Annotated in this window: 53 protein-coding genes and 1 tRNA gene; 29 read left to right on the top strand and 25 right to left on the bottom strand. The window is 67.8% G+C overall.

All coding sequences use genetic code 11. From position 1 onward, the window contains the following. Positions 1-203: 203 nt before the first annotated feature. The 3 genes from tilS to AC13GI_RS16860 are packed head-to-tail and all read left to right on the top strand — an operon-like array spanning position 204 to position 2655. Entirely contained in the window at positions 204-1490 is a 1287-nt protein-coding gene (gene tilS / locus AC13GI_RS16850; protein WP_482996885.1) for a tRNA lysidine(34) synthetase TilS, read from the top strand. Positions 1491-1526: 36 nt separating this feature from the next. Continuing rightward, positions 1527-1787 carry an exodeoxyribonuclease VII small subunit gene (locus AC13GI_RS16855; RefSeq protein WP_006381978.1) on the top strand — a complete coding sequence of 87 codons (261 nt, stop codon included), beginning with the start codon at positions 1527-1529 and terminating at the stop codon, positions 1785-1787. Further along, positions 1777-2655, top strand: a complete 879-nt coding sequence (locus AC13GI_RS16860; protein WP_482996886.1) for a polyprenyl synthetase family protein — start codon at positions 1777-1779, stop codon at positions 2653-2655. Before AC13GI_RS16855 ends, AC13GI_RS16860 begins: the two co-directional genes overlap by 11 nt. 122 nt (positions 2656-2777) lie before the next feature. On the opposite strand, the gene AC13GI_RS16865 is transcribed toward AC13GI_RS16860, so the two are convergent. Next, on the bottom strand, positions 2778-3140 hold the full coding sequence (locus AC13GI_RS16865; protein ID WP_482996887.1) for a DUF4870 domain-containing protein: 363 nt from the start codon (positions 3138-3140) through the stop codon (positions 2778-2780). 87 nt (positions 3141-3227) lie between these two features. Next, complete coding sequence (gene pmbA / locus AC13GI_RS16870) at positions 3228-4595, bottom strand: metalloprotease PmbA (RefSeq protein ID WP_482996888.1); 1368 nt, start codon at positions 4593-4595, stop codon at positions 3228-3230. A 68-nt stretch (positions 4596-4663) separates the two neighbouring features. Here pmbA and yjgA point away from each other — a divergent pair, with 68 nt between their 5' ends. Further along, positions 4664-5254, top strand: coding sequence for a ribosome biogenesis factor YjgA (yjgA, locus tag AC13GI_RS16875; RefSeq protein ID WP_099818993.1), 591 nt, complete (start codon positions 4664-4666; stop codon positions 5252-5254). Between the two features lie 41 nt (positions 5255-5295). Here yjgA and tldD read toward each other — a convergent pair whose 3' ends face one another. From tldD to AC13GI_RS16895, 4 genes are all read right to left on the bottom strand, one after another. Then, a complete protein-coding gene (gene tldD, locus AC13GI_RS16880; RefSeq protein ID WP_482996889.1) occupies positions 5296-6741 on the bottom strand; it encodes a metalloprotease TldD in 1446 nt (481 codons plus the stop codon). Between the two features lie 63 nt (positions 6742-6804). Then, on the bottom strand, positions 6805-10674 hold the full coding sequence (locus AC13GI_RS16885; protein ID WP_482996890.1) for a YhdP family protein: 3870 nt from the start codon (positions 10672-10674) through the stop codon (positions 6805-6807). A gap of 30 nt (positions 10675-10704) precedes the next feature. Next, positions 10705-12192 carry a ribonuclease G gene (gene rng, locus AC13GI_RS16890; RefSeq protein ID WP_025879287.1) on the bottom strand — a complete coding sequence of 496 codons (1488 nt, stop codon included), beginning with the start codon at positions 12190-12192 and terminating at the stop codon, positions 10705-10707. Further along, entirely contained in the window at positions 12185-12793 is a 609-nt protein-coding gene (locus AC13GI_RS16895) for a Maf family nucleotide pyrophosphatase (RefSeq protein WP_099818990.1), read from the bottom strand. The genes rng and AC13GI_RS16895 overlap by 8 nt, the downstream gene beginning before the upstream one ends. A 130-nt stretch (positions 12794-12923) precedes the next feature. Here AC13GI_RS16895 and AC13GI_RS16900 point away from each other — a divergent pair, with 130 nt between their 5' ends. From AC13GI_RS16900 to arcD, 4 genes are all read left to right on the top strand, one after another. Then, positions 12924-13661, top strand: a complete 738-nt coding sequence (locus tag AC13GI_RS16900; protein ID WP_099818989.1) for an SIMPL domain-containing protein — start codon at positions 12924-12926, stop codon at positions 13659-13661. Between the two features lie 221 nt (positions 13662-13882). Beyond that, a complete protein-coding gene (locus AC13GI_RS16905; RefSeq protein ID WP_482996891.1) occupies positions 13883-14536 on the top strand; it encodes an energy transducer TonB in 654 nt (217 codons plus the stop codon). A gap of 215 nt (positions 14537-14751) precedes the next feature. Further along, the gene (locus AC13GI_RS16910; protein WP_482996892.1) at positions 14752-17547 is read left to right on the top strand and encodes a TonB-dependent receptor; all 2796 of its coding nucleotides are present in this window, start codon (positions 14752-14754) and stop codon (positions 17545-17547) included. Between the two features lie 108 nt (positions 17548-17655). Next, the gene (gene arcD / locus AC13GI_RS16915) at positions 17656-19077 is read left to right on the top strand and encodes an arginine-ornithine antiporter (protein ID WP_482996919.1); all 1422 of its coding nucleotides are present in this window, start codon (positions 17656-17658) and stop codon (positions 19075-19077) included. A 67-nt stretch (positions 19078-19144) separates the two neighbouring features. Here arcD and AC13GI_RS16920 read toward each other — a convergent pair whose 3' ends face one another. From AC13GI_RS16920 to AC13GI_RS16960, 9 genes are all read right to left on the bottom strand, one after another. Next, positions 19145-20104 carry an alpha/beta hydrolase gene (locus AC13GI_RS16920; protein ID WP_482996893.1) on the bottom strand — a complete coding sequence of 320 codons (960 nt, stop codon included), beginning with the start codon at positions 20102-20104 and terminating at the stop codon, positions 19145-19147. Positions 20105-20263: 159 nt separating this feature from the next. Next, positions 20264-20340 (bottom strand) — tRNA-Asn (locus AC13GI_RS16925). Between the two features lie 22 nt (positions 20341-20362). Further along, on the bottom strand, positions 20363-20833 hold the full coding sequence (rlmH, locus tag AC13GI_RS16930) for a 23S rRNA (pseudouridine(1915)-N(3))-methyltransferase RlmH (RefSeq protein ID WP_025879294.1): 471 nt from the start codon (positions 20831-20833) through the stop codon (positions 20363-20365). Positions 20834-20896: 63 nt separating this feature from the next. After that, positions 20897-21310, bottom strand: coding sequence for a ribosome silencing factor (gene rsfS / locus AC13GI_RS16935; RefSeq protein ID WP_099818985.1), 414 nt, complete (start codon positions 21308-21310; stop codon positions 20897-20899). Positions 21311-21368: 58 nt separating this feature from the next. Next, a complete protein-coding gene (nadD, locus tag AC13GI_RS16940; RefSeq protein ID WP_099818984.1) occupies positions 21369-22034 on the bottom strand; it encodes a nicotinate-nucleotide adenylyltransferase in 666 nt (221 codons plus the stop codon). A gap of 3 nt (positions 22035-22037) precedes the next feature. Then, a complete protein-coding gene (holA, locus tag AC13GI_RS16945; RefSeq protein ID WP_099818983.1) occupies positions 22038-23075 on the bottom strand; it encodes a DNA polymerase III subunit delta in 1038 nt (345 codons plus the stop codon). Between the two features lie 12 nt (positions 23076-23087). Then, positions 23088-23663 carry an LPS-assembly lipoprotein LptE gene (locus tag AC13GI_RS16950; RefSeq protein ID WP_099818982.1) on the bottom strand — a complete coding sequence of 192 codons (576 nt, stop codon included), beginning with the start codon at positions 23661-23663 and terminating at the stop codon, positions 23088-23090. A gap of 139 nt (positions 23664-23802) precedes the next feature. Next, positions 23803-26442 carry a leucine--tRNA ligase gene (gene leuS, locus AC13GI_RS16955; RefSeq protein ID WP_482996894.1) on the bottom strand — a complete coding sequence of 880 codons (2640 nt, stop codon included), beginning with the start codon at positions 26440-26442 and terminating at the stop codon, positions 23803-23805. Between the two features lie 105 nt (positions 26443-26547). After that, positions 26548-27156 (bottom strand): DUF998 domain-containing protein, encoded by a 609-nt coding sequence (locus tag AC13GI_RS16960; RefSeq protein ID WP_482996895.1) that lies wholly within the window; start codon positions 27154-27156, stop codon positions 26548-26550. Between the two features lie 152 nt (positions 27157-27308). On the opposite strand from AC13GI_RS16960, the gene trxA reads away from it, so the two are divergent. The 5 genes from trxA to AC13GI_RS16985 all read left to right on the top strand — a co-directional run bounded on the left by trxA (position 27309) and on the right by AC13GI_RS16985 (position 32920). Then, on the top strand, positions 27309-28166 hold the full coding sequence (gene trxA / locus AC13GI_RS16965; RefSeq protein ID WP_482996896.1) for a thioredoxin: 858 nt from the start codon (positions 27309-27311) through the stop codon (positions 28164-28166). Positions 28167-28273: 107 nt separating this feature from the next. Continuing rightward, positions 28274-29974, top strand: a complete 1701-nt coding sequence (locus AC13GI_RS16970) for a FecR family protein (protein WP_482996897.1) — start codon at positions 28274-28276, stop codon at positions 29972-29974. Next, complete coding sequence (locus tag AC13GI_RS16975) at positions 29971-31605, top strand: CHASE2 domain-containing protein (RefSeq protein WP_482996898.1); 1635 nt, start codon at positions 29971-29973, stop codon at positions 31603-31605. The genes AC13GI_RS16970 and AC13GI_RS16975 overlap by 4 nt, the downstream gene beginning before the upstream one ends. A gap of 89 nt (positions 31606-31694) precedes the next feature. Next, positions 31695-32147 (top strand): DUF4442 domain-containing protein, encoded by a 453-nt coding sequence (locus AC13GI_RS16980; protein ID WP_032975063.1) that lies wholly within the window; start codon positions 31695-31697, stop codon positions 32145-32147. Positions 32148-32200: 53 nt separating this feature from the next. Then, complete coding sequence (locus tag AC13GI_RS16985) at positions 32201-32920, top strand: hypothetical protein (protein ID WP_482996899.1); 720 nt, start codon at positions 32201-32203, stop codon at positions 32918-32920. Between the two features lie 7 nt (positions 32921-32927). Here AC13GI_RS16985 and AC13GI_RS16990 read toward each other — a convergent pair whose 3' ends face one another. Further along, the gene (locus AC13GI_RS16990; RefSeq protein WP_482996920.1) at positions 32928-34199 is read right to left on the bottom strand and encodes a hypothetical protein; all 1272 of its coding nucleotides are present in this window, start codon (positions 34197-34199) and stop codon (positions 32928-32930) included. Between the two features lie 84 nt (positions 34200-34283). Here AC13GI_RS16990 and AC13GI_RS16995 point away from each other — a divergent pair, with 84 nt between their 5' ends. The 9 genes from AC13GI_RS16995 to rnfB all read left to right on the top strand — a co-directional run bounded on the left by AC13GI_RS16995 (position 34284) and on the right by rnfB (position 43556). After that, complete coding sequence (locus AC13GI_RS16995; protein WP_236512165.1) at positions 34284-34967, top strand: DUF502 domain-containing protein; 684 nt, start codon at positions 34284-34286, stop codon at positions 34965-34967. After that, positions 34964-35749 (top strand): queuosine precursor transporter, encoded by a 786-nt coding sequence (locus AC13GI_RS17000; RefSeq protein WP_089236384.1) that lies wholly within the window; start codon positions 34964-34966, stop codon positions 35747-35749. Before AC13GI_RS16995 ends, AC13GI_RS17000 begins: the two co-directional genes overlap by 4 nt. Positions 35750-35845: 96 nt before the next feature. Beyond that, positions 35846-37789 (top strand): DUF885 domain-containing protein, encoded by a 1944-nt coding sequence (locus tag AC13GI_RS17005; RefSeq protein ID WP_482996900.1) that lies wholly within the window; start codon positions 35846-35848, stop codon positions 37787-37789. 16 nt (positions 37790-37805) lie between these two features. Beyond that, on the top strand, positions 37806-38876 hold the full coding sequence (locus tag AC13GI_RS17010) for a serine hydrolase domain-containing protein (RefSeq protein ID WP_482996901.1): 1071 nt from the start codon (positions 37806-37808) through the stop codon (positions 38874-38876). After that, positions 38873-39277, top strand: coding sequence for an SMU1112c/YaeR family gloxylase I-like metalloprotein (gene gloA2, locus AC13GI_RS17015; protein WP_380654705.1), 405 nt, complete (start codon positions 38873-38875; stop codon positions 39275-39277). Before AC13GI_RS17010 ends, gloA2 begins: the two co-directional genes overlap by 4 nt. Before the next feature lie 549 nt (positions 39278-39826). After that, on the top strand, positions 39827-40270 hold the full coding sequence (locus tag AC13GI_RS17020; RefSeq protein WP_099818971.1) for a DUF2147 domain-containing protein: 444 nt from the start codon (positions 39827-39829) through the stop codon (positions 40268-40270). Positions 40271-40372: 102 nt separating this feature from the next. After that, complete coding sequence (metG, locus tag AC13GI_RS17025; protein ID WP_482996902.1) at positions 40373-42451, top strand: methionine--tRNA ligase; 2079 nt, start codon at positions 40373-40375, stop codon at positions 42449-42451. A gap of 76 nt (positions 42452-42527) precedes the next feature. Beyond that, entirely contained in the window at positions 42528-43118 is a 591-nt protein-coding gene (locus AC13GI_RS17030) for an HAD family hydrolase (RefSeq protein ID WP_165787242.1), read from the top strand. Between the two features lie 24 nt (positions 43119-43142). Continuing rightward, positions 43143-43556, top strand: a complete 414-nt coding sequence (rnfB, locus tag AC13GI_RS17035; protein ID WP_099818968.1) for an Rnf electron transport complex subunit RnfB — start codon at positions 43143-43145, stop codon at positions 43554-43556. 52 nt (positions 43557-43608) lie between these two features. On the opposite strand, the gene AC13GI_RS17040 is transcribed toward rnfB, so the two are convergent. After that, entirely contained in the window at positions 43609-43956 is a 348-nt protein-coding gene (locus tag AC13GI_RS17040; RefSeq protein ID WP_025879081.1) for a RidA family protein, read from the bottom strand. Between the two features lie 193 nt (positions 43957-44149). On the opposite strand from AC13GI_RS17040, the gene mprF reads away from it, so the two are divergent. Continuing rightward, complete coding sequence (mprF, locus tag AC13GI_RS17045) at positions 44150-46714, top strand: bifunctional lysylphosphatidylglycerol flippase/synthetase MprF (protein ID WP_180166259.1); 2565 nt, start codon at positions 44150-44152, stop codon at positions 46712-46714. A gap of 126 nt (positions 46715-46840) precedes the next feature. Here the strand turns inward: mprF and AC13GI_RS17050 are convergent, their stop codons facing one another. From AC13GI_RS17050 to AC13GI_RS17065, 4 genes are all read right to left on the bottom strand, one after another. Further along, positions 46841-48169 carry a virulence factor family protein gene (locus tag AC13GI_RS17050; protein WP_482996903.1) on the bottom strand — a complete coding sequence of 443 codons (1329 nt, stop codon included), beginning with the start codon at positions 48167-48169 and terminating at the stop codon, positions 46841-46843. A gap of 96 nt (positions 48170-48265) precedes the next feature. Continuing rightward, positions 48266-48883, bottom strand: coding sequence for a DUF998 domain-containing protein (locus AC13GI_RS17055; RefSeq protein WP_482996904.1), 618 nt, complete (start codon positions 48881-48883; stop codon positions 48266-48268). Then, a complete protein-coding gene (locus tag AC13GI_RS17060; protein ID WP_191078834.1) occupies positions 48880-49059 on the bottom strand; it encodes an oxidoreductase-like domain-containing protein in 180 nt (59 codons plus the stop codon). Before AC13GI_RS17060 ends, AC13GI_RS17055 begins: the two co-directional genes overlap by 4 nt. A gap of 49 nt (positions 49060-49108) precedes the next feature. Continuing rightward, entirely contained in the window at positions 49109-49711 is a 603-nt protein-coding gene (locus tag AC13GI_RS17065; protein WP_099818963.1) for an HD domain-containing protein, read from the bottom strand. A 228-nt stretch (positions 49712-49939) separates the two neighbouring features. Here AC13GI_RS17065 and AC13GI_RS17070 point away from each other — a divergent pair, with 228 nt between their 5' ends. Further along, positions 49940-51097 (top strand): tetratricopeptide repeat protein, encoded by a 1158-nt coding sequence (locus AC13GI_RS17070; RefSeq protein ID WP_482996905.1) that lies wholly within the window; start codon positions 49940-49942, stop codon positions 51095-51097. Positions 51098-51104: 7 nt separating this feature from the next. On the opposite strand, the gene AC13GI_RS17075 is transcribed toward AC13GI_RS17070, so the two are convergent. After that, positions 51105-51440, bottom strand: coding sequence for a zinc ribbon domain-containing protein YjdM (locus tag AC13GI_RS17075; RefSeq protein WP_099818962.1), 336 nt, complete (start codon positions 51438-51440; stop codon positions 51105-51107). Positions 51441-51619: 179 nt separating this feature from the next. On the opposite strand from AC13GI_RS17075, the gene AC13GI_RS17080 reads away from it, so the two are divergent. The 3 genes from AC13GI_RS17080 (at position 51620) to AC13GI_RS17090 (ending at position 53699) form a co-directional block, all read left to right on the top strand. After that, positions 51620-52981 carry an Hsp70 family protein gene (locus AC13GI_RS17080; RefSeq protein ID WP_482996906.1) on the top strand — a complete coding sequence of 454 codons (1362 nt, stop codon included), beginning with the start codon at positions 51620-51622 and terminating at the stop codon, positions 52979-52981. A 230-nt stretch (positions 52982-53211) separates the two neighbouring features. After that, positions 53212-53505 (top strand): YkgJ family cysteine cluster protein, encoded by a 294-nt coding sequence (locus tag AC13GI_RS17085; protein ID WP_051501656.1) that lies wholly within the window; start codon positions 53212-53214, stop codon positions 53503-53505. A gap of 11 nt (positions 53506-53516) precedes the next feature. Further along, on the top strand, positions 53517-53699 hold the full coding sequence (locus AC13GI_RS17090; protein WP_025879072.1) for a hypothetical protein: 183 nt from the start codon (positions 53517-53519) through the stop codon (positions 53697-53699). 49 nt (positions 53700-53748) lie between these two features. Here AC13GI_RS17090 and AC13GI_RS17095 read toward each other — a convergent pair whose 3' ends face one another. The 3 genes from AC13GI_RS17095 to AC13GI_RS17105 are packed head-to-tail and all read right to left on the bottom strand — an operon-like array spanning position 53749 to position 55748. Further along, the gene (locus AC13GI_RS17095) at positions 53749-54627 is read right to left on the bottom strand and encodes a DUF4097 family beta strand repeat-containing protein (RefSeq protein ID WP_180166255.1); all 879 of its coding nucleotides are present in this window, start codon (positions 54625-54627) and stop codon (positions 53749-53751) included. Positions 54628-54639: 12 nt separating this feature from the next. Further along, positions 54640-55173 carry a hypothetical protein gene (locus AC13GI_RS17100; RefSeq protein ID WP_482996907.1) on the bottom strand — a complete coding sequence of 178 codons (534 nt, stop codon included), beginning with the start codon at positions 55171-55173 and terminating at the stop codon, positions 54640-54642. Beyond that, complete coding sequence (locus AC13GI_RS17105; RefSeq protein WP_380653710.1) at positions 55170-55748, bottom strand: RNA polymerase sigma factor; 579 nt, start codon at positions 55746-55748, stop codon at positions 55170-55172. The genes AC13GI_RS17100 and AC13GI_RS17105 overlap by 4 nt, the downstream gene beginning before the upstream one ends. A gap of 126 nt (positions 55749-55874) precedes the next feature. On the opposite strand from AC13GI_RS17105, the gene AC13GI_RS17110 reads away from it, so the two are divergent. Then, a complete protein-coding gene (locus AC13GI_RS17110; protein ID WP_099818957.1) occupies positions 55875-56054 on the top strand; it encodes a hypothetical protein in 180 nt (59 codons plus the stop codon). A 35-nt stretch (positions 56055-56089) separates the two neighbouring features. After that, a complete protein-coding gene (locus tag AC13GI_RS17115; RefSeq protein ID WP_099818956.1) occupies positions 56090-56683 on the top strand; it encodes a mechanosensitive ion channel family protein in 594 nt (197 codons plus the stop codon). Positions 56684-57095 lie beyond the last annotated feature (412 nt).

A 57095-nucleotide genomic window follows, 5' to 3' on the forward strand; every position in this document is an offset into this window, starting at 1 on the left:
GGTCCGGTTGCTGGGGCGTAAGCGCCATGGATGGCGCGACCGAGCTTACATGGACGTACTTGCAGCGTCCCCCGCAACCGGACCCACCCCGCCATCCCACGGAATGCTCGCTGTTGCTGTTGCTTCGGCTGTTGCTTCGGCTGTTGCTCCAGCCTCTGCGGGTGCAGGGCGCAGCCCTGCCGACCCACCCTATACTTGCCGCCGTGACTGCCTTCCCCGCCCTCGTTCCGCTGGATGCACCGCTGCTGGCCGGCTACAGCGGTGGCCTGGATTCGACCGTGCTGCTGCACTGGCTGAGGCAATCGGCACAGGCCGCCGGCACGCCGCTGCGTGCCATCCATGTCCACCACGGCCTGCAACCGGCTGCCGATGATTGGGTGCGCCACTGCCAGCAGCAATGTGCTGCGCTGGGCATCGAACTGGCCGTGCACAACGTGCAGGTCGCGCGTGAGGGCGGCCATGGCCTCGAAGGTGCTGCCCGGCTGGCACGCCGCGCGGCATTCACCGCCGAATTGCAGGCTGGAGAAACCCTGGCGCTGGCCCAGCACCAGGACGACCAGGCCGAGACCTTCCTGCTGCGCGCGTTGCGCGGCTCGGGCATTGATGGGCTGGCGGCGATGACCGCTGACAGCCACCTCGACGGCCATCGGCTGTGGCGGCCATTGCTCGATGTGCCTCGCAGCAGCCTGCAGACCTACGCCACGACTCACGGCCTGCAGTGGATCGAAGACCCCAGCAACAGCGAAGACCACGCCGACCGCAATTTCCTGCGCCTGCGGGTACTGCCACTGCTGCGCCAGCGCTGGCCACACGCCACGGCCGCATTGGCCGGCAGCGCCGCGCATTGCGCGCAGACCCGTGCATTGCTGGATGAAGAAGACGCCGAGCTGCTCGCTCACCTGGAAGTAGCACCACGGGTGCTGTCGCTGGAGCTGCTGCGCCAGGTCGCACCGGAGCGTGCGGCGCGCGTGCTGCGTGCGTGGGTACGCCGCCATGACGCAGCCCCGTTGCCGGCGCATGTGCTGCGGCAGGTGCAGAACGAAGTGATGGCGGCAGGCGCCGATCGGCAATCGCAGGTGCGTTGGCAGCAGCACGCCATCCGCCAGTGGCGCCAGCATGCCTACCTGCTGCCGGCAGAACTGCCGGCGCTGCCGAACGACTGGCAGGCGACATGGGACGGCCGCGCGGCGCTGCAGCTGCCCGACGGCGGCCAGCTGCGCCTGCTTGGCACGGACGGCTTCGAGCACCCGCTGCAACTGCGCGCCCGCCAGGGCGGCGAACGCATCGTGCTGCCCGGCCGTACGCATTCATCCGCGTTGAAGGACTGCCTGCAGCGCGAACACCTGGCGCCCTGGCGACGCGCACAGCTGCCCCTGCTGTTCGACGGCGGGCAGCTGCTGGCGGCCGCCGACGTAGTCATTGCCGCGCCGCTGCAGGCCTGGCTGCAGGCACACAATGCACAGTTGCAGTGGCATCCGGGCGGCTGGTGAATTGACCCTCGCGCGCGCGCCGTCCACACTTGTCGCATGGCCAAGAAGTCCCCCGAAAACGCCTCCCCCGTCGCCCAGTTCGAGCAGTCGCTCGAATCGCTGGAACAACTGGTGGAGCAGATGGAAACCGGCGAGCTGAGCCTGGAAGCCTCGCTCAGTGCTTACGAACGTGGCGTGGGTCTGTACCGCCAGTGCCAGCAGGCGCTGGAGCAGGCCGAACTGCGCGTGCGCCTGCTCAGCGATCCGGCCCAGCCCGAAACCGCCGAACCGTTCGATCCGCCCAGCCATGACGGCTGAGGCGTTGTTCGCGCGCTGGCGCGACCGTATCGAAAGCCAGCTCGACGCCGCCCTGCCCTCACCGGCCGAAGCCCCGCAGCGCCTGCACCAGGCGATGCGCTATTCCGTGCTCGGTGGCGGCAAGCGCATGCGCCCCCTGCTGGTCTATGCCGCCGGCCAGGTGTTCGGCGCCCCGCTGGACAGGCTTGATGCCGCAGCGATGGCGGTGGAGCTGATCCACGCGTACTCGCTGGTGCACGACGATCTGCCCGCGATGGATGACGACGACCTGCGCCGTGGCAAGCCCACCACTCACATCGCCTTCGACGAAGCCACCGCGATCCTCGCCGGTGACGCCCTGCAGACCCGTGCCTTCGGCCTGCTGGCCGATGCGCCGCTGCCGGCGGCACTGCGCGTGGCGTGCCTGCAGACCCTGGCCCATGCCTCCGGTGCGGCCGGCATGTGCGGTGGCCAGGCGCTGGACATCGATGCCACCGGCCGGCAGCAGTCGCTGGCAGCCCTGACCCGCATGCATGCGCTGAAGACCGGTGCGCTGATCCGCGCCGCGGTGCGCATGGGCGCGCTGTGCGGTGATGCGCCCGCACCCGTGCTGGCCCAGCTGGACGGCTTCGCCGATGCGCTCGGCCTGGCCTTCCAGGTCCGCGACGACATCCTCGATGTCGAAGCCAGTTCCGAGCAGCTGGGCAAGACCGCCGGCAAGGACCAGGCCCAGGACAAGAGCACCTTCCCCGCCCTGCTCGGCATGGACGGTGCCAAGGCGCAGCTGCGCGAACTGTCCGCTCGCATGCAGCAGGCGCTGGCGGGTTATCACGACGAAGCCGATGCGCTGCGTGCGCTGGCCACACTGGCGGTGGAACGCGACCACTGATCGCAGGCGTGCAGCTGCCATGCTGCGCGCTTGCCGGCATGGCCCGGCGCTACCATCCGCGCCAAATACGGAAACGCCCGGCATTGCCGGGCGTTTCTTCTTGCGTCGTTGATCGCTGCCGCTTACTTGATCAGGCGCAGCGCGAACGGGTAACGGTAAGCTTCGCCGTTGTTGGCCTTCACCGCAGCGATGATGCTGAAGACCAGGCTGAGCAGGCCGACGATCGGCGCCAGGATCATGCCGATGATCACGAAGCTCAGGATGACGCAGACGAACATCGCGATGGCGACGGTGATCTGGAAGTTCAGCGCTTCCTTCGACTGGTCGGTGACGAAGGCCTTGCTGGCGTCATCCTTGTTGATCAGCCAGATGATCAGCGCGCCGATGAAACCGGTGAAGATGCCCAGCAGGTGCGCTGCCAGGGCCATGGTGCGCTGGTCGGCAGGTACGCTGCTCGCCGCCGGGACGTTCTCGAATTCGCTCACGACAAAACTCCTTTTTATTGGGTGGTCTTGACCGACCGGCGGCAGGCCGGTCGCGTCAGGCGGGCCTAGCTTACGCCATCAATGGCATCAATCATTGCCGGCGATCGTCATCCGTCCCACCAGGATCGAGCCGGTGCGGATATGCGAGCGCGGATCGACGTCGCTGCCGACCGCCTCGATGGCCATGAACATGTCGCGCAGGTTGCCGGCGATGGTGATGCCGTCCACCGGATACTGGATCTGGCCGTTCTCCACGCGGAAGCCGCCGGCGCCGCGCGAGTAGTCGCCGGTCACCCCGTTCACCCCCTGCCCCATCAGCTCGGTCACCAGCAGGCCGTTGCCCATCTGCGCGGCGATGTCCTGCAGCGAACCGGCATTGGCCGCCAGCTGCAGGTTGTGCACGCCACCGGCATTGGCGGTGGTCTGCAGGCCCAGCTTGCGTGCCGAATAGCTGCCCAGCACGTAACGCTGCAGCACGCCATCACGGACCAGGGCCGACGCACGCGTGGCCACGCCGTCGCCATCGAAGGCGGCCGAGCGCAGGCCGCGGCGCAGGTGCGGCAGCTCCTCGATCTGCATCCAGTCGGGGAACAGCTGCTGGTCGACGCTGTCCAGCAGGAAGCTGGCCTGACGGTACAGTGCGCCGCCGGACACCGCCGACAGCAGATGGCCCACCAGGCTGCGCGCCACTTCCGGCGCGTACAGCACGGGCATGCTGCGGGTCGGCAGCGAGCGCGGCTGCAGGCGGGCGACCGTGCGCTCGGCGGCGCGGCGACCGACGCTGGCCGGATCTTCCAGATCCTCTCGGGCCAGTGCGCCGGTGTACCAGCCGTCGCGCTGCATGCCATCGCCGGTGCCGGCGATCAGCGCGCAGCCGATCGAATGGTGGGTACCGCGCTCGCGGCCGATGAACCCATGCGAATTGGCGTAGACCGACACGCTCTGCATGCTCGACACCGAGGCGCCATCGGAATTGCGGATCTGCGCATAGGCCTCGCGACCCGCTGCCTCGCAGGCCAGTGCCAGGTCCACCGCCTCGTCGGCCTGCAGCTCCCAGGGGTGCCAGCCGTCCAGTTCGGGGAAGTCGCGGGCCATCAAGCCGGCCTCGGCCAGCCCCGCAGCCGGGTCGTCCTCGGTATGGCGGGCGATCGCGCAGGCCTGCTCGACGGTGGCCAGCAGGCTGGCCTCATGCAGGTCGGCGGTGCTGGCACTGCCCTTGCGCTGGCCGAAGTAGACGGTCACGGCAATGCCGCGGTCACGGGTGGATTGCACGGTCTCGACCTCGCCGAGACGGACATTGACCTCCAGCCCGCGGTCCTCGCTGCAGCTGACCTCGGCCTGGCTGGCGCCCAGCGCGCGGGCACGCTGCAACAGCTGCTGGGAGATGTCGGCCAGCCGTTCCAGCCGGGCCGGGCTGTCGTCGCCGACGGCGACTTCAGGGGCGATCACGTTCAATGCTTTATCCTGTGCGGGTTGGGCCCGGCATCACGCCGGGCGACTTTTTTTGAAATCAGGTATGGACGATGCGCGGACGCGACGAAGAAACCGGTGAATTCCACGACAAGAGCCGCAGCCAGAACCGGCGCGACGCGCTCGACGTCCTGGCCCTGGGCGAGAAGCTGGTGTCGCTGACCCCGGCCCAGCTGGCGCGCCTGCCGATCCCGGAGGACCTGCTGCCGCACATCGCCGAGTGCAAGCGGATCACCGCGCATATCGCGCACAAGCGGCAGCTGGCGTTCCTGGCCAAGCACATGCGCCGCGAGGACGATGCCGCGCTGGACGCGATCCGCGATGCGCTGGACGCCAACAGCGACACCGGTCGCCGCGAAGTGGCGATGATGCACCGCGCTGAAGACTGGCGTGAGCGCCTGCTGGCCGAGGGCGACACCGCGCTGGCCGCACTGCTGAACGACTATCCGCAGGCCGACCGCCAGCAGCTGCGCACGCTGGTGCGCAACGCCCAGGCCGAAAAGGCCAAGAACAAGCCGCCGCGCGCCTACCGCGAGATTTTCCAGGTGCTGCGCGCGCTGATGCTGCCGGCCGCCCTGGGCCTGAAGGCATCCGGTGAGGATGTCGAGGCAGACGCGCCGGTCGACGACGCCGACGAGGACTGAGTCCCCGTCGGGCATGGCGGTGGCTGTGGCCATCGCCGTGCTCAGGCCTGGGTACCGCCGACGGTGATGCCTTCGATCAGCAGCGACGGCTGGCCGACACCGACCGGCACACTCTGCCCGTCCTTGCCGCAGATGCCCACGCCCTCGTCCAGGGCCAGGTCGTTGCCGACCATGCGCACCTTCTGCATGGTTTCCGGGCCGTTGCCGATCAGGGTCGCGCCCTTCACCGGCGCGGTGATCCGGCCATCCTCGATCAGGTAGGCCTCGGTGGCCGAGAACACGTACTTGCCGCTGGTGATGTCGACCTGGCCGCCGCCGAAATTGACTGCGTACAGGCCCTTCTTCACCGAACGGATCATTTCCTGCGGATCGTGCTGGCCAGCGCGCATGTAGGTGTTGGTCATGCGCGGCATGGTCATGTGCGCGAACGATTCACGACGGCCGTTGCCGGTCGGGGGCACGCCCATCAGCCGCGCGTTGAGGCTGTCCTGCATGTAGCCGACCAGGATGCCGTCCTCGATCAGCGTGGTGCACTGGGTGGGATGGCCTTCGTCATCGATGTTGAGTGAACCACGCCGCCCATCCAGGGTGCCGTCGTCGACGATGGTCACGCCCGGGGCGGCCACGCGCTCGCCGATCCTGCCGGCGTAGACACTGGTGCCCTTGCGGTTGAAGTCACCTTCCAGGCCATGGCCGACCGCCTCGTGCAGCAGCACGCCCGGCCAGCCCGGCCCCAGCACCACCGGCATCACCCCGGCCGGCGCCGGCACCGCCTCCAGGTTCACCAGTGCCTGCCGCAGCGCCTCGCGGGCGAAGGCTTCCGGGCGGCCATCGGCAAACAGGGTTTCATAGCCGTAGCGACCACCGCCGCCGGCATAACCCGACTCGCGGCGGCCGTTCTGTTCAACGATCACCTGCACGTTCAAGCGCACCAGCGGGCGCACATCGGCACCCAGCACACCATCGGTGCGGGCGACCAGCACGGTATCGACGCCACCGGACAGGCTGACCATCACCTGCTTCACGCGCGGGTCGGCCGCGCGCAGGTAGCCGTCCAGGCGCTTGAGCACCTCGACCTTGGCTTCGTTGCCGATGCCGTCGATCGGGTCCAGTGCCGGATACAGCACGCGCGCATCGCCGCGCAGCAGCGAGCGTCCGGTCTGTGCGCCACCTTCGCGCGAGATCGCACGTGCCGACTGCGCCGCAGCCAGCAACGCACCGGCGTGGATGTCGTCGGAATAGGCAAAGCCGGTCTTCTCGCCGGCAATCGCGCGCACGCCCACGCCCTGCTCGATGGAATGGGCGCCGTCCTTGACGATGCCGTCTTCCACGCTCCAGCTTTCGCGCCGGGCGTGCTGGAAGTACAGGTCGCCGAAGTCCACACCCGGGCCGAGCAGTTGGCCGAAGGTGCGCTCCAGGACAGCGGTATCCAGGCCACCGGGGCGCAACAGGCGGTCTTGGGCAAGCGTCAGGGCGTTGTCAGTCATGGTCTCGATCTGGGGGTGTGAAGGCGGCCAGGCAAGTCCGCCGGGGAAACGGGGACGCCGGGCTCAACGCGGCGGCGGCGGTTCGGTGACGGTCGGCGGCGCGGCCGGCAATGGTTGTATGCGCGGCGGCGGTGCCGGCGCTGGCGCGCGTTCGCGGCTGCGCTCGATCACTTCCACCTTGGGCTCCTTCCACGGGCCGGTCACCTTGTAGGTGCGGGCGCCGATCTCGCCCAGTGGCTTGGACAATACCGCATTGGTGGCGGCACCCAGCGCCGCGCCGACCGGGCCGCCGGCCACCGCACCGACCACGGTCAGCAGGTTGCCCGCGCGCGGGTTGACGTCGATGGTCTGGTCGAACTGCTGCTTGCGCAGGTCGGCTTCGCCACGGATGGTGATGTTCGCTGCCGGCCCTTCGATCAGCACCTTGTCGGTGCGGGCCATGCCCTCGCCGAACTGCACGCTGCCCTCGACCTGGTTGAACGCGAAGCCCTTGGAGAAGAAATCGCGGAAGTCGAACATCAGCCGCCGCGGCAGCTGAGCGACGCTGAGCAGGCCCAGCACGCGGCCGGCACCCGGTTCCAGCTCCAGCAGCTGGCCATTGCGGGCATTCACATCAAGCTGGCCCTGCAGGTTGCCCAGCTGGAAGTCCGACGGACCACCGGGCCACGACGCCTGCAGCTGGGCATGGCCGGAGCCGCCGCGCAGCTGACCGCCGTAATCGAGGTTCTGCAGCAAGCCGCCGAGGTCTTCACTGCGCACCTGCGCATCAAGCGCGGTGCGCGAGCCGCCGCCCTTGCCGAGCCAACGACCACGGATGTCGATCTCCTGGCTGGGGGCACGGAAGCGCAGTTCTTCCACGCTCAGGCCATTGGCGATCGGCCGCGTGCGCAGCACTGCCTGGCCCAGCACGACCTTGCCGAACTTCAGATCGGCGATGTCCAGCGCGAACGGCGGCAGTTTGGCCGGGTCCATGTCGTCGGCACCGGCCTGCACCCGCGCCGGTGCCGCGGTGGCTCCGGCAAGGGTCGGCAATGATTGCCAATACACGCGATCGAGCTGGCCGCTGATGGTGCCGCCATCGGCGTTGGGTACGTTCAACTTGCCGGCCAGCGAGGGGCCATCCAGGCGCACGTCCAGCGCCTGCGGGCCGGGGTGCAGCTGCAGGCGGGTCTGCTCGAACACGCCGCCGATCAGCATCAGCTGGCCGACCTGCACGTCCACTGCGCGCAGCGGCATCGGATCGCCATCGCCACCGGCGCCACGGGCCAGGCCGATCCATTCCAGCGCATCCAGCGTCGGGCTGCGGCCATTGACGGTCAGCCCGCTGGGCGGTGGCTCGCGGTCGACACGGTCGCTGCCCAGGGTGACCTGCACGCCGGTCTGGTTGTTGTGGCTGCGCGCGGCCAGCGCCAGACGCTGGCCGAATGCCACGTCGATGCGGCCAGCACCCATCGGCAACTGCGCGGCCACGGTGGTCGGCAGCGGCTCGCCGGCCGGCTTCTGCAGCGGTGCCGGCAGGTCCAGGCGGGTGCCCACCAGGTCCGAGCGCAGGCGCAGCTCACTTGGCGGCGCTGGCGCACCCGGCGCGACCTTCGGCAGGTTCACCGCGATGGTCCACGGCGAGGTGCCATTGATGTACGGCTTGAGCCACGCCATTTCCGGTGCGCGGTCGATCAGCACGCCCGCGTCGAGCGTGGCGGCCAGTTCCGATTCGAAGGCCAGCTTGGGGTCACGCACGAAACCACCGGCGCGCAGGCTCAGCCGGCCGTCCTGGCCGAGGTGGCGCACCGCCAGTTCCTCGGCGGCAAAGCCGGCGTTGCTGTAGCGGGCCTGCCCGCGCATGTTGTCGAATTCCAGCTGGAAGCGCTTGTCGACCAGCTTCAGCCCAGCCAGGTCCACCGTGCCCTGCAGGTGGCCACCGCCCTGGTCATGATGCAGAGGCTGCAGCAGGTCGAAATGCACGTTGGCCGGGCCGCTTGCCGCGAGGTTGTCCAGGGTGTCGCCGTATTCCTTGTGCAGCGGGCTCTGCCGCAGCATTGCCAGCAGCTTGCCGGCATCGCCCTGGCTGTCGGCACGCACGTACAGGGGCTGCTGGCCGAAATCCTGGATGCCGGCTTCGAACGTCTGTACCGCTACGCCGGCCAGATCGCCGCGACCCTGCATGTGGAAGCCGGGGCCGATGAAGGCGACATCGGCGTCCACCTGGCTCATCAACGGCCAGTCGTGCTGGAAGCGGATGTCACCGTTGGTGATGTGGCCGGTGGCCTCGAAGCGGCCATCGTTGTTGTCGAACGGCCAGTCGTCCAGGTCACCGCTGACCAGGCCGATGCCGTTGCGCACCTGGCCACCGGCCAGGGCCATGTCCAGCCAGTCGGTGGCGCCCTTGCTCATTTTGGAATGGATCCAGAAACGCTTGGCGGCGGTCATCGGCACGTCGTCCAGCTTGGCCGCCAGCTGCATCCACGGCCGGGTGCCATCGCCCTGGAACCAGAGACCACCGCGCACGTCGGCGGCGTAGTCGGTACCTTCCACGCGCATCGCCGGGGTGCCGATACGCCAGCCACCGGCCTCGTCGCGCCAACCGACAATCTGTCCGGCCAGGTGCAGGTCGTGGCGCACGCCGAAACCGGTCGGCCAATCGAACTGCAGCTGGCGTTGCGGCTGCAGCTGCAGGCTGAAGCCATCGGCATCGCCCTCGAAGCGGCCGCCCAGGCCGCGCAGGCCCGGCGAGTTGCCAACGCTGGCAAAGCCCAGCGACTGCAGTTCGCCCTGTACCGACAACGGGCCATCCTGCTGACCGCGCACCTGCACCTGCGCCACATCCAGCTGCGGCGTGGCCAGGTACAGCCAATGGCGCAGGCCCGCATCCAGCCGATCGCTGAGTGACAGCGCGCGCAGCGCGATACCCGCCTGCGCCGCCCCGGCCTGCACCCGCATCTGCTTGCCCATCCGCACGTGCAGGCCGTCCAGCTGCTGCTGGCTACCATCGGCCTGCAGGCGCAGGCGCGGCACCTGCAGCGCCCAACCGTCTGCCGTCCGCTGCCAGCGCAGGCGAGCCTGCAGCCGTTGCAGCTGCATCTGCGGAGCCGCGATGCCGGGCATCGGCGCGCCTTCGATACGCAGATCGCGCAGGTCCGAATCGGTGGTCAGCGCCACCGGCGCGAAATCCCGCAGGGTCAGCCACAGGTTGAGTTCGCCCTTGCCCTCGCGCAGGCGCATGCCACCGGCCGCCAGCAACGGCGACCAGGCGCGGAAATCAACTGGATCGGCACCCACCCAGGCCTGGCCGTTGCCGCGCTGGCGATCCAGGTCCAGCACCGCCGTCAGCGGCAAGGCGTCGGCCTGTGCCCAGGCACGCACGCCCACCCGCAGGCGGTCGCCATCCACGCGCAGGCGCAGGTCGATGCGCGGCAGGGTGGTGTCCACGCCCAGCGCAGGTGCGTGCACGCCCAGGCGGCCGCCAATCACCTGCAGTTCGCCCAGCCGGCGCAACGCGTCCAGTGGATCGCCGCCAGCACTGGACTGCGGCAGGCCACGCACCGACCAGCGCCCATCGGCAGCCTGCTGCAGATCCAGCGCCAGGCCGCGCAGGCGTAGTTCGGTCAGCGAGCGGCCCGGCAACAGGCCGCTGTACATCGACACCAGTACTTCGGCTTCACCGATGGCCAGGCCCTGGCCCGCGCCGATGCGCAGGCCCTTCAACTGCAGCAATGGACCGCGACGGGTCCAGGTGGTGTCCAAGCGTTCGAAGCGCACCGGCTGTCCGGCACGCGCGCTCAGCCAGGCCGCGATCCTGTCCGGATGGCGCTCAGCCAGCGGCAGCAGCTGGCTGAAGGTGCCGACCAGCAGGGCAAGCCCGACCAGGCCGACCGCGCATGCGGCGATGAAATGACGGCGGATCCTTCGCAGTCGCAGGCGCGGCGGCGCGCTCATCGGCCACCGAAGGCAGACAGTCGGCCTGGATCAGAGCAGAACAACATCGAACTGCTCCTGCAGGTACTGCTCGTCCGCCTGGAAGCGGATGCTCTTGCCGAGGAACTCCTCCAGCTCGGCCACGGCCGTGGATTCCTCATCGGTGATCCGCGCCACCACCTTGCTGGAGGCAATCACCAGCAGGCGCGCGGCATCGAACTGGCGCACCGCACGGGTGATCTCGCGGAAGATCTCGTAGGTCACCGTTTCGGTGGTCTTGATGGTGCCGCGGCCACTGCACTGCGGGCAGGTTTCCGACAGCTGGCGTTCCAGGCTTTCCACCGTGCGCTTGCGGGTCATCTCCACCAGGCCCAGCGGCGAGAAGTCGTACACCGTGGTCTTGGCGTGGTCGCGGGCCAGCGCCTTCTCCAGGGTACGCAGCACCTGGCGGCGATGCTCGGCGTCATCCATGTCGATGAAGTCGATGATGATGATGCCGCCCAGGTTGCGCAGGCGCAGCTGCCTGGCCACCGCCTGCGCGGCCTCCAGGTTGGTGCGGAACACGGTTTCTTCCAGGTTGCGCTGGCCAAGGAACGAGCCGGTGTTGACGTCGATCGTGGTCATCGCCTCGGTCTGGTCGATCACCAGGTAGCCCCCCGACTTCAGCGGTACCTGCTTGTCCAGTGCACGGCCGATCTCGTCCTCGACCCCGAACATGTCGAAGATCGGACGATCGCCGCTGTACAGCTCGATCTTCTCGGCCAGCACCGGCATGTACTTGGCCACGAAGGCCTGCAGCTGGGCGAAGGTCTCCTTCGAGTCCACCTTCACCTTGTCCACGTCCTTGCGGATCAGGTCGCGCACCGAACGCAGCGGCAGGCTCAGGTCTTCATAGATGTTGCTGCACGAGGCCGCCTCGCGGCCGCGGCGCTCGACCACGTTCCACACCCGAGACAGGTAGGCGATGTCTTCGGCGATGGCCTCGGCCGGCTGGCCCTCGGCATTGGTGCGCACGATATAGCCGTAGCCGCCGTGCTGGGCCGACAGTTCGGTCACCAGCGCCTTCAGCCGCGCGCGCTCGCCTTCGTCCTCGATGCGCGCCGACACGCCCACCACCTTCGACTGCGGCAGCAGCACCATGTAGCGCGAGGGAATGCTGATCTGGGTGGTCAGGCGTGCACCCTTGGTCCCGATCGGATCCTTCACCACCTGCACCACGATGTCCTGGCCGTCGCGCAGCAGCTCCACGATCGGCACGCTGGACGGCGGCGGCAGGGTCGTGTTCTCGGTATCGGCGCTGGCCACCGGCGCCGGCCGCACCACGTCGTTGGCGTGCAGGAACGCGGCGCGCTCCAGCCCCACTTCGACGAAGGCCGCCTGCATGCCCGGCATGACCCGCTGCACCTTGCCCTTGTAGATGTTGCCGACCACACCCCGGCGCCAACCGCGCTCGATGTGCAGTTCCTGCAGCATGCCGTTCTCGATCACCGCGACCCGGGTTTCGCGCGGGGTCACATTGACCAGGATTTCCTCAGACATCGGCAGCCTCCCTGGCGGCATCAGCAGTTGGGGCCAGCACGCCGCAGCGGGCCAGCAGACGATCGGTATGCAGCAACGGCAGCCCCATGACACCGGAGTAGCTGCCGGAAAGGTGTTCGATCCAGCGCTCGGCGCCGCCCTGGATGGCATAGGCACCGGCCTTGTCCAGCGGCTCGCCGCTGGCGACGTAGGCGGCGATGTCGGCCGCATCGATCGCGGCGAAAGTGACCTCGGAAACGACCAGTTCGCTGTCCAGCCCCTGCGCGTCCACCACCACCACGGCGGTCATCACCTGGTGGGTGCGCCCGGCCAGCCGCGCCAGCATCGCCCGCGCGTCGGCGGCGTCGGCCGGCTTGCCGAACACGTCGCCATCGAGCACCACTTCGGTATCCGAGCCCAGCACCCGCGCCTGCGGGTCATCGGCCAGCACCCGCGCCAGGCCGGCGCGCGCCTTGTCGGCGGCGACCCGGCACACATAGTCCTGGGCACTTTCAGAGGCCGCACGCTGCTCGACGACCTCCAGGTCCAAGGCCTGGAAAGGGCGTCCGAGTCGGGCCAGCAGCTGGTTGCGTCGGGGGGAGCGGGAAGCAAGATAGAGCATCGACACAGCATAACCTGACGCCGGTACCTGAATCGTCGGACAATCCTTCCCCGGCGCCTGCAACCCCGAACGGACTCACAGCGCGTTCATCGCTACGACACCACCCTCACCGCCACAACAAGGAGATCCCATGCGCCGCACCGCCACCCCGCTGCTGCTTGCCCTGTCCCTCGCTCTTGGAGCTTCGATGACCGCCCATGCCGACCCGTCGTCGCCGTCGATCGCCGCCGCGGCCGAAGGCACGCTGCTGAACATCTCGGCCAACGCCGAAGCCACCCGCGTGCCGGACGTCGCCACCCTGTCGGCCGGCGTGGTCACCCAGGCCGCCGACGGCAACAGCGCGATGCGCCAGAACGCCCAGCAGATGGACAAGGTACTGGCCGCGATCAAGGCCGCCGGCATCGCCGAGCGCGACGTGCAGACCAGCGGCGTCAGCCTCAACCCGCAGTACCGCTATGCCGACAACGAAGCACCGAAGATCACCGGCTACCAGGCCAGCAACACCGTCAGCCTGAAGGTCCGCGACATCGCCAAGCTCGGCAAGGTGCTGGATGCGCTGGCCGCGCAGGGCGCCAACCAGATCAACGGCCCGCAGTTCGAGATCGACCAGCCCGAACCGGTCTATGACGAAGCCCGCTTGGCGGCACTGAAGAAGGCCCAGGCCCGCGCCCAGACCTATGCGAAATCGCTTGGCCTGCAGGTGCGCCGTATTGTCAGCATCTCCGAGAATTCCGGTGGCGGTTTCCGCCCGATGCCGATGATGCGTGCGCAGGCCGCCGGCATGGCCATGGACAAGGCGACCCCGGTCGCCCCGGGTGAGTCGACCGTGTCGGTGAACCTGGACGTGGTGTTCGAACTGGGCCGCTGAGGCCCCTGCCCGCTTCCTGCAACGGCGCCCTGTGGGGCGCCGTTTTCGTTTCCGCCGCCGCTGTGCGCGCCTGCCTAGATGAAGGCCAGCTCAACGCTGCCGCCCCTGCCTCTAGGCAGTGGTGGAGGCGGCGCGCTAATGATTGACTGCCAGCCGCGTGCGGCAACCCCGATGGCGGCCCTGGTGCGTTGAGGACTTCGACACTGGCATGGAGGTGGACCATGGTTCGTACGTATCCCGTAGTACCCCTGCACTTCGATCCCGCCCGCGTTGCCGCCTGGAGTGCGGCCATCGCCCTGCATCTGCTTGCGTTCCTGATGTTGTTGATTCCGGCGACCTACCAGGCCGTCACCGCACTTCCCCGCGACCAGACCACGATCCGGTTCATTCCGAAGGAAGAGCCCAAGCCCGAGCCCGTCCCCTTGCCGCCCAAACCTGAAAAGGTGGAAGTGGTGCAGAAGCAGCAGGCCGTGCCGGTCCCGCCAACACTGCCAGCGCCCACCGCGACCGTCGAAGAGGCCCAGGGCATCATCCTGCCGGCCGCCGAGCCGACAGCGGTGCAGGCGGCACCGACGATCGCCCCGTCCACGCCGTTGGCCGGCGCCCAACTGCAGTACCGCAGCAATCCGCCGCCAAGCTACCCGGTCCAGGCGCTGCGCAACCACGAGCAGGGCACGGTGCTGCTGCGGGTGGAAGTGGACCCCAGTGGCCAACCGGTGAACGTCAGCATCGAGCGCAGCAGCGGCTCGCGCAGCCTGGACCAGGCCGCCCGCCAGCAAGTGCTGCGCCACTGGCGTTTCGTGCCGGCCGAACGTGACGGCATGGCCGTTCCGGCCATCGGCATGGTGCCGGTGCAGTTCTCCCTGCCCGACTGACCCAAGGGCCGGCCCGGCGCCTGCCGGGCCGGCAGTAACGGTGAATGGGCCGGAACAGGGCCAAGCTGCCCGGTTATTTGAAGTTCGTTGGAAATCCGTTACGAATTTAGTAAAACTTCACACCTTCGTCACCTGCTGGAAACCTAGATTGACGCGTCCCGGGACACACCGGAGACAGCCCTCAATGCTCGAGTTTTCCAGTCAGGAGAGAAGCTGTGAAACACCCGATCCAACGGCCCGCCAGCCGCCGCCATAACCACCTGGCATCGTCCATCTCCCATATCCTTACCGGCGGCGCCCTGCTGCTGGCCGGCGCGGTGGCTTCCTCCTCTGCATTCGCGCAGGAGCAGGCCACCAACCTTGACCGGATCACCGTCACCGGTTCGAACATCCCGCGTACCAACACCGAGACACCGTCACCGGTGCAGGTGGTGACCCGCCAGGAAATCGATCGCACCGGCAAGACCACGCTTGCCGAGTACCTGCAGACCATCACCGCTGATGGCGCCGGCTCCATCCCCAAGACCTTCGGCAACGGCTTCGCCGGCGGCGGCGCCGGCATTTCGCTGCGCGGCCTCGGTGCCGGCTCGACGCTGGTGCTGTTGAACGGCCGTCGCATGGCCACCTACGGCCTGGCCGATGATGGCCAGAAGGTGTTCACCGACCTCAGCACCATCCCCCTCGACGCGGTCGAGCGCGTGGAAGTACTGAAGGACGGCGCCTCGGCGATCTACGGCTCCGACGCCATCGCCGGCGTGGTCAACATCATCCTGCGCAGCGACTTCCAGGGTGCCATCCTGCGTGCCTCGTACGGCCTGTCCGGTGACAGCGACGGCGACACCAAGAAGGCCACGCTGACCGCCGGTACCGGCGACCTGGCCAGCGATGGCTGGAACGCGTTCTTCAGCCTGGACGTCGGCAAGTCCGACGCCATCAAGATCAGCGACCGCAAGAATCGCAAGTGGATCGGCACCGGCGACACCCGTCCGTGGGGCTATGACGCCACCGACGCACAGTTCCTTGGCGGCGCCTACCTCAGCGGCCGCACCAACGGCGGCGTCGGTCCGAACGGTTCGGTGTTCAACAACGACGCTCCGTCGCCGCACCTGGTCGCCCTGCCGGGCTGTGCCAACCTGAGCACCATCCCGGGCCAGAGCGATGCAACTGCGGCGTCCCAGGGCTGCCTGTGGGATCCGGCCCAGCAGTACCGCGACCTGACGCCTGAAGAGAAGTACGTCAACGTGTTCGGTCGCGCCAGCTTCGCCTTCGGCGAAGGCGGCGAGGTCTACACCGAGATCGGCTACTCGAAGAAGGAAACCATCTTCAGCAACACCCCGTCCGGCGTGTCCGGCGGCTGGGGCTACCCCGGCGGCCCGGTCAACGCCAGCAGCGGCCCCGGCGCGACGATGCTGTATGCCGGCCACCCGGACAATCCGCTGCCCTACGCCGCGCGCCTGCGCTACAGCGCCTGGGATGTCGGCCCGCGCGTGACCAACAACACCAACGAGTTCAACCGCTTCCTGGTGGGCGTCAAGGGCAACTGGGGTGACTGGAGCTACGACACCGCCTACCTGCATTCGGGCACCGACCTGACCAACAAGCGCACCGGCTTCCTGCGCTACAGCTCCGTGCTGTGCGCGCTGGGCAACCCGAACTGCGCTGGCGGCACCTGGCGCATTGGCGACAACGCCAGCCAGAACTCGCAGGCGCTGTACGACTACATCTCGCCGACCATCAGCGCGCGCGCCAAGTCCAGCCTGGACATGTTCGACTTCACCATCTCGCGCAGCCTGATGGACCTGAAGGGCGGCCCGCTGGGCCTGGCGTTCGGTACCGAATGGCGCAAGACCAGCAACAGCCTGACCCCGCAGACCTACACCGACCAGGGTGACATCATCGGCCTGGGCTATTCGGCTTACGACGGCACCCAGAACGTGTACGCCGGCTACGTCGAGCTGTCCGCACCGGTGCTGGAGCAACTGGAACTGTCGGCCGCGCTGCGTTACGACAAGTACGAAAGCGGTGAAGGCAAGGCCACGCCGAAGCTGGGCGTGAAGTGGACCCCGGCCGACTGGATCGCCCTGCGCGCCAGCTACGCTGAGGGCTTCCGCGCACCGAACCCGGCCGAGAACGGTGACGGTGGTCTGGCCGCCTTCTCCAACGCACGCGACCCGGTGCGCTGCGCCATCGATCCGGCCGAGTGCACCGCGCGTTCGGTGGCCATCATCACCCGCCCGAACAAGGACCTGAAGCCGGAAGAGTCCAAGAGCTATTCGGTGGGCCTGGTGCTGCAGCCGACCTCCAGCACCTCGCTGACGGTCGATGCCTGGCAGATCAAGCGTACCAACGAGATCGTACAGGGCAGCACCGCCGCCGCCATCCTCGCCGGCAGCGTGCTGCGTGATTCCAACAACATCGGCGGCGTGGCCAACTCCGGCAGCATCCTGGCCGTCAACACCGGCTATGTGAACGCCAGTTCCTCGCGCGTTCGCGGCATCGACACCGATATCCGCCAGACCTTCGATATCGGCCCGGGCCAGTTGGAGATGGATCTGCAGTGGAGCCACATCCTGAAGTTCGAGCGTACCGAAGGCGGTGAAACCGTTGACTATGCCGGCACCCACGGCAACTGCGACGTCACCAACTGCATCGGCACGCCGAAGGACAAGATCAACTTCGGCACCACCTGGCGCCAGGGTGTATGGAGCGTCAGCGGCGTTGCCAACTACATCGCCAAGATGGACAACACCGACAAGCGCGGTGGCGACTACCAGGCGTTCTATGAGGACGGCACGCCGGTGACGAAGATTTCTTCGTTCACCACCTTCGATCTGTCCGGCCGCTGGAACATCACCGAAGCCTTCGAGCTCAATGCCTCGGTGGCCAACGTGTTCGACCGTATCGCCCCGCTCGATCCGACCACCTACGGTGGCGTGAACTACAACCCGATGCACTTCTCCGGTGCGCTGGGCCGTTACTTCACCGTCGGCGCCAAGTACACGTTCAAGTAATCCTGCTGCAGCATCACCTGCAAAGGCCCGGGCTCCTGCCCGGGCCTTTGCTTTTTTCCGCACGCGACAGCGTCCATCATGGGCACCCCGACAGCTGCGGCGCGCGTGATGCCCTCTTCCAACCAACGCCTTGGCCTGGCCGCCCTGACCGCACTGGTGGTCGGCTCGATGGTCGGTGCCGGTATCTTCTCGCTGCCACAGAACGTGGCGCGCAGCGCCGGCCCGGCCGCCGCGCTGATCGGCTGGGCAGTGAGCGGCGCCGGCATGTTGATGCTCGCCTTCGTGTTCCAGGCCCTCGCCAATCGTCGCCCCGACCTGGACACCGGCATCTATGCGTATGCGCGCGCAGGCTTCGGCAACTACATCGGTTTCTCCGCCGCCTGGGGCTACTGGGTGGCTTCGGTGCTCGGCAACGCCAGTTTCTTCGTGCTGATCTTCAGCGGTCTCGGCCACTTCGCGCCGGTGTTTGGTGAAGGCAATACACCGGCCGCCATCGCTGCATCCTCCCTGCTGCTGTGGACGGTGCATCTGCTGGTACTGCGCGGCCTGCGTACCGCGGCAATCATCAATGGCCTGGTCACCGTGGCCAAGCTGGTGCCGATCGCGCTGTTCCTGATCCTGGCGGCCGCTGCATTCCGCATGGACGTGTTCCGCGCCGACTTCTTCGGCGTCCCCGCGCTGGGCGACATGGGCCAGCAGCTGCGCGGGATGATGCTGGTCACCGTGTGGGTGTTCATCGGTATCGAGGGCGCCAGCATCTACTCGCGCCGGGCGATGCGACGCGCCGATGTCGGCCGCGCCACCGTGATCGGCTTCATCGGCGTGTGGCTGCTGCTGGTGCTGGTCAGCCTGCTGTCGATGGGCGTCATGTCGCAGGCCGAACTGGCCGGCCTGCCCAACCCCTCGATGGCCTATGTGCTGCGCGCGATCGTTGGCGAATGGGGCGCGACGGTGATCATCATCGGCTCGATCATCTCGGTGCTGGGCGCGCTGCTGGCGTGGGTGCTGCTGTGCGCCGAAGTGCTGTTTGCCGCGGCTGGCGATGGCACGATGCCGGCCTTTCTCGGCCGCGAGAACGCGCGCGGCGTGCCCGCCAATGCGCTGTGGCTGAGCAACGGCCTGATCCAGTTGTTCCTGCTGCTGGTGCTGTTCAATTCGGGCAGCTACACCAGCCTGGTGCTGCTGGCGGCGTCGATGAGCCTGGTGCCATATTTTCTATCCAGCGCATTCGGCGTGAAGCTGGCCTGGCAGGGCGAGGCGTACGCCAGCGCGGGCGACGCCCGCTGGCGCGACTTCATCGTCGCGTTGCTGGCCAGCGCCTATGCGCTGTGGCTGGTGTATGCCGGTGGCCTGGACAACCTGCTGCTGTCGGTGCTGCTGTATGTGCCGGGCGTGGTGCTGTACGCGTTGACCCGGCACCAGCGCGGCGAGCGGATCTTCACGCGCTGGGAGTGGATATTGTTCGGCGCGATCCTGGTGGTGGCCATCGCTACACTGGTGGCATTCTGGAAAGGCCAGCTGACGCTGTAGAGCCGAGCCCGCGCTCGGCTTCGCGCAGGCAGCCGAGCATGGCTTGTATGTTCCTCCCGGCTCGGCTCTACAACCGGCGTTTCGGCAGCATGCCGATGTCGTGCATCCAGCGTTCGGCCAGGCTGGGCCATGCCGACACCGGCGCATCTTTCAGGCGCAGGCCGAACGCGTGGCCGCCGTGTGCGAACAGATGCATTTCAACCGGCACTCCCGCTTCGATCAGTGCACGCTGATAGGTCAACGCGTGACGGACATCGTCCGTGGGGTCGTCGGCGGCCTGCACGATGAATGTCGGCGGCACCTTGGCATCGACCACGATGTCTTTTTCCAGCGAATCATCCTTGCGTACCCAGAGATGCCCCGGATACAGCAGCATCGCAAAGTCCGGCCGGCTGGACTGCGCATCCGCCGCATCCAGCGCTGCATAGCTGCGCTGCGCATGCGTGCTCAACCCGGCCACCACATGGCCGCCGGCCGAGAAGCCGATTACCCCCACCCGTTGCGGATCGATCTTCCAGTGGGCGGCCTGCGCACGCAGCAGGCCCATTGCCCGTTGCGCATCCTGCAATGCCATCGGCACGGCCGGAATGTCGCGGCAGTTGCATTCGCGATCCCAGTTCGGCCCCGAGGCCGGTACGCGATACTTCAGCAGCGCGCAGGTGACGCCCTGTGCGGTGAGCCAATCACAGATCTCGCTGCCTTCCAGGTCCATCGCCAGCACGTTGTAGCCACCGCCCGGCACCACCATCACTGCGGTGCCGGTGGGCGAGCCTTTCGCCGGGAACACGGTGAGCGTGGGCACGGCTACGTTCTGCAGCATCATCCAGTGCTCGCCACTGGCCCGGGAGACGGTTTCGCTGACCTGCTCGGGGCCTTTCAGCTTCGGCGGCGCCATCACCTGGCCATCTGGCCAGAGCGGCAGTTCCGTGGTGCCGGCGGGCGGTTGCCAGGTCGCTGGCGCGGCGGCAGATGCAGCGAACGGCTGCACGGCCAGCAGCAGTGAAACAGCGAAGCCGATCGCGCGCATCGTCAACATCCACATGATGAAACCGCATTGTAGAGTCGGGTTCGCTCGACAGAGTGCGCGCAGTGCATCCACGCATGGCGTGGATCTACCCGCGCACGCGACTGCATGGTTCGACGCAACAAAAAAGGCCTGCATCTTGCGATGCAGGCCTTTTGAATGTGGCGCCCGAAGTTGGACTCGAACCAACGACCCCCTGATTAACAGTCAAGTGCTCTAACCGGCTGAGCTATTCGGGCAGACCGCCAGTATAACGACTCTTCACGCGCGATGGTAGGGGTGATTGGCCAACATCGCAGCGGCGCGATACAACTGTTCGGCCACCACCAGCCGCACCAGCATGTGCGGCAGCGTCAGCGGGCCGATCGACCACTTTTCATCGGCCAGCGCAGACACTTCCGGCGAATGGCCTTCCGGCCCACCAATCAGGAACGCCAGGTCCCTGCCCTGTCCGCGCCAGTGCTCCAAGCGCTGCGCCAGCTGTTCGGAACTGAGCTGGCGGCCCGGTACGTCCAGTGCAACGACATAGGCATTCTTCGGCAGCGCAGCGATCACCCGCTTGCCTTCGTCTTCGGTGGCGCGACGCGCGTCGCGCCCTTTGCCGCGCAGGCCGGGCTCGATCTCCACCAGCTCAAAGGGCAGCCAGTGCGAGAGCCGCTTCTGGTACTCGGCAAACCCCTGCGCCACCCAGCTGGGGGCGCGTTCGCCGGTGGCGATCAGGCGGGCTTTCATCAACATTCCTCCAAAACGTCGACGGCGCCATCGGCGCCGTCGAGAACTGCATCAACGCATGGCTCAGGCCACTTCGTCGTCGTCGTAGGACGGCGGCTGGTCGCCAACGGTCCACAGGCGCTCGAGCGCGTAGAACTCGCGCACGCGCGGCAGCATCACGTGCACGATGACGTCGCCCAGGTCGACAAGCACCCATTCGGCTTCACGCTCGCCTTCAACACCCAGCGGCATGACGTCGATCTTCTTGGCGAAGCGCACGACCTCATCGGCGATGGACTTCACATGGCGGGTCGACGTACCCGACACGACCACCATGTAGTCGGCGACGCTGGACTTGCCGCGCACGTCGATCTCGACCGGGTCCTTGGCCTTCAGGTCTTCGGTGGCTTGACGGACGCTGGCCAGCAGTTCCGGCACGGAGGGCGGCGGGCTGGGCAGATCGACCTTGATGGTCTGGGGCTGGGTCTGGTTGCTCAAAGCGGGTCGACTCGATAAACGTGGGGGCGATTATACGGCCACAGCGCGGCAACCGTATTCACGAGGTGGCGGAGCGGTACAGGCCATGGCCAGAAACATAGTCGGCCACCGCCGGTGCCAGCATGGCCCGCCAAGGACCACCCGCGGCGATCTGGGTGCGCACGGCGCTGGCCGATTCCTCGCGCAGCGGGTGGTGCAGGCGCAGGATGCGGCCGGCCGGGCTGGCAAACAGCGCCTGTTCGTTGTCGGCCCAGCGGCCCTCGGTGGCCTGCCCCAGCGCGCCGTCGACACTGGCCCGCAGCGGACTGCCCGGACGCTCGGCGACGATGAAATGGGCCAGCCCGAACAGCGCCTGCCACTCATGCCAGCTGGGCAGGCCGAGCAGGCTGTCGGCCCCCACCAGCCACGCCAGCGGGCGGCTGGGGCCAAGTTCGGCACGCAGTTCGCGCAGGGTATCGACGGTATAGGACGGCCGGCCGGGAAAGCGCGCGGCCCGATCCAGCTCATGACGGTCCAGCAGCAGGCCCGGCTCATCGCCGATGGCCAGGCCGAGCATGGTGCAGCGTTGTTCGGCGGTCGCGCCCGGCACCGCGCGGTGCGGCGGGTCGGCGGCAGGCAGCATGCGTACCGCCACCTGCAGTTCATCGCGTGCAGCGCGCGCGATCGCCAGATGGCCCAGATGCACCGGGTCGAAGGTGCCCCCGTAATAGATCCGCAGGCTCATGGATCAGGCCCGGGCGAGCAGCCGTACCGCGCGCGCCTCGGCCACCGCCACCAGCAGGCGCTCTAGCGCGAGCCAGGCATCGCCGTCGGCTCGCCCCTTGGCGATGCGGTCAACCAGCCCGGCTTCGGCCACGAAACGCTCCCAGCGCTTGCCTTCCGGGTGCCGCTGCAGCGCACGCTTGTAGGGTGCCTGCCGTGATTCCCAGATACCGCGGGATTTCATCTCCGCAGCCAGGTTGCCGCCGCGTGCCTGGACCCGTGCCAGGCCGGCACCAGCCAGCAGTTCGCGGATCACGATCGGCATCAGCGCGGCCACGGCCTCGCCTTCGCCGCGCAGACCGGCCAGCATCCTCAGCACCGCCTGCGGCTGGCCGGAGAAGGTGGATTCGACCAGCCGGAACACGTCGTAGCGGGCGGCATCGGCCACCAGCGATTCCATCCGTTCCACGTCCAGGGTCTGGCCATCGGCCAGCAGTGCGAGCTTGTCGATCTCCTGCGCCGCGGCCAGCAGGTTGCCTTCCACGCGCTCGGCCAGGCGTTGCACGGCGGCGGGCTCGGCGCGCAGGCCTCTGCTGCGCAGGCGCCGTTCGATCCAGTCCGGCAGCTCGTGCGGCTTGATCGCCCAGGCCACCGACAGCACGCCGACGCGGTTCACCGCCTCGGCCCACTTGCCCTGGTGGGCCTTGCTCCACTCATTGGCGGTGATCATCAGGATCACGTCCGGCGCCGGATTGGCGCAGAACTGGCTGATCACCTCGCCACCGTCCTTGCCCGGCTTGCCACTGGGCAGGCGCACTTCCACCAGGCGGCGGGCGCTGAACAGGCTGGGGGCGTGGAAACTGGCGTCGAGCTGGTTCCAGTCGAAGTCGCGGCCATCGGCATCGAACACTTCGCGCTCGTCGATGCCGGCCGCGCGTGCGCGGGCACGCACGGCGTCAGCCGCCTCCAGCACACGCAGTGTTTCCGGACCGGCGATCAGATAGACCGGCGCCAGCGCCGTGTCAGCGCCCTGCCCGGCCAGCTGTTCCGGTCGCAGTTCCATCAGGCGCCCGGCTCAGTGCTGGACGGCGGGTGCGGGCTCGACCGGATCGTGCTCGACCGGCTTCGGTGCCGACAGGCTGCCGCCCTTTTCCAGTTCGGCGCGGACCACGCTGTCGATACGGCGGATGATCGAGGCCGACATTTCGCGGCGCAGTTCGTCAGCCAGGATCTCGCGTTCGGTGGTGGTGCCGGTGGCGTCGGTCGGCGGCGACACGTAGTCGCGCGACAGTTCGATCACCTGCTGCGGCACCAGTTCGCTGCCATCTTCGCGGCGGAAGATGAAGATCACCGCATAGCGCAGGCTGTATTCCTGCGCGCGGCCCTGCGAGTCGATGGCGATGGGCAGGTCTCCCCAGCGTTCGGACAGCACCTGCAGCTGGGCATTGGGGCCCTTGCTGTCCTCATCGGCCAAGCGAGCACCGGAGGCCAGCAGGCTGCGGTTCAACAGCTTGACCAGCTCACTGTAGGGCGCGGTGGATACCACCTTCACCGGTGCCGTGTCGGTCGGCAGCATCAGCTTGTTGCGCAGGTGGAAACCGCAGCCGGCGAGGCCGAGGGCGAGAACGAGGGCAAGCAGGATTCGGGTCATGGAGACAGTCTGGCGGAGCCGGGCGATCACGGCAACAGACAGGGTGCCCGAGGCCGCGTGAACGCAGGGCCATCGGCCGGGCGCGCCCGGCGTGGCGACAACGCACCGGCCGCCACGATGGCGGCCGGCGCCAGGTACATCAGGCAGCGACGATGTTCACGATCTTGCCGGGAACGATGATGATCTTGCGCACCGTCAGGCCTTCCAGGAACTTGGCCGCGTTCGGCTCGGCCAGGGCCAGCGCTTCGATCTGCTCGCGCGCGGCATCGGCGGCGACCTCGATGGTGCCACGCAGCTTGCCATTGACCTGCACGGCCAGGGTCAACGCATCGCGCACCAGCGCACTGCTGTCGGCCTGCGGGAACGGCTGGTCTTCCAGCAGCGTTTCGCCATGGCCCAGCACCTGCCACAGGGCGTGGCTGGCGTGCGGGGTGATCGGGTTGAGCAGCAGCACGATGGCCTGCAGTGCTTCCTGGCGCACGGCGCGCCCCTGTGCACTGCCGTCCTCGAACTTGGCCAGCGCGTTCATCAGCTCCATCACCGCGGCAATGGCGGTGTTGAAGCTGTGGCGGCGGCCGTAGTCGTCGCCGACCTTGCCGATGGTCTCGTGGGTCTTGCGGCGCAGGGCCTTCTGGCCGGCATCCAGCGCGGCCGCGTCGAGCGCCGGTGCGGCACCGTCGGCAGCGTGCTTCTGCACCTGTGCCCACAGGCGGCGCAGGAAGCGGGCCATGCCGTCCACGCCGGCTTCGTTCCATTCCAGCGACTGTTCCGGCGGTGCCGCGAACATCGAGAACAGGCGCACGGTGTCGGCGCCGTACTTGCCGACCATCGCCTGCGGGTCCACGCCGTTGTTCTTCGACTTGGACATCTTCTCGGTACCACCGACCACCACCGGCTGACCGTCGGCGATGAGGGTGGCGCCGGTGATGCGGCCGCGCTCGTCGCGCTGCACTTCCACATCGGCCGGGTTGATCCAGTCCTTCGAGCCGTCCGGGTTCGGGCGGTAGTAGGTCTCGGCGATCACCATGCCCTGGCACAGCAGGTTCCGCGCCGGTTCGTTGCTGTCCACCATCCGCGCGTCGCGCAGCAGCTTGTGGTAGAAGCGGAAATACATCAGGTGCAGGATCGCGTGCTCGATGCCACCGATGTACTGGTCCACCGGCAGCCAGTAGTTGCCGCGCTTGTCGACCGCATCACGGGCGCCCGGCGAGGTGTAGCGGGCGTAGTACCAGCTCGACTCCATGAAGGTGTCGAAGGTGTCGGTCTCACGCTCGGCCGCGCCACCGCATTCCGGGCAGGTGGTCTTGCGCCATTCCGGATCGGCCTTGATCGGCGAACCGGTACCGACGAAGTTGACGTCTTCCGGCAGCACCACCGGCAGCTGGTCTTCCGGCACCGGGACCGCGCCACACTTGTCGCAGTAGATCACCGGAATCGGGCAACCCCAGTAGCGCTGGCGGCTCACGCCCCAGTCGCGCAGGCGGTAGTTCACCCGGCGCTGGCCCTGGGCCTTGCGCTCGAACCGTTCGGCCAGCGCCTCGAAGGCGCCCTGGAAATCCAGGCCGTCGAACTCGTCGGAGTTGACCAGTTCGGTCTCGCGGGTCTTGTCGCCGTACCAGTCCTGCCAACGCGTCGCGTCGTAGGCGCCCTCGTCCTTGCGCAGCGACTTCAGCGCGATGACCTGGCGGATCGGCAGGTTGTACTTGTTGGCGAATTCATTGTCGCGCTGGTCGTGGCCCGGTACGGCCATCACCGCGCCGGTGCCGTAGCCCATCAGCACGAAGTTGGCGACCCACACCGGCACCTGGGCACCGGTCACCGGATGCACGGCGCGCAGGCCGGTATCCATGCCGCGCTTTTCCTGGGTTTCCAGTTCGGCCTCGGACACGCCGCCCTGCTTCATTTCCGACAGCAGCGCAGCCAGTTCCGGGTTGTTCTTCGCCGCATGCAGGGCCAGCGGGTGTTCGCCGGCGATCGACACGAAGGTCACGCCCATCACGGTATCCGGGCGGGTGGTGAACACGCGCAGCGGATCCAGTGCGGTGCCATCCACATCACGCACATCGAACTGGATTTCCAGGCCCTCGGAGCGGCCGATCCAGTTGCGCTGCATGGTCTTGACCGACTCCGGCCAGCCGTCCAGCTCATCCAGGCCGTCCAGCAGTTCCTGGGCGTAATCGGTGATGCGCAGGAACCACTGCGGAATCTCGCGCTTTTCCACCAGCGCGCCGGAGCGCCAGCCGCGGCCGTCGATGACCTGCTCGTTGGCCAGCACGGTCTGGTCGACCGGGTCCCAGTTCACCACCGCGTTGCGGCGGTAGGCCAGGCCCTTGCGCATCAGGCGGGTGAACATGCGCTGCTCGTGGACGTAATAGTCCGGGCGGCAGGTGGCGAACTCGCGCGACCAGTCGATGGCATAGCCCAGCGACTGCAGCTGGCTGCGCATGTGGTCGATGTTCTTGTAGGTCCAGGCGGCCGGCGCGGTCTTGTTCTTGATCGCAGCGTTTTCCGCCGGCAGGCCGAACGCGTCCCAGCCCATCGGCTGCAGGACGTTGTGGCCGGTCATGCGCTTGTAGCGGCTGATCACATCGCCGATCGTGTAATTGCGCACGTGGCCCATGTGCAGCGCACCGGACGGATACGGAAGCATCGACAGGCAGTAGTACTTCGGCTTGTCCGAGGCTTCATCGACCTCGAAGGCACGGGTAGCGTCCCAGTACTTCTGGGCGGCGGATTCAACCTGCTGCGGATCGTAAACGTTGGGTTCGACGCTGGTCATGTAACACGCGGTTGCGGCGGCAAAGCGGTACAGCGTACCGCAGTGCGGCAAATGGCTCCAATCCCGCCTGCCGGGCCGGCGCGCGGCGAGGCGCTGGAACGCGTCTCAGCGCCTGCGCGACAGCGGCAGGGCCAAGGCCAGCCATAGCGCCCAGCAGGCAAAGGCCAGCCGTTGCGCCAGCGCCGCCGGCAGTACTCCCGGCAGGCCGAACGCGAGCAGACCAGCGCCGGTTCCGCAGCCCAGCGCCAGCAGGCCCAGCCTTCGGCCACCCGGATGCCGCAGTCGCGCCGCCCCCAGCAGCACGCTGCCTGCGACAAAAGCCAGCGCCCAGACCATCCACACGCTGGCGTGCAGCTTGCTGGCCGGGCCCTGCATGTCCATCTGGTCGTCGAAATCCAGCGGCAGCAGACCCATCGCGATGAAGGCAAGCGCGGCCAGCAGCAGCATCTGGCTGCCCACGCGTGCCGTCCAGGCGGCATCCACCGGTAGTTGCCGGCGCAGGCGCTCGGCCACCACCACCGCCAGCGCACCCGGCAGCACCAGCCCCAGCAGGTTGAAGCCCAGCGCATGGGGAATGCCGTGCGCGCCCAGCCAGGTCACCGGATGCAGCGCCTGCGAGTAGTCCGGCAGCGCCGCACCGAAGCCGGCCACCGACAGCACGAACAGGGCTGCGGCGAGCACGCCCACCCAACGATCCAGCCGAACCACGGACATCGCAGCCACTCTCCACAAGAACATCAGCACATTGTCGCGGCAGCTGCCAGCTCCGCCAAGCTGTCCCGGATTTCCTCGAGACGTGGTCCCAGGGTTGAGACCGACAGGGTTCGTCACCATAGAATCGGTCTCCAGATGCCGAACGATGCCCCATGACCGAGACGACCTACGTATTCGACGCCACCACCGCTACCTTCGAGGCGGACGTGCTGCAGAAGTCGCTGCAGACACCGGTCCTTGTGGATTTCTGGGCGACCTGGTGCGAACCGTGCAAGACCCTCGGCCCGATGCTGGAGAAGCTGGCCGGCGAATACAACGGCGCGTTCGAACTGGCCAAGGTCGATGTGGACAAGGAACAGCAGATCGCTGCGGCCTTCCAGATCCGTTCGGTGCCCACCGTGTTCCTGGTCAAGGGTGGGCAGCTGGTGGACGGCTTCCCCGGCGCCCTGCCGGAAGGCCAGCTGCGTGAATTCCTGGCCCAGCACGGCGTGGTGCCGGCCGATGTCGGCGACAGCATTGCCGAGGACGAGGCCCCGCTTGACCCGCAGGCGCAGGTGGACGTACTGCGCGCGCAGATCGCCGCCGAGCCGGACAAGGACGAGCTGAAGCTCGACCTGGCCCTGGCGCTGCTGCAGGTTGGCGGCGTGGACGAGGCCAGCACGCTGATCGATGCCCTGCCCGCCAACCTGGCCACCGACGACCGCGCCGTGCGTGGCCGCGCCCGGCTGTCCTTCGCCGCCGCGCTGAAGGACGCGCCGCCTGCGGAGGTGCTGGATGCGCGCATCGCCGCCGATGGCAAGGATCTGCAGGCGCGTCACCTGCGCGGCGTGCAGCTGCTGCTGGCGGGCGAGGACGAAGCCGCGCTGGAACAGTTCCTGGAGATGCTGCGGATCGACCGCGGTTTCCAGGAAGGACTGCCGCGCAAGGCCCTGATCGACGCCTTCAATGTCATCGCCGATGAAGACCTGGTGGGCCGCTCGCGGCGCCGGATGGCCTCCCTGCTGTTCTGAACGGCACCGGCATCGTTCAGAATCCCTGCACTGAACGCGGGCAATAATGCCCGCGATGGTGGCCCCCAGGGCCGCCACGATCCGTTCGGGGGGATGAGGTCGGGGCCATGGGGTCTTGCAGCTGCGCCCCCGCTTTGCCGGGACAGCAATCCGTGACCGTTGGCCGCTCGTCGTCTTTCATCATGCGTTTCCTGCGCACACTGCTGTGTGCCCTCTGCCTGTTGCCGACGTTTGCCGGCGCGCAGGACTGGAACTACCGGGTCCGCCCCGGCGATACCCTATGGGATCTGGGCGCGGCCTATCTCAAGCCCAGCGTGGGCTGGCAGCAGCTGCAGCAGCACAACCGCATCGACAACCCATACCGGTTGCCGCCGGGCGAACTGCTGCGCTTCCCGATCGGCTGGCTGCGCGTTGAACCCGCCCCGGCGCGGGTACTGGCCGTGCGTGGGCAGGTTGAACTGAGCGCAGCTGATGGCAGCAGCAACCGCGCCGTGCGCGCAGGCGAAGAGCTGCACATCGGCGATGCGATCCAGACCAAGGCCGATTCCAGCATCACCCTTGAATTCGCCGACGCCTCGCGGTTGCAGCTGCGCGAACACTCACGCCTGCGCCTGGACCAGCTCAGCCGCTATGGCCGCACCGGCATGGTCGATACCCGCCTGCGCCTGCAGCAGGGGCGCGCCAGCAACCGGGTCACCCCGGCGCGCGGGCCGGCATCGCGCTACATCATCGATGCACCCACGGCCACCAGCAGCGTGCGCGGCACCGTGTTCCGGGTCAGCGCCGGCGATGACGCCCATGCCGGTGCCACCGAAGTACTGGAGGGCAAGGTGCAGGTCGGCAACCCGCATGGCCAGCGTCTGGTCCACCCCGGCCAGGCCAGCCGCAGCGCAGGCAGCGCAACAGCACCCGAAGCGGTTTCCGGCCTGCTGCCGGCACCGCGCCTGCGCGCCGATGCGACCCGCCTGGGCGCCTTGCCGGCCCAGCTCGCCTGGGAACCGGTGACCGGTGCCGACCACTACCGGGTGGAAGTGGTGCAGGCCGCCACTCCGGAAATCCTGTTGTTTGCGGCCACCACCACCGACACCGCGCTGGTGATCGGCGAGCTGCCGCCGGGTGCGCTGCGCCTGCTGCTGCGCGCAGTGGATGCACAGGGCGTGGAAGGTCTCGATGCCAGCGAGGATTTCCTCCTCGGCGACCAGCCGCCACCGCCACTGACTATTTCCCCGCTGCAGGGACAGACGGTCAACAGCGACCGGCCGCGCTTCCACTGGAGCCAGGCGCCCGGTGCCAGCAGCAGCGTGCTGCAGGTGGCCGACGAGCCGCAGTTCCTGCAGCCGCTGCGCGAGCAGAGCACCGGCAGCACCGACCTGCGCCTGGGTGAGCCGCTGCCGCCCGGCCAGTACTACTGGCGGATCGCTTCGCGTGATGGCCAGGGCCACCAGGGTCGCTATGGCCAGGCGTTGGCGCTGCAGTTGAGCGATGAACCGGTGGACCCGGCACTGCAGCCGCCCGAGGCCATCGACGGCGAGCTGACCCTGCGCTGGCAGGCGGGAAGCGATGGCCAGCGCTACCGGGTGCAGGTCGATCGTCGCGGTGACTTCAGCGCGCCGCTGCTCGATACCACCGTTGACGAACCGCAGGTCAGCTTCAAGCGCCCGTGGCGCGGCACGCTGCACATCCGTGTGCAGTACATCGACGATGACGGCCACGCGGGCCCGTTCTCGCCTGCCCAGCAGGTCAAGCTGCCGTGCCGCCTGTGCTACGGCGCGGGCGGCGGTGTCCTGCTGCTGTGGCTGTTGCTGTGAGGCGCTCGCCGCTGCCGTGGTCGCGACGGATCCTGCTGGCCCTGCTGGCAGGTGTAGCGACTGCGGTGGTCAGCCACGGCCAATGGCTGTGGCGGCAGGACGAAACGGCGTACGACATGATGGTCGGCAGCTGGGATTACCGTCCTGACCCCAGCGTGCTGATCGTCGCCATCGATGAGGGCAGCCTGCAGCGGCTGGGGCAGTGGCCGTGGCCGCGCTCGGTGCATGCCCGCCTGCTGGACCGCCTGACCGACGCCGGTGCCGAGCGCGTCGCGCTGGACCTCATGCTGTCCGAGCCCGACCGCCGCGATGCACGCCAGGACGCCGAGCTGGCCGCGGCGATCCGTCGCAACGGCCGCGTGGTGCTGCCGGTGCTGGCCGCGCCGGCGGCCGGCGACCGCATGGCCGAAGAGATGCTGCCCATCCCGTTGATTGCCGCCAGCGCTGCCGCCATGGGCCACAGCGACGTTGAAGTCGACGGCGATGGTGTCGCCCGCGGGGTCTACCTGCATGCCGGCATCGGCCAGGCGCACTGGCCGGCACTCGGCCTGGCGTTGACCGATCTGCCGCCGCAACGCGCACACGGTCTGCCCGACCCCGACCCGGCGCTGGACTCGCCCTATCAATGGCGCCGCAATGATTACGTGCGCGTACGTTATGCCGGGCCACCGGAACGCTTGCCACAGGTGTCCTACGCCGATGTGCTGGAAGGGCGCGTGGATGACTCGATGCTGCGTGGCAGGCGCATCGTGGTCGGCATGACGGCCAGCGGCATCGCCCTCCGCCTGTTGACACCCACCACCCGCGAATACTGGATGAGCGGCAGCGAGTACCAGGCCAACCTCGCCTCGATGCTGCTGCAGGACAAGCAGATCGACGTGTTGCCCCGCGCCTGGCAGGACACCCTGGCCGGCGTGCTGGTGGCGATGTGCGTACTGCTGCTCGGGCTGCGCCTGCCCTGGGTCGTTGCCCTGTGCTCGCTGCCGGCCGCGCCGCTGCTGAGCTGGCTGCTGCTGCGCACCGGCAGCCTCTGGTGGGCGCCGGCCAGCGCCCTGCTCGGCATCGTGCTGGTGCTGACGGCGTGGGCGACCTGGCGCATCGCCTCCTGGCACCGCCAGGCCAACCGCGATGCGCTGACCGGGCTGGGCAACCGCCTGCGCTTCGAACAATCGCTGCAACAGGAATGTGATGCGGCGCGCCGCAGTGGCAAGCCCTTGACCCTGGCTCTGATCGATGTCGACCACTTCAAGCACCACAACGATCGCCATGGTCACCAGGTCGGCGATCGCGTGTTGTGCGAAGTGGCCCGCCTGATCCAGGCGCATGCCCGGCGCCCCCGTGACATGGCCGCGCGCTACGGCGGCGACGAGTTCGCCCTGGTGCTGCCCGACACCCCGGTGGAAGGCGCACGGCAGGTGATCGAAGACCTGATCTCCTGCATCCGCGCCCTGCCGCCGCCCGGCGATGGCAGCGAGACCGGTGTCACCCTGACCATCGGCGTCTACACCCGTGTCCCGGACAGCGACCTGCAACCGCATCATTTCGTCGAAGGCGCCGACAACGCGCTCTACCGGGCCAAGGACAATGGCCGCGACGGTTACGTGATCGACGGCGGTACGCCCGGACCGTAGCGCACGGCAGGCCCTTCCGTGCGCCGCGGGCTACAACATACGCATGCGAATGGTTAGACTGGGGGCCCCGTCCCCTGCCCGGTTCCCACATGAAAGCCAGCACGTTCCGCTTCGGCATCAACCTGTGGCCACCGTTCCTGTTCACCGGCATCCATGTCACCCGGATCACCCCGGACTACCGGCAGATCGACGTGGAACTGCGCCTGCGCCCCTGGAACCGCAACTACGTCGGCACCCACTTCGGCGGCAGCCTGTTCGCGATGACCGATCCGTTCTGGATGCTGGGCCTGATGCACACCCTCGGCCGTGACTATTACGTCTGGGATCGCGCCGGTGCGATCGATTTCCTCAAGCCCGGCCGCGGAACGGTGCGCACCTCGTTCCGCATCGATGACGCCCTGCTGGATGAACTGCGTACGGCGGCGGCCGGCGGCGAAAAAGTGCTGCGCTGGTTCAGCAACGACGTGGTCGACGAAGCTGGCGAGGTCGTCGCGCAGGTACGCAAGCAGGTCTATGTGCGCCTGAAGCCACACGCACGGTAAAGCGGGTCGGCCGACGCCCCGCTATCCTCTGCAGCCCTGCCATGGACGCTGCAATGCGCCTTTCGTTGTTTGCTGCGGCGCTGGCCGCCCTGCCCTTCACCGCCACCGCACTGGACGTGCCGCCGGTGCGCTACCCCACCCTGCCGGCGCACGCCGCTACGGCCGAGGCTTTCGTACCTGCTGGCTGGACGCTGGAATACCGGATCGAAGGCGACCTCGACCAGGATGGGCGCGCCGACCTTGCACTGGTGCTGCGCCAGCAGGACCCGCGCAACATCATCGAGCACGATGGGTTCGGGCCGTCGCCGTATGACAGCAACCCGCGCATCCTCGCCATCGCTTTTGCGCGCCCCTCCGGTTACGTCCTGGCCGTGCAGAACCACACCCTCATTCCGCGACCGGACTCGCCCGTGCTCAGCGATGCGCTGGCCGAAGGCACCGGCGTGTCGATCCAGCGCGGCGCACTGCGGGTGGGGCTGTACTCGTTCTCCAGCGCGGGCAGCTGGTCGACGAGCACCACCACGTTCACGTTCCGCTGGCAGGAAGGCGACTTCGCGCTGATCGGCTACGACCGCGACTCGATGATGCGCAATTCCGGGCAGACCGAAGGCCTCAGCGTGAACTACTCCACCGGCAAGGTGAAGCTGACCGAAGGCAGCATGCAGGACGACAAGGAACAGGTGCGCTGGCAGACCCTGGGTGACCGCAGGCGCTGGACACTGGACAGCGTCGGCGATGGCTGGGCGTTCAATCCGCTCGGCGACGGCGGCTGAGCCCGGGTCAGTCAGCCTGCAACGGCATCGACAGATACGGACCCTCGCCTTCGCGCGCCGGTCCACGCCGCAGTACCTGCAGGTGGCGGCCGTCGGCAGACAGTTGTGGCATGCGGGCGTCCGAACGCCACTGCGCCGGCAACCGCGCCAGTGCCTCGTCGGTTTGCCCGGCCTGTTGCCGCAGCCAGCGCTGCGCGCCAAGCAGGCGGATCATCGCCGCTGCGTCCTGGCTGCGCGCCGCGTACTGTGCGTAGGACGGCCCGGCGATGGCGCTCACTGTGCATCCCAGCGGATTGGCTACGCAGCCCACGTCCCATCGGGGCGGTGGCGGGACAAGTAACGGGACGTCGGCCGTCAGCGCCGTGGCCGCACCAGGCCGGCACGCCCAGCCGAAATTGCCGGCGATCCGGGCCAGGGTGTGGTCGCGATCCAGCAGCAGGCGGCTGCCTGCCGTCTGCGTAGACGCCTCGATGGCAGCCTTGTTCATCGCGAATTCGCCCTGCATCGCTTGGCACAGGCTCTGCTCGTCGGCGTCCAGCGGCTGCAGCGCCACCTCGCAGGAGGCGGGCAGGACGTAATCCGGTGATTGCTCGACCAGCATGTCGCCCAGCAACCCGGCATGGGTCCTCACCACAACAGCGCCCATCATGCTGTCCATCAGCGTGCTGCTGGTGCGCATCATCCGCCGCCCGAACCGAACCGATCTGCAGCCTGCCTCGACGGCACCGGCAACATCGCCCTGCAGATAGGCCAGTGCCTGCGCACTTGCGCCATCCAACAGCGGCGTGTACGCCGGTAGTGGCATGAGTTCGATTCCGCTGGGCTGGAACGGGGAATCGAAACGATCGAAGTCTGCCAACCGGGCCAGTCGCTGGTGCAGGCCGGCATGCCCGGCGTGAGCGTCAGCGAAACGCTGCGGATCAGCGCGCACCTGTGCCAGGCAGCCGACGGGCCCGACGGCACAACGACCTGCCCCATCCAGCTTCAACGGTGCGTGCCTGGCGGCCAGCACCGAGGCATGCGACGCCTGCGAGGGCGTCGTCTGCCAGCGCTGCAGATCTTCGGCCAATGCCGCCTCACGCTGGGCCGGGTCCAGCCCATCGAAGGGCAGCGTCCACAGCAGGGCGAAGCCGTTGCGGCCTTCGTTGGGTTGCACGGCCTCAAGCAGACGCCTGTCTTCCCGCTGCGCGGCCGACAACGGCCAGAACCTCGACAGCAGCCATGCCGCGACGGCCATCACCACCAGGGCCAGCAGTGCCCAGCCCAACCACCGCAGCATCTTCAACACAGCATCCTTTCCCTGCATGGCCAGCACCGCCAACGGACAGCGTAAACGAGCGGCCGCGACCGCTACAATGCGCGCATGTCGCTCGAAGCCCCTGCCCTGGTTCCCCGCCCCTCCCTGCAGCGCCTGTTCCTGACCGGCCTGCTGACCCTGTTGCCGATCTGGCTGACCTGGGTGGTGGTCAAATTCGTGTTCGTGCTGCTGTCGGGCATTTCCAGCCCACTGGTGGTACCACTGTCCGAACAGATCGCGACCAGCTTCCCGCATTACCTCGGCTGGGTCCGCGCCGAATGGATCCAGAACACCATCGCCCTGCTGGCCACCCTGCTGGTGATCCTGGCGGTGGGCGTAGCCAGCCGCCGCGTGGTCGGCCAGCGCCTGCTGCGCTGGGTCGGCGCGATCATCAAGCGCATTCCGCTGGCCAGCATCATCTATGACAGCGCCAAGAAGCTGCTGGACATGCTGCAGACCGAGCCGGGCAGCACCCAGCGCGTGGTGCTGATCGACTTCCCGCATCGCGACATGAAATCGGTCGGCCTGGTCACCCGGGTCATCAAGGAACAGGGCACCGACCGCGAACTGGCGGCCGTCTACGTGCCGACCACGCCGAACCCGACCTCGGGCTATCTGGAGATCGTGCCCGTCGAGCTGCTCACCCCGACCGACTGGACGGTGGACCAGGCGATGAGCTTCATCATTTCCGGCGGTGCAGTGGCGCCCTCCAGCGTTCCGTTCACCCGCGCTGGCGATCGTTCCGAATGAGCGAGGCGTCGCACGCGCGGCCGCTGCAGGACCGCGCGGTCCTGCTGTTCATCGTGCTGGCCGCGTTCTTCTGTGGCAACGCGGTACTGGCCGAACTGATCGGGGTGAAGATCTTCGCCCTGGAAGACACCCTCGGCATCGATCCGCTGAACTGGAACCTGTTCGGCCAGACCGGCTCGTTGAGCTTCACCGCCGGCACCCTGCTGTGGCCGGTGGTGTTCATCATGACCGACACCATCAACGAATTCTTCGGCAAACGAGGGGTGCGTTTCATCTCGTGGCTGGCGGTGGTGCTGATCGCCTACGGTTTCCTGTTCGCCTTCGCGGCGATCTCGCTGGCACCGGCCAGCTGGTGGGTGACCTCGATGGATGCCCATGGCGTGCCCGATTACCAGGCCGCGTTCGCGGCGGTGTTCGGACAGGGCATGTGGACCATCGCCGGTTCGTTGGTGGCGTTCCTGTTCGGCCAGTTGATCGACGTGGCGGTGTTCCATCGCATCCGCCAGGCCACCGGCGAGCGCCATGTCTGGCTGCGTGCCACGGGCTCCACCGCGGTCTCGCAGCTGGTGGACAGCTTCGTGGTGATCTGGATCGCCTTCGTGCTCGGCCCGCAGCACTGGCCGACATCGCTGTTCCTGGCGGTGAGCAGCGTCAACTACGTCTACAAGATGGGCTTCGCGATCGCCCTGATTCCGTTGCTGTACCTGATGCGGCGTGCAATCACCCGCTATCTGGGCGAGCAGCGCGCCGCCGACCTGCGCGCTGCGGCCGCGGCTGACTGAAGCCCCAGCGGCGCGCAAGCTGACTGCGCCCTCACGCTGGCCGTACGCGCGCGGATCGTGCAAGCTCCACGGTCTGTGTTCCACGGAAGCTTCTTGATGCCGTATTCCCCCCGCGTCCTGGCCGCCGCCATCGCCGCGTTGTTCCTGTTCAGCGCCGTTCCGCCGGCCGAAGCAGCGAAGAAGAAGGGCAGCCGCCCCGCCGCCGCGCAGACCCGCCAGGCGGCCAAGCCGAAGGCGCGCACCGGCACACGTGCCACCCCACCGGCCCGTGGCAGTTCGGCGCGCCGCGCCGCGCCGCGTCCGGTCGCGCCGGCCCGCGCAGTGCCCAAGCAGGTGCAGCTGGAGCGCTTGTACGACGAATACTGGGATGCCTCCATGCGGTTGAACCCGCTGCAGGCGACCTTCCAGGGCGAGCCGCGCTACAACGACCAGTTGCCCAACATCCTGTCCGCCGCCTGGCGCCAACAATCGCACGACTTCACCACCGAATGGCTGGGCAAGGTCGAAAAGATCGGCAGCGATGGCCTGCAGGGGCAGGACCTGCTCAGCTACGAGATCTTCGTGCGTGATGCCCGTGCCTCGCTGGCCGCCGAACGCTATCCGAGCTGGATGATGCCGATCAGCCAGTACTACAACGTCGGCAGCATCATGGCCATCCTCGGCGCCGGTGCCGGCGCGCAGCCGTTCAACACGGCCAAGGACTACGACACCTGGTCGCGACGCTCGCTGGGCATTCCCGATCTGTTCGACCAGGCCATCGCCAACATGCGCCAGGGCATGAAGGCCGGCGTGGTGCAGCCGCGCGACCTGATGGAAAAAGTACTGCCGCAGCTGGACGCGGTGATCAAGCCGACCGCCGAAGAGAGCATCTTCTGGTCGCCGATCCGGACCATGCCGGAGTCCATCTCCGCCGAAGACAAGGCGCGCATCAGCGCCGAGTACAAGCGCATGATCGAACTGCGCATCATGCCGGCCTACCGCGCCCTGCGTGGCTTCATCGCCACCGAATACCTGCCTGCCACGCGCAGCAGCAGCGGCCTGGGTGCCCTGCCCGACGGCCAGGCCTGGTACGCCAACCTGATCGTGCAGACCACTGCCAGCCAGCAGACCGCCGCGCAGCTGCATGCGCTGGGCGAGCAGCGTGTGCAGGAGCTGCAGGCACAGATCACCACGGTGATGCGCGATGGCAAGCTGCGCAGCTCGCAGGCCAAGCTGCTGCGCAGCATGCGCAACGACCGCCAGTTCCAGTACAGCGATGCCAACGCGTTGCTCAACCGTTACCGGCAGGTGCAGCAGCAGGTCGATGCACGCCTGCCGCAGGCGCTGGACACCCTGCCGAAGGCGCCGCTGCAGATCCATGCAGTGGAACCGGAGCGCGCCATGACCGCCGCCGCCGCCTCCTACCAGCCGTCACCCCCGGGACAACCCGGCGTGCTGTTCGTCAACACCCGTGACCTGCCCAGCCGCAAGCGCTGGAACGTGCCGGTGCAGTACCTGCACGAAGCCATTCCCGGCCACCATGTGCAGCTGGGCCTGCAGCAGGAACTGACCAAGCTGCCGCGCTTCCGCCGCCTCGGCGGTGACCTCGCCTTCGTCGAAGGCTGGGGCCTGTATGCGGAAACCCTCGGCGAAGACCTCGGCGTGTACACCGATCCGTACGACCGCATCGGCTATCTGTATTCGCGCCTGTTGCGTGCCGCGCGCGTGGTCGCCGACACCGGCGTGCATGCGCAGGGCTGGAGCAAGCAGCAGGCCGTGACCTATCTGCAGAAGACCGTCGACATGAGCGCTGACGATGCCAATGCGGAAGTGGAGCGGATCATGGCCCAGCCTGGCCAGGCACTGTCCAACGTGGCGGGCCTGACCACGATCATCGCGCTGCGCGACAAGGCCAAGGCACGCCAGGGGGCAGCGTTCGACCTGCGCCGCTTCCACGCCGAAGTGCTGAAGGACGGTTCGATGCCACTGGATGTGCTGGACCACAAGATCGAACGCTGGCTGGCCCAGCCGGCCGCTGCAACGCCTGCACCGGCGCCCTGACCATCACGGAGCTGCCATGCGCCCTGCCGCCCTGCTGTGTGCCACCGTTCTCGCCCTGCTGCCGTCGATCACGCTGGCGGCGGCACCGGTGGTGCCGCCGGATGCAGGCATCGATGGACTGATGCAGGCCTATGACGGCCAGGTGCCGGGCGCGGCTGTGCTGGTGCTGCACGATGGGCAGCCGGTATTCCGCCGCGGCTACGGGCTGGCCGTGGTCGAAGATGGCAGCCCGGTGACGCCGGCCAGCAACTTCCGCCTGGCCTCGGTCAGCAAGCAGTTCACCGCTGCGGCGGTGCTGTTGCTGGTCGAGGACGGCCGCCTTGCGCTGGACCAGCCGGCGCGGCGCTGGCTGCCGGAACTGCCGCCCGCCGCTGCCGCCATCACCCTGCGCCAGTTGCTGTCGCACACCAGTGGCCTGCTGGACTACGAAGATCTGATGGACCCTGCCGACACCCGGCAGGTACACGACGCTGATGTGCTGGCGCTGCTCGCCCGCGAAGATCGGCTCGCCTTCGCACCCGGTACGCAGTATCGCTACAGCAACAGCGGCTACGCATTGCTGGCGCTGATCGTCGGCCGCGCCGCCGGCAGCGACTTTGCCAGCTTCCTGCAGCAGCGCATTTTCCGGCCGCTGGGCATGGCACACACCGTCGCCCACCAGGACGGTGTCGACGTGGTGGCGCAGCGTGCCTATGGTTACAGCGAGGTTGAGGGCCGCTGGCAACGTACCGACCAGAGCACGACCAGCGCCGTGCTCGGCGACGGCGGCATCTACGCTTCGCTGGACGACCTCGCGCGCTGGGATGCGGCCCTGTACGACGACCGCCTGCTGTCAGCCGCATCGCGCAAAGCGATGTTCAGCCCGGCCACCGCCACCACCGAAGCGGACGTACCGCACTACGGTTTCGGCTGGCGCTTGAACGGCCGCATGCACTGGCACAGCGGCGAGAGCATCGGCTTCCGGAACGTGATCCTGCGCTACCCGGACAAACACCTGACCGTGATCGTGCTGAGCAACCGCAACGCCCCCGAACCCTATCCGCTGGCGCTGAAGATCGCCCAGCGCTGGCTGGACACCCTGCAATGACCACCGCTACCACCGGCCTGCTGGGCATCCACCATGCCGCACTGATCTGCAGCGACTACGCGCGTTCGAAAGACTTCTACGTGCGCGTGCTGGGCCTGCGCATACTGGCCGAGAACCACCGCGCCGCACGCGACTCGTGGAAGCTGGACCTGGCCCTGCCCGATGGCGGCCAGCTGGAACTGTTCTCCTTCCCCTCGCCGCCCGCACGGCCCAGCCGCCCCGAAGCCCAGGGCCTGCGCCACCTCGCGTTCCGGGTGGCTGCGCTGGAACCGTTCATCGAACGCCTGGCCAGCAACGGCGTCGCCTGCGAACCGATCCGCGTGGACGAATACACCGGCCGCCGCTTCACCTTCTTCGCTGACCCCGACGACCTGCCGCTGGAGCTGTACGAAGTCGGTTGAGCGTTTTTCAATCGAGGAGATTCATCCACGCATGGCGTGGATCTACTCGCAATCGACAGAGATTCATCCACCGACAGATGTTCATCCATGCTGTGTGTCGACCAAGGTCGACACCTACCAACAGCAGGCCATGCCATTCCGACAGATCGCAGGACTCTGTCGAAGGCGGGGTGGGCCCGGTTGCGGGGGCGTGAGCGCCATGGATGGCGCGACCGAGCTTACAGGGGTGAGGGCGCTTTGCTTGCGAAGCACTGCTTCGCAAGCGCCCGAACGCACAGCCGCCAGCGGCTGGGCTGGGCCCCGGAGGGGGACTTGCAGCGCCCCCCGCAACCGGACCCACCCTGCCATCCCACGGAGCACCAGCTTTTGCCGTTGCTCCGGCCGTTGCTCCGGCCGTTGCTCCGGCCGTTGCTCCGGCCGTTGCTCCGGCCGTTGCCTCTGCGGGTGCCGGGCGCCGCCCGGCCGAGCCCCTCTTCCCCATACCCCGCCGAATGGGTATACAGTCGACCCGTACCGGCATCGTGCCGGAATGAACCCTGGGAGGGGACCATGCGCAAGACCTTCAAGACCCTGCTGTTGGCGCTGCCGCTGTGCCTGGCCGCGCTCTCCGCGCAGGCCGCCGACAGTGCCGCCGGCCGCTGGAAGACCATCGACGACAAGACCGGCAAGGTGAAGTCGATCGTCGAGATCAGCCAGGCCGCCAACGGCACGCTGACCGGCCGCGTGGTCGAGATCCTGCATTCGGACAAGGGCCCGAACCCGGTCTGCGATGGTTGTGAGGGCGCCAACAAGAACAAGCCGGTGAAGGGCATGACCATCCTCTGGAATCTGAAGGCCGACGGCGCCAACAAGTGGTCCGGCGGCACCATCCTCGACCCGGCCAACGGCAAGACCTACCGATCGAAGATGGAACTGCAGCCCGGCGGCACCAAGCTGGACGTGTCCGGCTGCATCGCCTTCATCTGTCGCGCGCAGACCTGGCAGCGCGAATAAGCGCCCAGGTCCCCGCCTTGTTCCCGTGACCCGGCCCAGGCCGGGTCACCTCGTTGCGGGCATGCGATAATCCCCGGTTCCCCCTGGCTGCACCCCGTGACCATGACCCGTACCGCGCTCGTCACCACCGCCCTGCCCTACGCCAACGGCCCGCTGCACCTGGGCCACCTGGTCGGCTACATCCAGGCTGACATCTGGGTGCGTGCGCGTCGAATGAGCGGCGGCAAGGCCTGGTTCGTGTGCGCCGACGACACCCACGGCACGCCCATCATGCTGGCTGCGGAGAAGGCCGGGGTCACCCCGGAAACCTTCATCGCCAACATCCAGGCCAGTCACGAACGCGATTTCGCCGCCTTTGGCGTCGCCTTCGACCACTACGACTCGACCAATTCGGCCGCCAACAAGGCGCTGACCGAGGCGTTCTACCTGAAGCTGGAAGCGGCCGGCCACATCAGCCGTCGCTCGGTGGCGCAGTTCTACGACCCGGCCAAGGGCATGTTCCTGCCCGACCGCTACGTCAAGGGCATCTGCCCGAACTGCGGCAGCGCCGATCAGTACGGCGACAACTGCGAAGTCTGCGGCGCCACCTATGCGCCGACCGACCTGAAGGAACCGCGCTCGGTGATCTCCGGTGCAACCCCGGAAATGCGCGATTCGGAGCACTTCTTCTTCGAGGTCGGCCACTTCGACGGCTTCCTGCGCGACTGGCTGGCCGGCGATGTCGCCCTGCCCGGCGTGAAGGCCAAGCTCGGTGAATGGCTCAATGCCGAAGGTGGCCTGCGTGCGTGGGACATCTCGCGCGATGCGCCGTATTTCGGTTTCGAGATTCCCGGCCAGCCGGGCAAGTACTTCTACGTCTGGCTGGACGCGCCGATCGGCTACCTGTCGAGCTTCCAGACGTTGTGCAGCAGGATCGGCGAGGATTTCGAAGCGCACCTGCGCGCAGGCACCAGCACCGAGCTGCATCATTTCCTCGGCAAGGACATCGTCAATTTCCACGGCCTGTTCTGGCCGGCGGTGCTGCACGGCACCGGCCACCGCGCGCCGACCCGCCTGCACGTCAACGGCTACCTGACCGTCGATGGCGCGAAGATGAGCAAGTCGCGCGGCACCTTCGTGATGGCGCGTACGTTCCTGGATGCCGGCCTGGAACCGGAAGCGCTGCGCTACTACTTCGCCGCCAAGTCCGGTGGCGGCGTCGACGACCTCGACCTGAACCTGGGCGACTTCATCGCCCGCGTCAACGCCGATCTGGTCGGCAAGTTCGTCAACCTCGCCAGCCGCTGCGCCGGTTTCATCAGCAAGCGCTTCGATGGCCAGCTGGCCGCGCAGCTGCCCGACGCGGCGCAGTACCAGCGCTTCGTCGATGGCCTGGCGCCGATCCGCGAGGCGTACGAGCGCAATGACCCGGCCGCGGCGATCCGCCTGACCATGACCCTGGCCGACGAAGCCAACCGCTACATCGATGACGTCAAGCCGTGGGTGATCGCCAAGCAGGAAGGCGCCGACGCGCAGCTGCAGGCTGTCTGCAGCCAGGGCCTGAACCTGTTCCGTGTGCTGGTCACCGCCCTGAAACCGGTGCTGCCGGCCACCGCCGCGCAGGCCGAGGCCTTCCTGGCTGCGCCGGTCAATGACTGGACCGAGCTGGCGCAGCCGCTGCTGGGCCACCGCATCACCGACTACACCCCGCTGTTCACCCGTATCGACCCGAAGAAGATTGACGCCATGATCGACGCCTCCAAGGACACCCTGACCGCTGCCGCTGCAGCCCCCGCAGCGAAGGTGGAAGCCGCAAAGCCTGCCGCACCGGTAGTGGTCAAGGACGAAGCAAACAGCGCTGACGCGCCGGCCTACATCGGCATCGACGACTTCGCCAAGCTCGACCTGCGCATCGGCAAGGTGCTGGTGTGCGAGTTCGTGGAAGGTTCGGACAAGCTGCTGCGTTTCGAACTGGATGCGGGCGAACTCGGCAAGCGCCAGATCTTCTCCGGCATCCGCGCCAGCTACGGCGAGCCGGAAGCACTGGTCGGCCGCAGCGTGGTGTTCATCGCCAACCTGGCCCCGCGCAAGATGCGCTTCGGCCTGAGCGAAGGCATGATCCTGTCGGCCGGTTTCGATGGCGGCGCGCTGGCGCTGCTGGACGCCGACAGCGGCGCGCAGCCGGGCATGCCGGTGCGTTGATGCAACACGGGCGCGGCCCCGGCCGTGCCCAGCCTTGAGCACCGCGAAGGGAGGTACCGTGATGGGAGATGCTGCGTTGGAACTGGCGCTGTTCGACTTCGACCACACCGTTACCACCTGCGACACCTACGGCCGCTTCCTGCGCCGGGTCGCCACCGCCGAACAGCTGGCACAGGCCTGGTGGAAAGTCGGCCCCTGGCTGCTGGCGTACAAGCTGAAGCTGATCTCTGCCGAGCGCATCCGTGCACGGGTGACCCGGTTGACCTTCAGCGAGCGCCACGCCGATGACATCGAGACGCTGGCGGCGGGCTTTTCCCGCGAGTTCCTGCCCGATGTCGTGCGTCCGGAAATGCTGGAGCAGATCCGCTGGCACAAGGCGCAGCAGCACACCGTGGTGGTGGTATCCGGTTCACTGGATCTGTACCTGCGGCCGTGGTGCGAACAACTGGGCCTGCAGCTGATCTGCAATCGACTGGAAAGCGAAAGCGGACGCCTGACCGGCCGCTACGCCGGCGGCGATTGTGGCCCGCGCAAAGTCGAGCACATCCGTCGCCAGTTCGATCTGTCACGCTACACACGCATCCATGCCTACGGTGACAGCGCCGAGGATCGTCCGATGCTGGCCCTGGCGCACGAGCGCTGGTACCGCGGCAAACCCCTGAAGTAACCACACGCGCAGCCTTCGCCACGCATGAGCCTGATTCCGCCCCTGACCGAACGCCTGGACCGCTTGCTGCCGCAGACCCAATGTGGGCAATGCGGCTACGACGGCTGCCGCCCGTACGCGCAGGCGATGGCGCGCGGCGAGGTGGGCGTGGATCGTTGTCCGCCGGGCGGCGATGCCGGGGCGCGGGCGTTGGCGCAGGTGCTGGGTGTGCCGGCGCTGCCGTTTGATCGCAGCCGTGGCGAGCACAAGGCGCCGCAGGTGGCGTTGATCGTGGAGGCGGACTGCATCGGCTGCACGAAGTGCATACAGGCGTGTCCGGTGGATGCGATCGTCGGCGGCGCCAAGTACATGCACACGGTGATCGCCGATCTGTGCACCGGCTGCGAGTTGTGTATTCCGCCGTGTCCGGTGGATTGCATCGAGCTGGTGAAACTGTAACGGGGTCAGATCCCTTTTCCTCCGGAAAAGGGATCTGACCCCTGTCCGGTGATTACGGCACGGCCGCCGTAACGATGATCTCGACCTTCCATTCGGCATGCGCGAGCTTGGCTTCGACGGTGGCGCGGGCCGGGGTCGCGCCCTCCACCACCCACTCGTCCCACGCCTTGTTCATGCCTTCGAAGTCAGCCATGTCGGCCAGGAAGATCTCCGCACGCAGCACGTGCTGGCGGTCACTGGCGACCAGCGCCAGCAGCTTGTCGATCTCGGCCAGCACCTGACGGGTCTGCCCGGTGATGTCCTGGCTGGTGTCTTCCGGAATCTGGCCGGAAAGGTAGGCGACCTTGTTGTACACGGTCATCTCGGACATGCGCGGTCCGACGTCGTAACGCTCCATCATGGGCGTGGCTCCTGCGGGTGGTCTGAACTGCATTCTCACCCAGCCGGCGTTGGAAGTGTGTGCCCTGTGCGGCCACTGAATACCGCCAGCGGCGGCACAGCCGCACCGCTGGTCAAACCGCGCTGGCAGGCGCACGATGCGCGACGCCCTGCGTTGACACCGCCCTCGCCCTTGCTGCCGCACCCTTGCGCCGATGACCGCCCCTACCGATTCCATCCCTGCCGCCTCTGCCCCGACCTGGAAGCGGGTCGTCACCATCGTCGTTCCATTGTTGATCCTGGCGCTTGCCCTGCACGGGCTGGCCGGTGAATTCGATGAGCACGGCTATCGCGCGATCCGCCAGGCCTTCCGTCAGCTCAGCGGTGCCCAGATCGCACTGACCGTGCTGCTCGGCCTGGCCAGCTATGCGTGCCTGATCGGCTTCGATGCGATCGGCCTGCGCCGCAGCGGCATCCGCGTGCACCCGGCGCGGATCGGCATCACCGCCTTCCTGGCCCATACCCTGGGCCAGACCGTGGGCTTTGCCGCACTCACCGGTGGTGCCGTGCGCCTGCGTGGCTACCGCAGTGCCGGCCTGGATCTGGCGCAGATCGGCCAGGTGGTGCTGATGAGCACGCTGGGCTTCATCTTCGGCGCGTGGCTGCTGATCGGTGTGGCGCTGTGCATGGAGCCGGCCGCTGCCGCGCTTGCGCTACCGCTGGATCCCGCGGCGGTGCGCGTGGTCGGCATCGTCGCACTGATCGCCTTTGCCGCCACCTTCATCCTGGTCGGCCGCGACGGTCGCCAGTTCCGCATCTTCGGCCATGGCCTGTGGCTGCCCGACCGGCGCACCATGCTGGGTGTCACCGTGCTCAGCGTGGTCGAGCTGGTGCTGGCCAGTGCCGCGTTCTACGTGCTGCTGCCGGATTCCACGCCGACCGGCCTGCCCGGTTTCGTCGGCCTGTATCTGGTGGCCGTGCTGGCCGGCCTGGTCTCCACCGTGCCGGCCGGTCTGGGTGTGTTCGAGTGGAGCCTGCTGAAGCTGCTGCCGCAGGTGGCGCCCGCTGCGGTGCTGGCGGCGGCATTGATCTACCGCGTCAGCTACTACGTGCTGCCGCTGCTGCTGGCCACCGTGCTGGCACTGGCGCCGGCGCTGCGGCAACCGCTGCAGGCCAGCGCAGGCGCAACCCGCGCCGGCTGGTACGCGTTGCGCCCGTGGTTGCCGCAGATCATCGCGCTGGCCGCCTTCAGTGTCGGCGCCGCGCTGGTCATCGACGGTACCCTGCCCACGCCACGGCGGCACCTCATCAATGCCTCACTGCCGATCCTGGAAACCTCGCACCTGATCGGCAGCCTCGGCGGTGTCGCCCTGCTGCTGATCGGCCAGGGCCTGGCCCGCCGCAGCCACGCGGCCTGGATGCTGGCGATGGCGATCTGCGTGATCGCGCCGCTGCCGATCTGGCTGCGCGGTGGCCAACCGCTGATCGCGTTGTCGGCGCTGCTGGTGGCGATGGCGCTGTGGGCGGCGCGACGCGAGTTCTATCGCCAGGGCGCGCTGCTGGACGAAGCCTGGTCGTGGCCATGGCTGCGCAACCTCGGCCTGGTGCTGGTGGCGGTGACCTGGCTGCTGTTCTTCACTTACAGCCATGTCGAATACCAGAACGAGCTGTGGTGGCAGTTCGCGGTGTCCGGCAATGCACCGCGCGCGCTGCGTGCGCTGCTGCTGGTGGCGATGGCACTGGTGATGTTCGGGCTGGCGCGGTTGCTGCACAGCACGCGCAGCCCGCTGCCGCCTGCCGACGATGCAACCCTGCAGGCGCTGGCACCGGTGCTGGCCGGCGCTACCGACACCCAGGCCTGCCTGGTGCTGACCGCCGACAAGGCGGTGCTGCGCGATGCGGAACACAAGGGCTTTGTGATGATGCAGCGCTACGGCGGCTCGCTGATCGCGATGGGCGATCCGGTCGGGCCACCCGAGGTGGCGCGTGCATTGATCTGGCGCTTCCGCGAGGAAGCCGACCGGCTCGGCCTGCGCCCGGTGTTCTACCAGGTGGGTGAAGCGTATTGGCAGACCTATCTCGATCTCGGGCTGGGCCTGGTCAAGCTGGGTGAGGAGGCCATGGTGCCGCTGCACGACTTCGGCCTGGAAGGCCGTGAGCGTGCCGACCTGCGGCAAGCCTGGAACCGCGGCAAGCGCGGTGGGCTGTCCTTCCGCGTTGCACCCGCGGAAGAGATCCCTGCCCTGCTGCCACGCCTGCATGCCATTTCCAACGCGTGGCTCGACGACAAGTCCGGCGACGAAAAGGGCTTCTCGCTGGGCAGCTACGACCCGGACTATCTGGTGCGTTTCCCGATCGCCCTGGTCGAAGCCGAAGGCCGCATCGTGGCCTTTGCAAACCTGTGGCAGGCACCGGCGGGCGCCGAACTGTCAGTGGATCTGATGCGCCACGTCAGCGACGCGCCGAAGGGCACGATGGATTTCCTGTTCATCGAGCTGTTCCTGTGGGGGCGCGCGCAGGGGTATGCACGGTTCTCGCTGGGCATGGCGCCACTGTCCGGCCTGGCCCAGCACCGCCTGGCCGGTCGCTGGAACCGCCTGGCCGGCCTGCTCGCACGGCATGGCGAACGCTTCTATGGCTTCAGCGGCCTGCGCCGGTTCAAGTCGAAGTTCGATCCGCAGTGGCGACCGCGCTACCTGGCCGCGCCCGGCGGCATGCACCTGCCGGCCGCGCTGCTGGATGCCACGCGCCTGATCTCGCTGGACCCGCGGCGGAATTGAGGTCACGATCCGCCGGGCATGGCCCGGCGCTACCTGCCGCCCGGTAGGTGTCGACCTTGGTCGACACGCTCCCTTCCGTGATGGTCCAAGCCGCAGCGCCGACCAAGGTCGGCGTCTACCAGCGGCTTACGCGCCGCCCTTGAGGATCACCTCGGCCAAGCGATCGTAGTCACCGCCGAAGTGATGGTCACCCGGCAGCTTGACCTTGTGCACGCCATCGTTGCCCGGCAGATCGGGGCACAGCGCGTCCTCGTCCTTGTCGCCGTACACGCACAGAGTCCTGTCCGCCGGCAGCTTGGCCACTTCCGGCGCGATCGGCAGGCCGCCACCACCACCGCCCAGCCAGTTGCTGACATGGAATTCAAAGTCGGCGTTCTTGCCCACCGACAGCAGCACGATGCGCTCGAGACCAGCGCGGGTGCCTGCATCCAGCTGGTTGATGGTGGCCGGCAGCACATCGGCGCCCTGCGAGAAACCGATCAACATCACCTTGTCGCGCTGCCATTGCTGGCGGTAGTGACCGATGATCTTCTGCAGATCGACAGCGAATCCCTGCGGCGTGCGTTCGCTCCAGAAGTAACGCAGCGAATCGAGGCCGACCACCGCCACGCCATGTTCGGCCAGAGCGCCGGCTACGTCCTTGTCCAGGCCGGCCCAGCCGCCATCGCCGGAAACGAACACCGCCAGTGTGTCACCGCCGCCCTGCGCCGGCACTTCCACTACCGGCAGCCCCTTCAGGGCATCCGGCGGCGGTGCCAGCGCAACCCCGGCCTGCGCGCCGATCACCCGGGCGGCTGCCACCAGCCCCGGTGTCGCATCGCCGGCAACGGTGCGCTTGAATTCGCGGGCCATCGCAACCTGCTGCACGAACGGGCCGGCGCTGTTGGTTGAACACCCCGGCGCACCGGCCGCGTTCAACCACGGGAAATTCAGTTCACTGGGCTGCAGGCGGTCGTGCTTCACGCCATCGCCGCAGACCATGCGCTCGTGCGTGTGGGCCGGGCAGAAACCCGAGGTCAACAGGCCGGCAAAGACCTGGGTGTCGGCCTGCGCTGCCAGCGCATAGGCCAGCTCGGCGCCTTCGCCGCTGCCGCCCACCAACGGCAGGTGATACCCCGGCAGATGCAGGAATGCCTGCACCCAACGCGAGAAATTCTCGACATCGCCCGCCCCGAACGCGCAGCTGCTGTTGCCTTCGCGCTTGAGCACGGCGCGCAGGTGGGCCACGTCCACCGAGGCGACCAGCGCACCATCGGCACGCAGCGCTTCGATCGGCGTATGGCCGGCATCGGCGCCATCATGGAACCAGATCACCACCCGTTGTGGCGCCCCGGCCGGCACATGCACCGGCACCTGATCGAAGCGTCCGTGGCTGACCTGCTGCACTGCCGCCATCGCTGGCAATGCCGCCAGCGTCAACACCAGTCCCATCGCCCTGCCCAGCCCTGCACGCATCGTTTCGCATCCCGTTGGAATGCGCACACGATACGCCGCCACTGCGTGCACGGCACGTACCGGTACAGGCGACCTGCAACGCAGCGGGTGGTCGATTCAGCGGATGCCGGTGGCACGCCCGCGGCGATACAGCGCCAGCGCCAGCCACAGCAGCCAGCCGACGATCACCGCGATCACCAGTTTCTGCCCCAGCCCACGCGGTGGTCCCCCGCGCCAGAGCACGTGCATCCACAGCAGCACGAAGGCCAGCCATGCCCAGCCCCACAGCAGCGCCGCATTGCCTTGCCAGCCAGGCTCGCGGCGCAGGTACCAGGCCTGCAGCAGCATGCCCACGCTGGCACACAGAAACGCGGTATTGGCGGCCAGCCCGTGGATCAGCGGTGCCAGCAACGGTGTTGCCTCGGGCAGCCAGCTGTCACCGATGGCAACGGTGGCCAGGCCGCCGGCAGCCACGCAGAACAGCAACGGTGCCGCTGCGCTGCGCCGTGGCCCCACGCTGTACCGGTACAACGCGATGCCCAGCACGGCGATGGCCAGTGCCAGCAGGCAGTAGGCCGTGCGCAGCGCCAAGCCCCACGGCCCATGTAGATACAGGCTCAGGGTGGCCTTCACCCAATCCAGATCCGCGCGCGCGAACTGCGTCCACAACGCGGTCGCCACGAACAACAGCAGTGCCACCAGCGCCAGTATCGCGGCTGGACGCGCACGGCTCATGGGTCGGCGTCCGGGTGCCGTGCCTTCCACTCAGCCAGCGCCTTGCGGTAACGCTGCAGCTCCTCGCTGTACAGGTCGAGCACGCACAGCGGACAGCCACTGCCGCAACATTCGTTGGGGCCGGGTTCTTCCGGCGGCAGCGGACGGGGATCGGCAGGGGTATCGGAGACGGTCACGGCTGGAAACAGCACCACGCGATTGCAGGTGGATAGTGTAGCGGCGCGCTCAGGCGCCCAGTTGACGGCGCAGGTTGGCCCGCGCGGCAGCATCAAGTCGCTGGTCGAAAAAGTCGCTGAGGAAGATCCGCGGCGCGCGCAGCAGCCCCTGCAGGAAGCGGCGGCGTCCGGCGCGGTACAGGAAGCCCGGCACCACGCCCTTGTACTCTTCGGCCACGCCACGGTCGTAGGCGGAGAACACCGCTTCCGGCGCTGCCAGGATCGCCATGTCGCAATCGAGGAACAACGCGGCTTCGGCATCGACATCGGCCGGGCCCAGCTCGCCATGGCGGGCGGTAAGCAGGATCAACTGCTCGACCCGGCCGGCGTCCACCGATGCCAGCTCCGGTGAGTCCGCGATGGCCCGCAGCGCCAGCGCGGCCGACTTTGCCTCGTTGTCCTTGCGGCCGGCCTGATAGATCGCATCGTGGTACAGCGCCGCCAGATAGACCTCGGCCGGCTGCTGCCAGCCGGGCCCCTCGGCCACCGCTTGGCAATGCTGCAGCACCGCGCGTACATGGCCGAAGTGGTGGTAGGCGCGCGGCGGCGTCGCATAGGCATCCTGCAATGCCTGCCAATGCGCGGGAGCGAGAGTCAGCGGGGCGAAGTCCATGCGTGGATGATCCCGCCCTTGGCAACGCCGGGCAAGCTGGCTGTTTTTTCACCAGCACTTCACACGCCGCGCCAGGCAAGGTCCGGCAGCAGTTGTCCACAGGTTTGTCGCGTGCTGGTCCACACCGGCTGTGGATGAGCGGCGTGCCGACCGTGGGTGGATGCGGACCGCCACATGCAGGTCTACACTGGCCGCAGGCGGGAGCGCCCGCCGCTGCCGGAAACCGTCATGCGCCGTCTTGCCGCTCGATGCTTTCTCCTGTCCCTGGCTGCGCTCGGCGCGCCAGCCCTGTCTGCGCAGGACGCGCCGCCCCCCGCGCCCGCCATCCCCACCATCTCCACCGTAAAGGTCACCGCCGCCAGCGTGCCGACGCCCGAACAGGTGTTCGCGATCCCGCCGGCAATGCGCGAGATGCTGCAGAAGCAGGTGATCAGCCGCAGCTACTCGCGTGACCAGCGCCTGCAGGCGCTGGTGGAAATGATCTTCAGCCAGCACGGCCTGGACCTGCAGTACGACGCCGATGCGACCTACACCGTCAGCGAGATCTGGCAGCACCAGCGCGCCAACTGCCTCTCCTTCACCCTGCTGTTCGTCACGCTCGCCCGTGAGGCCGGCATCCAGGCACGGGTGCAGGAAGTCGGCCAGGTGGTGTCGTGGTACCAGGACCAGGACCAGGGCGTGGTCTACAACGTCGGGCACGTCAACGCCGGCGTGGATGTCGGTGGCCGCTACGGCACCGTCGACCTGGACCGCAACGTGCTGTACGACCGCCATGGGCCGCAGCCCATCGGCCGTGAGCGGGCATTGGCGCACTACTACAACAACCGCGGCGCGGAACATCTGGCCGATGGCGACCTGAGCGGCGCGCGTGCCTTCTTCGATGCGGCGCTGGCGCAGGACCCCACATTCGCCGCGACGTGGAACAACATCGGCGTGCTCGACAACCGCCTGGGCGATGACCAGGGAGCTCGCACGGCGCTGGACACCGCCCTGCGCCTGGACGGACGCCAGAGCGCGGCGCTGAACAACGCCAGTGCGCTCTATCGCAAGCTCGGCATGACGGCGCAGGCGCAGGCCATGCAGAAGAAGCTGCAGTCGGTGCAACGCGAGGATCCGTTCGCACAGTACATGCAGGGTGCCCAGGCCGAACGCGCTGGCGACCTGGACAAAGCGATCACCTATTACCGGCGCGCGGTGCGCCTGTACGACACCGCGCACCAGTTCCACTTCGGCCTGGCGCGGGTGTATTTCCTGACCGGCCGGCTGCAGCGTGCAGACCGCGAACTGCTGCGGGCGCAGGAACTGGGCGGTTCAACCCAGCAGGCCCGCTACCAGGCCAAGCTGGACAGCCTGGCCCGCTGGCGGGCGCAGCAGGCCAAGCGCTGAGGCGCGATCAGGCCTTCTTGAGGAAGCAGGTCTTCAGCACCAGCCCCTTGATCTTGTCCGAGTTGCCTTCGATGTGTTCGGCATCGTCTTCAACCAGGCGGATGTTGCGGATGACGGTGCCCTGCTTGAGCGGGATCGAGGAGCCCTTGACCTTCAGGTCCTTGATCACGGTGACGGTGTCGCCGGTCTGCAGGGTATTGCCGTTGCTGTCACGCACGACCAGGGTCGAGCCAGCACCTTCTTCGGCCGTCCACTCGAAGCCGCAGTCGGCGCAGATCCACAGCGCGCCATCGGCATAGGTGTTTTCCAGGGTGCACTGCGGGCAGGCGGGAACAGAAGACATCGCAAGTACCTCAAAATGAATCAACAGCCGCCATTGTAACCGCCCGGCCTTTTCGTTCATTTTCCGGCGGCGTCCCGGCTGGGCCCCCGCCCGCCCCCGCACAAGGCAGGCACCGGAACTTGCAGCGCGCGGCAAACTCCAGCAGAGTGCGCGGCCCCTGATCGTCCCCGGACCTCCCCATGCGCCTCGGCATCGACTTCGGTACCAGCAACTCCGCCGCCGCCATCGTGCGTGATGGGACGCTGCTGCCGATCCGCTTCGGCGAGGCCGAACAGTTCCGTACCAGTGTCTACTTCCCCGGCGTGGTGCCCGACCCGGACGATTTCCAGCTCGACGCCGGGCAGGAACACGAACTGCAGCAGCTGATCGACAGCGCCGCCCGTGCCGCCCGCGCCGCCGGCCAGGAACGCACGCCACAGGCCCTGCGCCGCGAGGCCTTGCGCGCCCTGCGCCGGGAGTGGATGGAAGCTCGCGCTGGAAAGGAACGCAGTGCCAGCGACCTGCTGCAGAACGCGGTCTATGGCGACGATGCGCTGGAAGCGTATTTCGAGGAGCACGAGGGCAACCTCGTGCAGAGCCCGAAGTCCATGCTCGGCTACAACCTGCACCCGCGCGCACGGCAGACCATCACCGGCATCGCCGCGCACATCCTTGAACACATCCGCTTGACTGCCAGTGCCCAGCTCGGCCAGCCGCTGCGCAGCGCCCTGCTCGGCCGCCCGGTGCAGTTCCGCAGCTCGATCGGTGAGGCCGGCAACGACCAGGCCCTGGACATCCTGCGCGAAGCGGCCAGCCAGGCCGGCTTCGACCAGATCGACTTCCTTGAAGAACCCGCTGCCGCCGCGATGCATTACCACGCTGAAAGCAGCGATCGGCACCAGGCGGTGATTGTCGATATCGGTGGCGGCACCACCGACATCGCACACGCCGAAGTGGGTGGCAGCGAAGCGCCACGCATCCACCGTGCCTGGGGTATCGCCCGCGGCGGTACCGATATCGACCTGGCCCTGAGCCTGTCCGGTTACATGCCGCTGTTCGGCCGTGGCATCACCCGCGTACCCACCCACCACTACGTGGAAGCGGCCACCGTGCAGGACATGACCCGCCAGCGCGAGTTCCGCCAGCACAACTACGACAACGTGGATGCGCCGTGGGGCCCGCGCCTGCAGGCACTGCAGGACACCGGCAACACTGCCCGCCTGTACCGCGATGTCGAGCGCGCCAAGATCGCCCTCAGCGGCGCCAGCGAGCATCGCAGCACACTGGACTACATCGCCCGCGACCTGCACGTGGACAACAGCGCCGACGGTCTGGCCGCCGCCGCCCATGGCTACCTGACCCAGATCCGCGAACTGCTTGCGCAGGTCCGCAATGACATCGGCGGCGACCCGGACGCGGTGTTCCTGACCGGCGGCATGTCCCGCGCCGGCTACCTGCGGCAGGCCGCTGCCGAGGCCTTCCCGGGCGCCCGCATGGTCCACGGCGAGCCCTCGCTGGGAGTCGTCCAAGGCCTCGCGCTGGCGGCAGCCAGCCGGGATTAACAAAACGTTACGCGGTCTGCGCTACCCTTGGCCGGCTAGAAAACCGCTGCACCTTCCGCTGGCCTCGCCGGTGTGTGTACCCATGGTGCAGCCTGCCCCGCCCAGCGGGTCTGGCGACCATGCCCTCTGGCTCGATCATGGTCTGCGTACTACCCGAGCCGCCATCGAGACCCGCTTTGGGCACCCGCCAGGCCCCTGTGGCCGTACAACCTGACGCTGAACCAGCACCCATCGACTGCCGCCGTTGTGACGCGGTCTGTTGCCGGTTGCCGGTGCTGCTGCAGCCCGGCGACCACGTGCCCGGCCAGTTCCTGTCGCGCGACGCACACGGCCGTGCCGTGATGGCGCGCAACGAGGAAGGCTGGTGCGCGGCGATCGATCCGTATCACCTGCGCTGCACGATCTATTCGCAGCGCCCGGCGATCTGCCGCCAGTTCTCGATGGGCGGCGACGACTGCCGCCGCGAGCGGCAGGACTACCTGCGCCAGGCTGAGTCCTGCGCGCTTTCCTCCCCTTCCACCTGACAGGAGCAACCATGCCCCGCAAGGCAAAGACCCCCGCGAAGGCCAGCAACAGCATCCGCAGCGAACGCAAGGGCGCATCCGCCAGCACCGTGGTCAACAGCGACTCGATCGCCTCCGACCTGGCCGCGTTCCGCAAGAGCGGTGGCAAGATTGAAGTTCTCGGTACCACCTGGGCGCTGAAGAAAGCCAGCTGACCCACCCCCGACCGCGGCGGCGCTGCCGCCGCGGCCTGCCGGGCCGCGCTCAGCGGTCCAGGCGTACCTGCACACTGCCCGAGTGCGACTGCACGCGGATATCGCCGTCGCCGCTGCCCAGGCGGGCATCCAGGCTGCTGCCCGGTCCATAGCGCGGCCGCTCGACCTTGCCGGCGTCGCTGTTGATCGACCCGCTGAAGCTGTTCACCGACAGCTGCGCCGACACCGTGCGCGGCAGCCGCAGGCTGACCGATGCACTGACCGACTCCACGTTGATGCGCCCGCCCGGTGCCAGCCCGGCCGCCGACAGGTCGATGCTGCCCGACACGGTTTCCACCGCAAGCCGCTGCACGCGACCGGCGTCGACCTCGACCCGGCCGGACACCGTCTGCGCACCGATATCGCCCGACACGCCGCCGCCGGCTTCGATGCGGCCACTGACCGTGTTCACGTCCAGCTTCGGCGTCTGCAGTCGCGCATTGACACTGCCACTGACCGTATTGAGCTTGCTGTCGCCACTGCGACCGGACGCACTCAGGCTGCCACTGACCGTATCGGCCTGCAGTCGGCGCACGTCAATGCCGCTGATGTCCTGGCTGGCACTGACCGTGCTCAGCAGCAGTTCCACCGAGCGCGGCACGTTGAGGGTCAGGGTGGCGCCGCCACTGTTGCCGCGTCGCGGATACTCGATTTCCCAACGCACACGGTTGGCGCTCTTTTCCTGGCGCAGCTGCAGGCCGTCGCTGAGCGTGCCGGTAAGCTGCACGTCGTTGCGGTCCCAGCCACGCACGCTCACCTTGCCGGCCACATTGCTCAATTCGATACGACCGCCCGCAGCCAGCGTGTGGCGTTCGTCGATGCGGGTGTCGGCCAGCGCCATGGTGGGCACCAGCAGCAGGGCCGCGCAGAAGGGGAAAAGGGTTCGCATCGGGGGGTCTCCTCAGGTCGTCAAGCCGGATTCGGCGGCATAGGCCGCCTGCCGGGTCAGTTCCAGCCGCAGCGCGTAAGTGCGCCTGAGCTGGCCAAGCAGGTGCGGTGCACGCGGGTCCTGCGCCAGCGCGGCACGGATCTGTGCCGCACTTTCATCCAGTTCGTGCAGGGCGGGCTGCCATTCCGGCGCCCGCCCATCAGGCAGCGAAGCCACGGCCTGCTGGTACTGCTCGGTCATCGCCGCGGCCTGCAGTTGCAGGGCGGACGGTGCCGGCGCGTCCAGCTGCGCATGCCGCCATGGCGCCACCGCGTAGAGCGCGAGGCTGGCCGCCAGCGCCGCGCCAACCGGCAACCACCAGCGTCGACGGCTGCGCAGTGGCAAGGCCACCACGTGGTCCGTCGGCACCTGCGCGGCAACCGGCTCGCGGGGTGGCAACCGCGCCGACAGGCGTTCCCAGCCATCGGTGGGTACGCTGCGTTCGCTCGGCAGCGCGCGCAGCCGGGCCAGCAGGTCGTGGTCGGAATCGTGGTCGTGTGTACTCATGTCATGTCTCCCAGCCGCGCGCGCAGCAGGCCACGCGCGCGATGCAGCTGTGCTTTGGAACTACCGACCGCCATCTGCAGCTGGCCGGCGATTTCATGGTGTTTCCAGCCTTCGATATCGTGCAGCACCAGCACCGCACGTGCGCGCGGTGGCAGGGTCGCCAATGCGCGTTCCAGATCGCGTTCGGTGCCGGCGCAGCCGTCATGCACCGCCATCTCCGGCAACCCACCGTCCACGTCGTCCAGGCTGTCGTGGTCATGCCCGGCGGCGCGGCCGCGCAGTTCCATCAACGCGGCGTTGACCCCCAACCGATGCAGCCAGGTCGACACGCTGCTCTCGAAACGAAAGCCGGGCAGTGCCTTCCATGCCTGCAGGAACGCCTCCTGCAGTGCATCCTCGGCACGTGCCTGCTGGCCGCCGCACAGCCGCCACAAGGTGGCAAACACCCGCGGCGAGTGCCGCCGATACAGCAGTTCGTAGGCAGCGGTATCGCCGGCCGCCGCCGCACGCACCAAAGCGGTTTCGTCGACGACGTCGTTGGCGGCAGGCGGCGCGGGCATGGTGGTGTCGAGCATATCCGTTGGATGCAGCCTGCCGGAAAAAGGTTTAGATCTGCCGAGGCGCTTTCCGCTTGCAACCTTTTCGCGGCTGGCTGCATCCATCCCAGGTCCCCCGCAGGCCTGCCCGGCCAGGAGCCTCCCATGTCCAGTCCTTCCTGCGCCGCCCTGCTGGCGATCGTGGTCTGCATGCTGCTGCAGGCGTTCGGCGTTTCCCTGCACTGGCGCACCGACAGCGGCCGCGCCTGCCTGCAGCAGCACAAACAGGACCTTGTCTGCCTTGCCTGGACACAGGCGGTCGAAACGCCGACACGCGCCGGGTAACATCAAGCCCCGTTTCCGTCACACGTTGTCGCCCCATGATGTTGTCGCTGAAGGACCACCTGCCCGCCTGGACCCACCCCTGGCTGCATGACATCGGGATCGCCCTGCAGATCCTGGTCACCCTGCTCGCCGCCTGGCTGCTGCGGGTCCTGGCCCGGCGCCTGATCCGCCGCTTCGCCGACCACTACACGCTGCCACCGGAAATGGTGATGGGTGCGCGCCGGATCACCAGTTTCGTGGTCTATTTCAGCGCGGTGCTGTACATCCTCAGCCTGCTCGGCGCCTCGCCCTCGGTGTTGTGGACGGCCTTCACCGGTTTTGCCGCGGTGGGCGCGGTGGCGTTCTTCGCGGCCTGGAGCGTGCTGTCCAACATCTTCTGCACGCTGCTGATCTTCACCACGCGGCCGTTCCGCCTGCATGACTACATCGAAGTGCTGGAGAACGGCGAAAAGCCCGGGCTGAAGGGCCGGGTGATCGACGTGAACCTGATCTACACCACGCTGCAGGAAACCGGTGACGGCCACGAGGGCACGGTGCTGCAGCTGCCGAACAACCTGTTCTTCCAGCGCACGGTGCGCCGCTGGCGCGACCCGACGCAGGCGCCTGGCGGCATCCAGGGCGACGGCTGAGGTTAGGTTGGTCGGCAGGGCTGCGCCCTGCATCCGCGGTAGTGCCGGCCGCTGGCCGGCAACCTCAACAGCAAAAGCTGGGTTCCTGTGGGTTGGCGGGGTGGGGCCGGCGGCAGGGGCCGCTGCAAGTACGTCCATGTAAGCTCGGTCGCCGCATCCATGCGGCTCACGCCCCTGCCACCGGCCCCACCCCGCCTTCGACAGATCTCCGCGATCTGTAATCCACGCCATGCGTGGATGCTCTTTCATCAAATTCCAATATCGAAATATTCGATTTCCATCGGAATTCATCCACGCATGGCGTGGATCTACCAGGCACCGGAAAACTGTCAGAGGTGGGGCGGTGTCGGATTGCGGGGTGTCAGCCGCATGGATGGGGCTGCCAAGCCTACAAGGACGTACTTGCGGCGTC

Source organism: Stenotrophomonas sp. 82F1 (assembly GCF_056861525.1).

Excerpts from the sequence above, each read along its gene's own strand:
- AC13GI_RS16855 (WP_006381978.1), top strand. The coding sequence starts at position 1,527 with ATGGCCAAGAAGTCCCCCGAAAACGCCTCCCCCGTCGCCCAGTTCGAG.
- AC13GI_RS16860 (WP_482996886.1), top strand. The coding sequence starts at position 1,777 with ATGACGGCTGAGGCGTTGTTCGCGCGCTGGCGCGACCGTATCGAAAGC.
- yjgA (WP_099818993.1), top strand. The coding sequence starts at position 4,664 with ATGCGCGGACGCGACGAAGAAACCGGTGAATTCCACGACAAGAGCCGC.
- tldD (WP_482996889.1), bottom strand. The coding sequence starts at position 6,741 with ATGACTGACAACGCCCTGACGCTTGCCCAAGACCGCCTGTTGCGCCCC.
- AC13GI_RS16885 (WP_482996890.1), bottom strand. The coding sequence starts at position 10,674 with ATGAGCGCGCCGCCGCGCCTGCGACTGCGAAGGATCCGCCGTCATTTC.
- rng (WP_025879287.1), bottom strand. The coding sequence starts at position 12,192 with ATGTCTGAGGAAATCCTGGTCAATGTGACCCCGCGCGAAACCCGGGTC.
- AC13GI_RS16895 (WP_099818990.1), bottom strand. The coding sequence starts at position 12,793 with ATGCTCTATCTTGCTTCCCGCTCCCCCCGACGCAACCAGCTGCTGGCC.
- AC13GI_RS16900 (WP_099818989.1), top strand. The coding sequence starts at position 12,924 with ATGCGCCGCACCGCCACCCCGCTGCTGCTTGCCCTGTCCCTCGCTCTT.
- AC13GI_RS16905 (WP_482996891.1), top strand. The coding sequence starts at position 13,883 with ATGGTTCGTACGTATCCCGTAGTACCCCTGCACTTCGATCCCGCCCGC.
- arcD (WP_482996919.1), top strand. The coding sequence starts at position 17,656 with ATGCCCTCTTCCAACCAACGCCTTGGCCTGGCCGCCCTGACCGCACTG.
- AC13GI_RS16920 (WP_482996893.1), bottom strand. The coding sequence starts at position 20,104 with ATGCGCGCGATCGGCTTCGCTGTTTCACTGCTGCTGGCCGTGCAGCCG.
- rlmH (WP_025879294.1), bottom strand. The coding sequence starts at position 20,833 with ATGAAAGCCCGCCTGATCGCCACCGGCGAACGCGCCCCCAGCTGGGTG.
- nadD (WP_099818984.1), bottom strand. The coding sequence starts at position 22,034 with ATGAGCCTGCGGATCTATTACGGGGGCACCTTCGACCCGGTGCATCTG.
- holA (WP_099818983.1), bottom strand. The coding sequence starts at position 23,075 with ATGGAACTGCGACCGGAACAGCTGGCCGGGCAGGGCGCTGACACGGCG.
- AC13GI_RS16950 (WP_099818982.1), bottom strand. The coding sequence starts at position 23,663 with ATGACCCGAATCCTGCTTGCCCTCGTTCTCGCCCTCGGCCTCGCCGGC.
- leuS (WP_482996894.1), bottom strand. The coding sequence starts at position 26,442 with ATGACCAGCGTCGAACCCAACGTTTACGATCCGCAGCAGGTTGAATCC.
- AC13GI_RS16960 (WP_482996895.1), bottom strand. The coding sequence starts at position 27,156 with ATGTCCGTGGTTCGGCTGGATCGTTGGGTGGGCGTGCTCGCCGCAGCC.
- trxA (WP_482996896.1), top strand. The coding sequence starts at position 27,309 with ATGACCGAGACGACCTACGTATTCGACGCCACCACCGCTACCTTCGAG.
- AC13GI_RS16970 (WP_482996897.1), top strand. The coding sequence starts at position 28,274 with ATGGGGTCTTGCAGCTGCGCCCCCGCTTTGCCGGGACAGCAATCCGTG.
- AC13GI_RS16980 (WP_032975063.1), top strand. The coding sequence starts at position 31,695 with ATGAAAGCCAGCACGTTCCGCTTCGGCATCAACCTGTGGCCACCGTTC.
- AC13GI_RS16985 (WP_482996899.1), top strand. The coding sequence starts at position 32,201 with ATGCGCCTTTCGTTGTTTGCTGCGGCGCTGGCCGCCCTGCCCTTCACC.
- AC13GI_RS16990 (WP_482996920.1), bottom strand. The coding sequence starts at position 34,199 with ATGCTGCGGTGGTTGGGCTGGGCACTGCTGGCCCTGGTGGTGATGGCC.
- AC13GI_RS16995 (WP_236512165.1), top strand. The coding sequence starts at position 34,284 with ATGTCGCTCGAAGCCCCTGCCCTGGTTCCCCGCCCCTCCCTGCAGCGC.
- AC13GI_RS17000 (WP_089236384.1), top strand. The coding sequence starts at position 34,964 with ATGAGCGAGGCGTCGCACGCGCGGCCGCTGCAGGACCGCGCGGTCCTG.
- AC13GI_RS17005 (WP_482996900.1), top strand. The coding sequence starts at position 35,846 with ATGCCGTATTCCCCCCGCGTCCTGGCCGCCGCCATCGCCGCGTTGTTC.
- AC13GI_RS17010 (WP_482996901.1), top strand. The coding sequence starts at position 37,806 with ATGCGCCCTGCCGCCCTGCTGTGTGCCACCGTTCTCGCCCTGCTGCCG.
- gloA2 (WP_380654705.1), top strand. The coding sequence starts at position 38,873 with ATGACCACCGCTACCACCGGCCTGCTGGGCATCCACCATGCCGCACTG.
- AC13GI_RS17020 (WP_099818971.1), top strand. The coding sequence starts at position 39,827 with ATGCGCAAGACCTTCAAGACCCTGCTGTTGGCGCTGCCGCTGTGCCTG.
- metG (WP_482996902.1), top strand. The coding sequence starts at position 40,373 with ATGACCCGTACCGCGCTCGTCACCACCGCCCTGCCCTACGCCAACGGC.
- rnfB (WP_099818968.1), top strand. The coding sequence starts at position 43,143 with ATGAGCCTGATTCCGCCCCTGACCGAACGCCTGGACCGCTTGCTGCCG.
- AC13GI_RS17040 (WP_025879081.1), bottom strand. The coding sequence starts at position 43,956 with ATGATGGAGCGTTACGACGTCGGACCGCGCATGTCCGAGATGACCGTG.
- mprF (WP_180166259.1), top strand. The coding sequence starts at position 44,150 with ATGACCGCCCCTACCGATTCCATCCCTGCCGCCTCTGCCCCGACCTGG.
- AC13GI_RS17050 (WP_482996903.1), bottom strand. The coding sequence starts at position 48,169 with ATGCGTGCAGGGCTGGGCAGGGCGATGGGACTGGTGTTGACGCTGGCG.
- AC13GI_RS17055 (WP_482996904.1), bottom strand. The coding sequence starts at position 48,883 with ATGAGCCGTGCGCGTCCAGCCGCGATACTGGCGCTGGTGGCACTGCTG.
- AC13GI_RS17065 (WP_099818963.1), bottom strand. The coding sequence starts at position 49,711 with ATGGACTTCGCCCCGCTGACTCTCGCTCCCGCGCATTGGCAGGCATTG.
- AC13GI_RS17070 (WP_482996905.1), top strand. The coding sequence starts at position 49,940 with ATGCGCCGTCTTGCCGCTCGATGCTTTCTCCTGTCCCTGGCTGCGCTC.
- AC13GI_RS17075 (WP_099818962.1), bottom strand. The coding sequence starts at position 51,440 with ATGTCTTCTGTTCCCGCCTGCCCGCAGTGCACCCTGGAAAACACCTAT.
- AC13GI_RS17080 (WP_482996906.1), top strand. The coding sequence starts at position 51,620 with ATGCGCCTCGGCATCGACTTCGGTACCAGCAACTCCGCCGCCGCCATC.
- AC13GI_RS17090 (WP_025879072.1), top strand. The coding sequence starts at position 53,517 with ATGCCCCGCAAGGCAAAGACCCCCGCGAAGGCCAGCAACAGCATCCGC.
- AC13GI_RS17095 (WP_180166255.1), bottom strand. The coding sequence starts at position 54,627 with ATGCGAACCCTTTTCCCCTTCTGCGCGGCCCTGCTGCTGGTGCCCACC.
- AC13GI_RS17100 (WP_482996907.1), bottom strand. The coding sequence starts at position 55,173 with ATGAGTACACACGACCACGATTCCGACCACGACCTGCTGGCCCGGCTG.
- AC13GI_RS17105 (WP_380653710.1), bottom strand. The coding sequence starts at position 55,748 with ATGCTCGACACCACCATGCCCGCGCCGCCTGCCGCCAACGACGTCGTC.
- AC13GI_RS17110 (WP_099818957.1), top strand. The coding sequence starts at position 55,875 with ATGTCCAGTCCTTCCTGCGCCGCCCTGCTGGCGATCGTGGTCTGCATG.
- AC13GI_RS17115 (WP_099818956.1), top strand. The coding sequence starts at position 56,090 with ATGATGTTGTCGCTGAAGGACCACCTGCCCGCCTGGACCCACCCCTGG.